The 57,671-nt window shown below is 65.8% G+C and carries 47 protein-coding genes (1 of these 47 only partly in view); 26 read left to right on the plus strand and 21 right to left on the minus strand.

The features are described from left to right. Positions 1-54 carry the end of a hypothetical protein gene (locus tag AC5RT8_RS02125; RefSeq protein WP_494094052.1) on the plus strand. Its footprint begins 189 nt before the window's first position, so 54 of the gene's 243 nt are visible here — the last part of the coding sequence; its start codon lies off the left edge, out of view; its stop codon occupies positions 52-54. Between the two features lie 56 nt (positions 55-110). Here AC5RT8_RS02125 and AC5RT8_RS02130 read toward each other — a convergent pair whose 3' ends face one another. Then, complete coding sequence (locus AC5RT8_RS02130; RefSeq protein ID WP_494094516.1) at positions 111-1,184, minus strand: alkene reductase; 1,074 nt, start codon at positions 1,182-1,184, stop codon at positions 111-113. Between the two features lie 189 nt (positions 1,185-1,373). On the opposite strand from AC5RT8_RS02130, the gene AC5RT8_RS02135 reads away from it, so the two are divergent. Beyond that, on the plus strand, positions 1,374-1,904 hold the full coding sequence (locus AC5RT8_RS02135) for a dihydrofolate reductase family protein (RefSeq protein ID WP_494094053.1): 531 nt from the start codon (positions 1,374-1,376) through the stop codon (positions 1,902-1,904). Positions 1,905-2,341: 437 nt separating this feature from the next. On the opposite strand, the gene AC5RT8_RS02140 is transcribed toward AC5RT8_RS02135, so the two are convergent. Further along, positions 2,342-2,830 (minus strand): hotdog fold thioesterase, encoded by a 489-nt coding sequence (locus AC5RT8_RS02140; RefSeq protein WP_494094054.1) that lies wholly within the window; start codon positions 2,828-2,830, stop codon positions 2,342-2,344. Positions 2,831-3,038: 208 nt separating this feature from the next. Between AC5RT8_RS02140 and polA the strand changes: the two genes are divergently transcribed. From polA to rpsA, 3 genes are all read left to right on the plus strand, one after another. Beyond that, positions 3,039-5,672: a DNA polymerase I gene (gene polA, locus AC5RT8_RS02145; RefSeq protein WP_494094517.1), complete on the plus strand. Its 2,634-nt coding sequence runs from the start codon at positions 3,039-3,041 to the stop codon at positions 5,670-5,672. Between the two features lie 44 nt (positions 5,673-5,716). Beyond that, positions 5,717-7,030 (plus strand): GNAT family N-acetyltransferase, encoded by a 1,314-nt coding sequence (locus AC5RT8_RS02150; protein ID WP_494094055.1) that lies wholly within the window; start codon positions 5,717-5,719, stop codon positions 7,028-7,030. 289 nt (positions 7,031-7,319) lie between these two features. Next, positions 7,320-8,792 carry a 30S ribosomal protein S1 gene (gene rpsA, locus AC5RT8_RS02155; RefSeq protein WP_494094056.1) on the plus strand — a complete coding sequence of 491 codons (1,473 nt, stop codon included), beginning with the start codon at positions 7,320-7,322 and terminating at the stop codon, positions 8,790-8,792. 102 nt (positions 8,793-8,894) lie between these two features. On the opposite strand, the gene AC5RT8_RS02160 is transcribed toward rpsA, so the two are convergent. The 7 genes from AC5RT8_RS02160 to AC5RT8_RS02190 all read right to left on the minus strand — a co-directional run bounded on the left by AC5RT8_RS02160 (position 8,895) and on the right by AC5RT8_RS02190 (position 16,851). Further along, positions 8,895-9,911 (minus strand): LacI family DNA-binding transcriptional regulator, encoded by a 1,017-nt coding sequence (locus AC5RT8_RS02160; RefSeq protein ID WP_494094057.1) that lies wholly within the window; start codon positions 9,909-9,911, stop codon positions 8,895-8,897. Positions 9,912-9,981: 70 nt separating this feature from the next. Continuing rightward, positions 9,982-11,439 carry a GH1 family beta-glucosidase gene (locus AC5RT8_RS02165; protein WP_494094058.1) on the minus strand — a complete coding sequence of 486 codons (1,458 nt, stop codon included), beginning with the start codon at positions 11,437-11,439 and terminating at the stop codon, positions 9,982-9,984. Then, positions 11,439-12,347: a carbohydrate ABC transporter permease gene (locus tag AC5RT8_RS02170; protein ID WP_494094518.1), complete on the minus strand. Its 909-nt coding sequence runs from the start codon at positions 12,345-12,347 to the stop codon at positions 11,439-11,441. The genes AC5RT8_RS02165 and AC5RT8_RS02170 overlap by 1 nt, the downstream gene beginning before the upstream one ends. Before the next feature lie 5 nt (positions 12,348-12,352). Then, positions 12,353-13,336, minus strand: coding sequence for a carbohydrate ABC transporter permease (locus AC5RT8_RS02175; protein ID WP_494094059.1), 984 nt, complete (start codon positions 13,334-13,336; stop codon positions 12,353-12,355). A gap of 59 nt (positions 13,337-13,395) precedes the next feature. Continuing rightward, the gene (locus AC5RT8_RS02180; protein WP_494094060.1) at positions 13,396-14,718 is read right to left on the minus strand and encodes an ABC transporter substrate-binding protein; all 1,323 of its coding nucleotides are present in this window, start codon (positions 14,716-14,718) and stop codon (positions 13,396-13,398) included. A 299-nt stretch (positions 14,719-15,017) separates the two neighbouring features. Continuing rightward, positions 15,018-16,178: a class I SAM-dependent methyltransferase gene (locus tag AC5RT8_RS02185; RefSeq protein WP_494094519.1), complete on the minus strand. Its 1,161-nt coding sequence runs from the start codon at positions 16,176-16,178 to the stop codon at positions 15,018-15,020. Beyond that, the gene (locus AC5RT8_RS02190; RefSeq protein WP_494094061.1) at positions 16,174-16,851 is read right to left on the minus strand and encodes an IMPACT family protein; all 678 of its coding nucleotides are present in this window, start codon (positions 16,849-16,851) and stop codon (positions 16,174-16,176) included. Before AC5RT8_RS02190 ends, AC5RT8_RS02185 begins: the two co-directional genes overlap by 5 nt. Before the next feature lie 72 nt (positions 16,852-16,923). On the opposite strand from AC5RT8_RS02190, the gene coaE reads away from it, so the two are divergent. From coaE to AC5RT8_RS02210, 4 genes are all read left to right on the plus strand, one after another. Next, positions 16,924-17,544 (plus strand): dephospho-CoA kinase, encoded by a 621-nt coding sequence (gene coaE, locus AC5RT8_RS02195; protein ID WP_494094062.1) that lies wholly within the window; start codon positions 16,924-16,926, stop codon positions 17,542-17,544. Positions 17,545-17,626: 82 nt separating this feature from the next. Continuing rightward, the gene (gene uvrB, locus AC5RT8_RS02200) at positions 17,627-19,705 is read left to right on the plus strand and encodes an excinuclease ABC subunit UvrB (RefSeq protein WP_494094063.1); all 2,079 of its coding nucleotides are present in this window, start codon (positions 17,627-17,629) and stop codon (positions 19,703-19,705) included. Positions 19,706-19,798: 93 nt separating this feature from the next. Beyond that, positions 19,799-20,245 carry a hypothetical protein gene (locus AC5RT8_RS02205; RefSeq protein WP_494094064.1) on the plus strand — a complete coding sequence of 149 codons (447 nt, stop codon included), beginning with the start codon at positions 19,799-19,801 and terminating at the stop codon, positions 20,243-20,245. Next, positions 20,208-20,393: a hypothetical protein gene (locus AC5RT8_RS02210; protein WP_494094065.1), complete on the plus strand. Its 186-nt coding sequence runs from the start codon at positions 20,208-20,210 to the stop codon at positions 20,391-20,393. Before AC5RT8_RS02205 ends, AC5RT8_RS02210 begins: the two co-directional genes overlap by 38 nt. Positions 20,394-20,457: 64 nt before the next feature. Here AC5RT8_RS02210 and AC5RT8_RS02215 read toward each other — a convergent pair whose 3' ends face one another. From AC5RT8_RS02215 to AC5RT8_RS02225, 3 genes are read right to left on the minus strand one after another with little or no spacing between them, the layout of a single operon-like run. Further along, the gene (locus AC5RT8_RS02215) at positions 20,458-21,768 is read right to left on the minus strand and encodes an alpha/beta fold hydrolase (protein ID WP_494094520.1); all 1,311 of its coding nucleotides are present in this window, start codon (positions 21,766-21,768) and stop codon (positions 20,458-20,460) included. A 17-nt stretch (positions 21,769-21,785) separates the two neighbouring features. Beyond that, positions 21,786-22,271, minus strand: coding sequence for a GNAT family N-acetyltransferase (locus AC5RT8_RS02220; RefSeq protein WP_494094066.1), 486 nt, complete (start codon positions 22,269-22,271; stop codon positions 21,786-21,788). Positions 22,272-22,281: 10 nt separating this feature from the next. Then, the gene (locus AC5RT8_RS02225) at positions 22,282-24,822 is read right to left on the minus strand and encodes a DEAD/DEAH box helicase (protein ID WP_494094067.1); all 2,541 of its coding nucleotides are present in this window, start codon (positions 24,820-24,822) and stop codon (positions 22,282-22,284) included. Between the two features lie 69 nt (positions 24,823-24,891). Here AC5RT8_RS02225 and AC5RT8_RS02230 point away from each other — a divergent pair, with 69 nt between their 5' ends. Further along, a complete protein-coding gene (locus tag AC5RT8_RS02230) occupies positions 24,892-25,671 on the plus strand; it encodes a trans-aconitate 2-methyltransferase (protein WP_494094068.1) in 780 nt (259 codons plus the stop codon). Between the two features lie 31 nt (positions 25,672-25,702). Here the strand turns inward: AC5RT8_RS02230 and AC5RT8_RS02235 are convergent, their stop codons facing one another. Beyond that, entirely contained in the window at positions 25,703-26,341 is a 639-nt protein-coding gene (locus AC5RT8_RS02235) for an MBL fold metallo-hydrolase (protein ID WP_494094069.1), read from the minus strand. Between the two features lie 73 nt (positions 26,342-26,414). On the opposite strand from AC5RT8_RS02235, the gene AC5RT8_RS02240 reads away from it, so the two are divergent. The 6 genes from AC5RT8_RS02240 (at position 26,415) to AC5RT8_RS02265 (ending at position 35,176) form a co-directional block, all read left to right on the plus strand. Further along, positions 26,415-28,148, plus strand: coding sequence for an ABC transporter ATP-binding protein (locus AC5RT8_RS02240; RefSeq protein ID WP_494094070.1), 1,734 nt, complete (start codon positions 26,415-26,417; stop codon positions 28,146-28,148). Next, positions 28,145-30,112, plus strand: a complete 1,968-nt coding sequence (locus AC5RT8_RS02245) for an ABC transporter ATP-binding protein (protein WP_494094071.1) — start codon at positions 28,145-28,147, stop codon at positions 30,110-30,112. Before AC5RT8_RS02240 ends, AC5RT8_RS02245 begins: the two co-directional genes overlap by 4 nt. Before the next feature lie 9 nt (positions 30,113-30,121). After that, the gene (locus AC5RT8_RS02250) at positions 30,122-30,532 is read left to right on the plus strand and encodes a GntR family transcriptional regulator (RefSeq protein ID WP_494094072.1); all 411 of its coding nucleotides are present in this window, start codon (positions 30,122-30,124) and stop codon (positions 30,530-30,532) included. 246 nt (positions 30,533-30,778) lie between these two features. Beyond that, positions 30,779-33,682: an excinuclease ABC subunit UvrA gene (gene uvrA, locus AC5RT8_RS02255; protein ID WP_494094073.1), complete on the plus strand. Its 2,904-nt coding sequence runs from the start codon at positions 30,779-30,781 to the stop codon at positions 33,680-33,682. A gap of 140 nt (positions 33,683-33,822) precedes the next feature. Beyond that, positions 33,823-34,521 (plus strand): HAD hydrolase-like protein, encoded by a 699-nt coding sequence (locus AC5RT8_RS02260; protein WP_494094074.1) that lies wholly within the window; start codon positions 33,823-33,825, stop codon positions 34,519-34,521. Beyond that, on the plus strand, positions 34,508-35,176 hold the full coding sequence (locus AC5RT8_RS02265; protein ID WP_255867540.1) for a lysophospholipid acyltransferase family protein: 669 nt from the start codon (positions 34,508-34,510) through the stop codon (positions 35,174-35,176). The genes AC5RT8_RS02260 and AC5RT8_RS02265 overlap by 14 nt, the downstream gene beginning before the upstream one ends. A gap of 33 nt (positions 35,177-35,209) precedes the next feature. On the opposite strand, the gene AC5RT8_RS02270 is transcribed toward AC5RT8_RS02265, so the two are convergent. Then, positions 35,210-36,232, minus strand: a complete 1,023-nt coding sequence (locus tag AC5RT8_RS02270) for a DUF2510 domain-containing protein (protein ID WP_494094075.1) — start codon at positions 36,230-36,232, stop codon at positions 35,210-35,212. 281 nt (positions 36,233-36,513) lie between these two features. Then, the gene (locus tag AC5RT8_RS02275; protein WP_494094076.1) at positions 36,514-38,238 is read right to left on the minus strand and encodes an SNIPE associated domain-containing protein; all 1,725 of its coding nucleotides are present in this window, start codon (positions 38,236-38,238) and stop codon (positions 36,514-36,516) included. A gap of 131 nt (positions 38,239-38,369) precedes the next feature. Between AC5RT8_RS02275 and uvrC the strand changes: the two genes are divergently transcribed. The 9 genes from uvrC (at position 38,370) to secG (ending at position 47,836) form a co-directional block, all read left to right on the plus strand. Continuing rightward, entirely contained in the window at positions 38,370-40,376 is a 2,007-nt protein-coding gene (gene uvrC / locus AC5RT8_RS02280) for an excinuclease ABC subunit UvrC (protein ID WP_494094077.1), read from the plus strand. Between the two features lie 80 nt (positions 40,377-40,456). Next, complete coding sequence (gene rapZ / locus AC5RT8_RS02285) at positions 40,457-41,356, plus strand: RNase adapter RapZ (protein WP_494094078.1); 900 nt, start codon at positions 40,457-40,459, stop codon at positions 41,354-41,356. Continuing rightward, on the plus strand, positions 41,356-42,378 hold the full coding sequence (locus AC5RT8_RS02290) for a gluconeogenesis factor YvcK family protein (RefSeq protein WP_494094079.1): 1,023 nt from the start codon (positions 41,356-41,358) through the stop codon (positions 42,376-42,378). Before rapZ ends, AC5RT8_RS02290 begins: the two co-directional genes overlap by 1 nt. Positions 42,379-42,388: 10 nt before the next feature. Then, complete coding sequence (whiA, locus tag AC5RT8_RS02295; RefSeq protein WP_494094080.1) at positions 42,389-43,369, plus strand: DNA-binding protein WhiA; 981 nt, start codon at positions 42,389-42,391, stop codon at positions 43,367-43,369. Between the two features lie 109 nt (positions 43,370-43,478). Continuing rightward, a complete protein-coding gene (locus AC5RT8_RS02300; protein ID WP_494094081.1) occupies positions 43,479-44,105 on the plus strand; it encodes a superoxide dismutase in 627 nt (208 codons plus the stop codon). A 240-nt stretch (positions 44,106-44,345) separates the two neighbouring features. Beyond that, positions 44,346-45,350: a type I glyceraldehyde-3-phosphate dehydrogenase gene (gene gap, locus AC5RT8_RS02305; protein WP_494094082.1), complete on the plus strand. Its 1,005-nt coding sequence runs from the start codon at positions 44,346-44,348 to the stop codon at positions 45,348-45,350. 24 nt (positions 45,351-45,374) lie between these two features. Continuing rightward, positions 45,375-46,601: a phosphoglycerate kinase gene (locus tag AC5RT8_RS02310; protein WP_494094083.1), complete on the plus strand. Its 1,227-nt coding sequence runs from the start codon at positions 45,375-45,377 to the stop codon at positions 46,599-46,601. 106 nt (positions 46,602-46,707) lie between these two features. Continuing rightward, positions 46,708-47,523: a triose-phosphate isomerase gene (gene tpiA / locus AC5RT8_RS02315; RefSeq protein WP_494094084.1), complete on the plus strand. Its 816-nt coding sequence runs from the start codon at positions 46,708-46,710 to the stop codon at positions 47,521-47,523. 61 nt (positions 47,524-47,584) lie between these two features. Further along, positions 47,585-47,836 (plus strand): preprotein translocase subunit SecG, encoded by a 252-nt coding sequence (gene secG / locus AC5RT8_RS02320; RefSeq protein ID WP_146362013.1) that lies wholly within the window; start codon positions 47,585-47,587, stop codon positions 47,834-47,836. 82 nt (positions 47,837-47,918) lie between these two features. Here the strand turns inward: secG and pgl are convergent, their stop codons facing one another. The 6 genes from pgl to tkt are packed head-to-tail and all read right to left on the minus strand — an operon-like array spanning position 47,919 to position 56,186. Then, a complete protein-coding gene (pgl, locus tag AC5RT8_RS02325; protein WP_494094521.1) occupies positions 47,919-48,737 on the minus strand; it encodes a 6-phosphogluconolactonase in 819 nt (272 codons plus the stop codon). Then, a complete protein-coding gene (locus tag AC5RT8_RS02330) occupies positions 48,737-49,672 on the minus strand; it encodes a glucose-6-phosphate dehydrogenase assembly protein OpcA (protein ID WP_494094085.1) in 936 nt (311 codons plus the stop codon). Before AC5RT8_RS02330 ends, pgl begins: the two co-directional genes overlap by 1 nt. After that, positions 49,669-51,222 carry a glucose-6-phosphate dehydrogenase gene (gene zwf, locus AC5RT8_RS02335; RefSeq protein ID WP_494094086.1) on the minus strand — a complete coding sequence of 518 codons (1,554 nt, stop codon included), beginning with the start codon at positions 51,220-51,222 and terminating at the stop codon, positions 49,669-49,671. Before zwf ends, AC5RT8_RS02330 begins: the two co-directional genes overlap by 4 nt. Beyond that, complete coding sequence (locus AC5RT8_RS02340; RefSeq protein WP_494094087.1) at positions 51,223-52,848, minus strand: phosphoglucose isomerase-related protein; 1,626 nt, start codon at positions 52,846-52,848, stop codon at positions 51,223-51,225. A gap of 6 nt (positions 52,849-52,854) precedes the next feature. Then, entirely contained in the window at positions 52,855-53,970 is a 1,116-nt protein-coding gene (gene tal / locus AC5RT8_RS02345; protein WP_494094088.1) for a transaldolase, read from the minus strand. 26 nt (positions 53,971-53,996) lie between these two features. Then, the gene (tkt, locus tag AC5RT8_RS02350; protein ID WP_494094089.1) at positions 53,997-56,186 is read right to left on the minus strand and encodes a transketolase; all 2,190 of its coding nucleotides are present in this window, start codon (positions 56,184-56,186) and stop codon (positions 53,997-53,999) included. A gap of 483 nt (positions 56,187-56,669) precedes the next feature. On the opposite strand from tkt, the gene AC5RT8_RS02355 reads away from it, so the two are divergent. Next, the gene (locus AC5RT8_RS02355) at positions 56,670-57,566 is read left to right on the plus strand and encodes a heme o synthase (protein ID WP_494094522.1); all 897 of its coding nucleotides are present in this window, start codon (positions 56,670-56,672) and stop codon (positions 57,564-57,566) included. The last annotated feature ends 105 nt before the right edge of the window (positions 57,567-57,671 follow it).

Consider the following 57,671-nt stretch of genomic DNA (forward strand, 5'->3'; position numbering starts at 1 on the left):
GCCGCAGCGGTGCTGTTCGGTATCTACCTGATCGTTCCTGCCCTGCACAGCTAGGGTAGGCAAAAGGCCCCGGGACCGTTGCTGGTCCCGGGGCCTTTTGGCGTTGGCTGCTAGTTCTGCGACGCCGTTTCCGGCGCGTAGAACGGGTAGTCCGTGTAGCCCTCGGGCCCGAACGAGTAGAACGTGGTGGCGTCCGGAGTGTTCAGCGGCAGGTCTTCCTGCCACCGGCGCACCAGGTCCGGGTTGGCGATGGCGGGACGGCCGACGACGACGGCGTCCGCCAGTCCGTCTTCCATGATCGCCAGGGCTTCCTCACGGGTGGTGAGGGGACCGAAGCCGGTGTTGACCAGGACCTTTCCGCCGAAACGGGTGCGCAGGGCCTGCACCAGCTCACCGGCGGGATCGCGGTGCAGGATGCTCAGGTACGCGAGGCCGAGCGGGGCTACTGCATCCAGCAGGGCGCCGTACGTGGCCAGAACATCCTCCGGGTCCATTTCCAGTGCGCCTTGGACGTTGTGCTCGGGCGAGATCCGCAGGCCAACCCGGTCTGCACCGATTTCGGCGGCCACGGCAGTGAGCGTTTCAATGACGAACCGGGCACGGTTCTCGGGGCTTCCGCCGTAGCTGTCGGTCCGCTGGTTTGCCGCGGGGGACAGGAATTCGTGCAGGAGGTACCCGTTTGCGCCGTGCAGTTCCACGCCGTCGAACCCCGCGTCCACAGCGGCACGGGAGCCGCGTACGAAGTCAGCGGTCACGGAGGCCAGTTCCTCGGTTTCCAGCGCCCGCGGCACCGTGTACGTCTGCTTGCCGTCGTAGGTGTGGGACATGCCGTCCACAGCGATGGCGCTCGGGGCCACCAGGTCCACGCCGCCGTTGATGTTCGGGTGGGTTACCCGGCCCGCATGCATGACCTGAGCGACGATCCGGCCGCCGGCCTCATGCACGGCGTCGGTGACGCGCCGCCAGCCGTCCAGCTGCTCCGGGTCCACCAGCCCGGGCTGGCCGGGGAAGCCCTGCCCTTCACGGCTGGGATACGTACCTTCGCTGACGATCAGGCCAAGCGAAGCGCGCTGGCTGTAGTGCTCGACCATCATGGGGCCCGGGATGCCCTCACGTCCGGCGCGCTGGCGGGTCAGCGGGGCCATTACGAGGCGGTTGGACAGTTCAAGGCTGCCCGCGGTCATGGGGGAAAACAGGTTCACTAAGTAACTCTTCCTATAGATCGCCGCTGCCTGCGCCTGCGAAGGCAGCGGCTGCAGCGGCAGAGTGGTTCCATAGGCGGCAACCCGGTGCCTCAGTTGCCTATTCCGTCGGCTGCGCCGAGTGTGGCGCAGCCCATACCTCCGCCCCGTCCGGATGGCTACGATGGCGGAATGGTGCGCACTGTGTACTACGCCTCGGTTTCCCTAGACGGCTTCACGGCCGACGACGACGCCGGACAGGGGCCAAACAGTCGGTTCCGCGTGGCCGAATCACCGGTAAACGCAGGAGCCGTGGTGATGGGGGCTGGAACCTATGCCCGGCTGCAGCGGCAGCTGGGGGAGGGCGGCGCCTGGGACTGTCCGCCCGGGCCTATCTGGGTCTACACGCATCACGAGTTTCCCGGCGTCCCGGGTGCGGACATCATGTTCCTGCGGGGTCCGGTGGGGGAGTTCGCGGATGATATTTCGGACTCGGCCGACGGGGGGGACGTATGGCTGCGCGGCGCGGACCTGGCTGGCCAGTACCTGCATCACGGGCTGCTGGATGAGCTGCGCCTGGTGGTGCATCCGGTCCTGTTGGGCCGCGGGCGTCCGCTTTTGCCCCTGGCGGCGGAGCGGCCTGCGCTGCTGCTCAGCTCCCGCCAGTCCGCGGACGGCAGCGTTCGGCTTTGCTACGGTCTCGGTGCACGGGGGGCACCCTAGGAAGCGGGACTTTGTTGACCTGTGCTGTGTAGCGGCGGACTGGGGCCGGACTGGGCGCTCCCGCCCTCGGGGCTGTTCCTCATTGCCCCCTTCGTCCGGGTTCTGCCTTTTACCTCCTCTGCCTTCCGTACAGCAGACGCTGCCGCCAGCCAGCTTCTGTGCAGTAGATGCGTCCCGCACTCCGCCTTCCGTACAACAGATGCTGTCTGACGCACCGCCAATGCGCATCAGCTGTACAGAAGACGATCTCTGCAGCGCATCAGCTGTACAGAAGACGGGCGTGCCGCCGGATCGCACAGGCTGTCCCATACAGTGCGGCTGGTGTGACTGCTGTTGTCCCACCAGGCACAGAGGCACCACTCGGCGGGAAGCTGTGCGGCCCGCAGGTCAGAGGCCTGATAGGAAGCGTCACAGACGCCGCGTTCCGGCCGCGCCGGTTAGCGGGAGTCGCGGATCATGTTCGTGATGCGGGCGGTGGACAGCCTGCGGCCTTCCTCATCGGTCATGACCACTTCGTGCGTGGTGAGGGTGTTGCCCAGATGCACGGCGGTGGCCGTTCCCGTGACCAGCCCGGAGGACGCGGACCGGTGATGCGTTGCGCCGATTTCAATTCCAACTGCATGCCGCCCCGGCCCGGCATGGATCCCCGCGCCGAAGGAACCGAGCGTCTCGGCAAGGACCAGGTGCGCGCCGCCGTGCAGGATGCCCGCCACTTGTTCGTTGCCCTCCACCGGCATGGTGGCGACGAGCCGCTCAGCCGACATCTCGAGGAAACGGATGCCCATCTTGGCCACCAACCGCCCGACACCGTGCGCGGACAGCCAGTCGTGCATCTCCTCCGGCACACCGGCGTCGATAAGTTCCTGCTTGTGGGGGTTGGTGTCCGCCTCGTGGCCGGCAGCGCCCGGCGTGAAAATCTCGCTCATGGCAACTAGGCTTGCATTTGTGAGTGAATCTACCAAACTGGCCACGACCCCCCTGAGCAGCACCAATAACGGCACCACGGAAGACGACAGCAAGAGCAGCGCCGGCAACGCCCCGGCTGCCGGCGGCACCCCCGGCACATCAGCTGCTTCGCTGGGAACCGTGAATGCCGGGGGACACAACCGGCTGCTGGTGATTGACGGCCACTCCATGGCCTTCCGGGCCTTCTACGCGCTCCCGGCGGAGAACTTCTCGACCGATACCGGCCAGCACACCAACGCCGTCTACGGCTTCACCTCCATGCTGATCAACCTGATCAAGGAGGAGAAGCCCACTCACGTCGCCGTCGCGTTCGACCTCGATACCCCGACGTTCCGCTCGGAGGAATACACCGAGTACAAGGGCGGGCGGAACAAGACCCCCGAGGAGTTCCACGGCCAGATCGACCTGATCATCAAGGTGATGGAAGCCATGCGCATTCCCACCCTGTCGATGGACGGGTACGAAGCGGACGACATCCTCGCCACCCTGGCGGAAAAGGCATCCGCCCTCAACTGGGACGTCATGGTCGTCTCGGGTGACCGGGATGCCTTCCAGCTGGTGGATGACCATGTCACCGTGTTCTACCCCAAGAAGGGCGTGTCCGACCTGCCGCGCATGGACGCCGCAGCCGTGGAAGCCAAGTACCTCGTTCCCCCGGACAAGTACTCCGACCTCGCCGCCCTGGTGGGCGAGAGCGCCGACAACCTGCCCGGCGTACCCGGCGTCGGACCCAAGACCGCCGCGAAGTGGATCAAGCTCTACGGCGGCCTCGAAGGCATCCTCGAAAACCTGGACTCCATCAAGGGCAAGGTGGGCGACTCCCTGCGCGAGAACATTGAGGACGTCAAGCGGAACCGCCGCCTGAACCGGCTGCTGCGGGACCTGGACCTGCCGGTGGACCTGGACGCCATGGCCGCCCGCCGCCCGGACCGGGAGGCGATTGAGGAACTCTTCGACGCACTGCAGTTCAACGCCCTGCGCAAGCGGCTCTTCGACGTTTACGGGGAAGATGAGGGCGAGGGTGCCGAGCATGCAGAAGTAGAGGCCCCTGAACACAGCATCATCACGGCCGCCGCGGACCTGGACGGCTGGTTCCGCGCCGCCAACCAGGCGCGCACCGCCGTGCAGTTGGTGACGGAGGGCACCGCCGGGGCGAGCGACGTCGTCGGTATTGCCTTGGTGACGGATGCCTCGGCGGCCTACGTGCCGCTCACGGAGCTCGACGCCGAGGCCGAGCAGGTCCTCGCGGCCTGGCTGGCGGACCGGGATGCGCCCAAGGTGGTGCACGATTTCAAGGAGGCCTACAAGGCGTTGTCCGCCCGCGGGCTGCACCTGGCCGGCGAAGTCGATGACACTGCCATTTCCGGTTACCTGATCCAGCCGGACCGGCGCAGCTACGAGCTGGCGGACCTGGCGCAGTACCACCTGAAGATGAACATTGTCCCGGCCGCGGCAGCCAGCAACCAGCTGGAACTGTCCCTCGGCGATGAAGATGCGGCCACCCCCGCCGTGTCCAAGGCCTTCGCAGCGCTGCGGCTGAGCGAGCACTTCGCCGGCCAGCTGGTGGAGCGCGGCGCCAACCAGCTCCTCGGCGGGCTGGAGCTGCCCTTGTCCGAGGTCCTAGCCGAGATGGAACTGGCCGGCATCGCCGTATCCGGGGAGAAACTGGACCGGCTGCTGGACGATTTCAGTGCCACCATCACCCACGCCAGCGACGAAGCCTTCCGCATCATCGGCAAGGAGATCAACCTCGGTTCCCCGAAGCAGCTGCAGGCCGTCCTTTTCGACGAACTCGGCCTGCCGAAGACCAAGAAGATCAAGACGGGCTACTCCACCGACGCGGACGCCCTGACGGACCTGATCGTCAAGACCGGACACCCGTTCCTGGAACAGCTGCTGGCGTTCCGCGACGCCTCCAAGCTGCGCTCCACCGTGGAGGGCCTGCGCAAGGCCGTGGCCGATGACGGCCGCATCCACACCACGTATGCACAGACCGTCGCCGCCACCGGCCGGCTGTCCTCCATCAACCCGAACCTGCAGAACATCCCGATCCGCTCCGAAGAAGGCCGCCGGATCCGGGAGGTCTTCGTGGTGGGCGAGAGCTACGAGGAACTGCTCACGGCCGACTATTCGCAGATTGAAATGCGGATCATGGCGCACCTCTCCGGGGACGAGGGGCTGATCTCCGCCTTCCGCGAAGGCGAGGACCTGCACCGCTTCGTCGGTTCCCACGTGTTCAACGTGGCTCCCGAAGAGGTCACCAGCGCCATGCGCTCCAAGGTCAAGGCCATGTCCTACGGGCTGGTCTACGGGTTGAGCTCCTTCGGGCTGTCCAAGCAGCTGGCCATCCCGGTCGATGAAGCACGGACCCTGATCCGCGACTACTTCGAGCGGTTCGGTGCCGTGCGCGACTACCTGCGCGGCGTCGTCGAGCAGGCCCGCAAGGACGGCTTCACCTCCACCATCGAGGGCCGGCGCCGCTACCTGCCGGACCTGTCCAGCGACAACCGGCAGCTGCGGGAAATGGCCGAGCGTGCGGCCTTGAATGCACCGATCCAGGGCTCCGCGGCGGACATCATCAAGAAGGCGATGCTCGGGGTGGACGCGGAGCTGAAGGCACAGGGCCTGAAATCCCGGATGCTCCTGCAGGTCCATGATGAACTGGTCCTCGAAGTGGCCCCGGGCGAGCGGGACGCGGTGGAAAAGCTGGTGCGGGCCCAGATGGGCTCGGCCGCGGACCTGTCCGTGCCGTTGGATGTTTCGGTGGGCCAGGGCATCAGCTGGCACGAGGCCGGGCACTAAGTTCACCGCTGCTGAAAACCTCAGCCGGAAACCAAGGGGGAAGCATGGGTACGGTAAGCACTGCCGACGGGCTGCGGATGGTGTCGTTTCCCCCGGGGATGGATCCTGCCGATCCGGCCGCCGCGGATTCCCGCACCCTGGGCTGGTTCGAGGCCGTCAAGCTGGGTTTCCACGAGGAACGGACGGACCCGAAGCATGTGCCGCAGATGGTGGACGCGTACCTTCGTGACGGGCGGACACTGACCGGGGTCTACGACGACGACGTACCGGAGTACGGCACGGATCCTGCCATGCCGGTGGGTACGTATGCGTCCATGGTCAACCGGCTGAATGTCGGCGGCGGGAAACTGCTGCCGGCGCACCTCATCACCATGGTGACCGTGCGGCCTACGCACCGGCGCCGGGGAATCCTGCGCCGGATGATCAGCTCCGACCTGGCTGCAGCCAAGCAGGCCGGACTGGCCCTGGCAGCCCTGACCGCTTCCGAGGCGACCATTTACGGACGGTTCGGTTTCGGCGCCGCCACTTCCACGGCCGGCGTCGAACTCGATACGCGCGGTTCACTGGAGTTCACTGCACCGCGGGCAGGGTCGGTGGCCGTTGCAGAGAGCGGCAAGCTGCTGGACCTCGCGCCGGAGATTTACGCGGCCCATTTGGAGCGGACCTTCGGTGCCCTGGGCCGGCAGTACGGTTATGCGCTGCGGGCCTCGGGGGCATGGGGCGAGGAAGGCAACGAACCGGACAAGATGCTACGCGGTGTGATCCGGTACAACGCCGACGGCGTGCCGGACGGCTACGCTGCGTACAAATCGTTGGGCTGGCGGACCGAGCCGCACACCGTCAGGGTGACCGACCTGGTGGCTGCAAGCGACGAAGCCTACCGCGAGCTGTGGCGTTACCTTGGCTCCATGGACCTGGTGGACCGCCTGACCTTCGGCGCCGCTCCGGTGGAGGATCCGCTGCCGTGGATGCTCGCGGACCGGCGCCGGTACACGTCGACCTCCGTCGATGATGTCCTGTGGTTGAGGATCCTGGACCCGAAGGCCGCCTTGGAAGCCCGCGGCTATTCCGGCGACGGCACCGTGGTGCTGGACATCGTGGATCCCCTCGGCCTCGCCGCCGGCTCCTGGCTGGTGGAAGTGCGGGACGGCACCGGCACCGTCCGTGCCGCACCTGAATCCCCTGACCATCCACACGCGGTACTGGATATTGCCGCGCTGGGTTCGCTGTATCTCGGAGCCGTGAGCGGCCGGACCCTGGCCGCCGCCGGGGGAGTGCGGGCCCCGGAAAAAGCGCTGGAGGTCCTGGACGGGATCTTCACCGGCGGTCCGGCGCCATACTGCAGCACGCATTTCTAGTGGGCTGCGGCCGCGAAGCCGAAGATCCGGGTAGTCCTGCGCCGCGCCTTTGGCCCGGCCCCTTTGACCTGCGTTGGCGCGTCCGGCTAGACTGATCGGGCGCGTAATAGCGCGAGTTATTACCCATCCTGTCCATCTCCGGACAAACAAGCTGTGTGTCAGAGGCATTTTTAGCGCCTAGGGCCTGCACTTGGGCAAGTATCTTGCTTGCGGCGGCCGCTAGGCCGGCGCCGGTTAGTGGAAACCAGTCCGGAATATCAAACAACTTCCACATCGGAGTCCCAACTACATGACCATCACCACCAACGAGAAGTCCGGTACCCCGCAGGTCGCCATCAACGACATCGGTACTGCCGAGGACTTCCTCGCCGCGATTGACGCAACGATCAAGTACTTCAACGACGGCGATCTCGTCGAAGGTACCGTTGTCAAGGTCGACCGCGACGAGGTCCTGCTCGACATCGGTTACAAGACCGAGGGTGTCATTCCTTCCCGCGAGCTTTCCATCAAGCACGACGTTGATCCCGGAGACGTTGTCTCCGTCGGCGATCAGGTCGAAGCCCTGGTGCTCACCAAGGAAGACAAAGAAGGCCGTCTGATCCTCTCCAAGAAGCGTGCTCAGTACGAGCGTGCCTGGGGCGACATCGAGAAGGTCAAGGAAGAAGACGGCGTCGTTACCGGTACCGTCATCGAGGTTGTCAAGGGTGGTCTTATCCTCGACATCGGGCTGCGCGGCTTCCTGCCTGCATCCCTCGTGGAGATGCGTCGCGTCCGCGACCTGGCTCCGTACATCGGTCAGCAGATCGAAGCCAAGATCATCGAGCTGGACAAGAACCGCAACAACGTTGTTCTGTCCCGCCGTGCCTGGCTCGAGCAGACCCAGTCCGAGGTTCGCTCCACGTTCCTCAACAAGCTGGAAAAGGGCCAGGTTCGTCCGGGCGTTGTTTCCTCCATCGTCAACTTCGGTGCATTCGTGGACCTGGGCGGCGTCGACGGTCTCGTCCACGTTTCCGAGCTGTCCTGGAAGCACATCGACCACCCCTCCGAGGTTGTCGAAGTTGGCCAGGAAGTCACCGTTGAGGTTCTGGAAGTTGACCTCGACCGCGAGCGTGTCTCCCTGTCGCTGAAGGCTACGCAGGAAGATCCGTGGCAGACCTTCGCCCGCACCCACGCCCTGGGCCAGGTTGTTCCGGGTAAGGTCACCAAGCTGGTTCCGTTCGGTGCGTTCGTCCGCGTCGAAGACGGCATCGAAGGCCTGGTCCACATCTCCGAGCTGGCAGTCCGCCACGTGGAGCTCGCCGAGCAGGTTGTCTCCGTTGGTGACGAACTGTTCGTCAAGGTCATCGACATCGATCTTGAGCGCCGCCGCATCTCGCTGTCCCTGAAGCAGGCCAACGAGGGTGTCGATCCCGAGGGCACCGAGTTCGATCCGGCTCTGTACGGCATGGCCGCAGAGTACGACGAAGCCGGCAACTACAAGTACCCGGAGGGCTTCGACCCCGAGTCCAACGAATGGCTCGAAGGCTACGAAGCACAGCGCGCCGCATGGGAGCAGCAGTACGCTGACGCCCAGGCACGTTGGGAAGCCCACAAGAAGCAGGTCGCCCAGCACAACTCCGAGGACATTGCTGCTGCATCGGAATCCAACGATTCCGGCACCACCAGCTACTCCTCCGAGCCCGCCGTTGCCGAGACGGGTGCCGGCACGCTGGCTTCCGACGAAGCCCTGGCTGCACTGCGCGAGAAGCTCACGGGAAACTAATTTCCCTAGGTTCCGCGGTCCGGTAATCCGGGCCAGGTAACCGCGAAAGGCGGGCCCCCACTGGAAAGTGGGGGCCCGCCTTTTTCGTCTGTCCCGGTGATTTCAGGCGGAATCCCTCAGCACCAGGGATGTGGGCAGCCGGTAGACGCGTGCCGCCGGCCGGCCTTCAATGAGTTCCACGAGGAGCTCCGCCATCTTTTCCCCCAGGGCCGAGATCGGGTGGTGGATGGTGGTCAGCGCCGGGCTCACGCTCGTGGCAAAGTAGTCATCGTCGAAGCCGACGACGGCGATATCCTCCGGGATGCGCAGCCCCCGCTCCTTGATGACCGAGTAGGCTCCGGCCGCCATCTGGTCATTGGCCACGAAGACGCCGTCCAGCGGCTTGTCCCGGTCCAGCAGGCGGCGCATGGCCGCCGCCCCGGACGTCACAGTGAAATCCCCGATTTCCACCAGGGCATCGTCCAGGCCGGCCGAGGCAAGCGCGGCGCGCCACCCGGCAAGCCGGTCCACGCCCGGCGGCATGTCCTGCGGGCCGGCAATGGTAGCAATGTGGCGGCGCCCGCCCTGCACCAGGCGGGTTGTGGCCGCCAGTGCACCCTCCTCGTTGTCCACCTCCACGAAATAGCTCTCCGCGGCGTTCACCAGCGGCCGGCCGGCAAAGACGACCGGCAGCGAGTGCGTCAGGCTGGCCCACGAATGGTCTCCGCTGTGGTGGGACACCACCAGCACGCCGTCCACGTTGCCGCCCATGAGGTACCGGCGCGTCTTCTCCGGATCGGCTTCGGAAGAGGTGACGATGTTGAGCATGTACTCCGTGGTGTTCAGGTACCGGGTGACACCTTCCACCACGGTGGCGAAGAACGGATCGGCAAACACCTTGGACGTGGATTCCGGCACCAGCAGGGTCACGGTATAGGTCCGCCTGGAGGCGAGGGTCCGGGCCGCACGGTTGGGCACATAGTTCAGTGTCCGGACCGCTTCGGCCACGGACTCCGCCAGGTGCGGTGCAACTGACGGGGATCCGTTGACCACGCGGGACACCGTGGCACGGGAAACGCCGGCCAGCGCGGCCACCATTTCCAGGGTGGGGGCCGGCCTGCTACCGGTTTCAGCACTCATGACTTCACTCCTGTACTGAATTCGGTTCCGCGCGGCGGAAAATGCGGGCCGGCTCCCAGTTTACGGTCAATCAGGGAACCGGCGCGGTTTCGACGGTTCCGTGCCGGAGCGTATCGCCGCCCCGCAGTTCAGCGATCAGGCTGCTGTAGGCATGGCCGCTGTCCTTGACCGTACGCTCCATTGTCTCGTAATCAACACGTACGATTCCGAAGCGCTTGCTGTAGCCCCAGGACCACTCGAAGTTATCCAGCAGCGACCAGACGAAGTACCCGCGCACATCCGCCCCGGCATCGATGGCACGCCCGACGGCGGCAATGTGGTCCAAGATGAACTGGGTGCGTTCCGGATCGTGCACCGCTCCGTCCGTGCTGACAGCGTCTTCGTAGGCCGCGCCGTTTTCAGTGACGTAAAGCGGAGGCAGGGTCGGGTATTCCCCGCCCAGCCGGACCAGGAGCTTGCGCAGCCCGTCGGGGTTGACCTCCCAGCCCATGGCGGTCCGGGGGAGTCCGCGGGTAGGGAAGGTGATGTGTTCGGCACCGATCCAGGGTGAGGCGACGGGCCGGCCGGAACCGCCCGAGTGGCCGTCCTCTCCGCTGGTGTCCGGGTGTCCGCTGATCTGGTCGTCGTGGTAGTGGTTCACGCCGAGGAAATCGATCGGGGTCCCAATGATCTCCAGGTCCCCGTCCTGGATGACCTCGCGCAGGCCGTAAGGCTCCAGATCCTGCAGCGTGTCTTCCGGGTATGCGCCCCTGAGGATGGGGTCCAGGAAGATACGATTCTGCAGGGAGTCGAACAGCCGGGCCGCTTCGAGATCCACCGGATCCTTGTCATCAAGGGGGATGGAGTTGCTGAGGTTGAGCGTGATGCCCAGTTGCTGGGCGCCGCGGCTTCTCAGTTCGTTGACGGCAAGGCCGTGGGCCAGGTGCTGGTGGTGCACCGCCGCAATGGCTGCCCGGGGTTCCTGCCGCCCGGGCGCGTGGACGCCGGAGCCGTAGCCCAGCAGGGAGGAGCAGAACGGCTCATTGAAGGTGGTCCAGTGCTTCACCCGGTCGCCGAGGGCGGAGTAGACATCATTGGCGTACTCGACAAAGCGGTACGCCGTGTCGCGGTTCGCCCACCCGCCCTTTTCCTCGAGTGCCTGCGGCAGGTCCCAGTGGTAGAGGGTCAGCCAGGGCAGGATTCCGGCTTCCAGGAGTTCATCCACCAGCCGGGAGTAGAAGTCCAGTCCCTTGGCGTTGGTGCTGCGGTCGCCCGGACGGACCCGGGCCCAGCTGGTGGAGAACCGGTAGGAATCCAGGCCGAGGTCCTTCATGAGGGCGACGTCGGCCGGCATCCGGTGGTAGTGGTCCACCGCAGTTTCGGGGCTGTCCCCGTTGAGCGTGCGTCCCGGGATGCGGGAGAAAGCGTCCCAGACGGAATCTTCCTTCCCGTCTTCCCAGGCCGCGCCCTCAATCTGTGCGGCAGCGGTAGCTGATCCCCAGATGAAACCGTCCGGCCAGCTGTTCCGCTGTGGCATATTGATCGTCATTAACCCTTCACTGCTCCCTGCATAATTCCGGATATAAGTTGTTTTCCTGCCAAAACGAAGAGGATCAGCAGGGGGATGGTGGCCAGGACGGCACCGGTCAGGACCACCGAGTAGTCCACGTACCGGGCAGACTGCAGCTGGCTCAGCGCCGTCTGCAGCGTCGGATTGCTGGTGCCGAGCACCAGCAGCGGCCACATAAAGTCGGTCCACGCCATCATGAACGTGAACAGGCTGAGGATGGCCATGGCGGGCCTCGCGGCGGGCAGGGCCACATGCCAAAACGTCTTGATCATGTTGGCGCCGTCCATGCGCGCGGATTCGATCAGCTCATCGGGGATGGTGTCCACAAGGTACTGGCGCATAAAGAAGACCCCGAAGGCGGTCACCAGGCTGGGGACGATGACGGCGCCGACCTCGCCGGTCCATCCGAGTTTCTGCATCACCATGAACAAGGGGATGATGCCCAGCTGGGTGGGGATGGCCATGGTGGCGATCACCGCGACCATGAGGACGCCGTTGCCGCGGAACTTCAGCTTGGCAAAGGCATAACCTGCCAGCGTGGAGAAGATGACCACGGATACTGTGATCGTCCCGGAAATCAGGATGCTGTTTCCCAGTGCCTTCCAGAACGGCACCGTGTCGAAGACGGCGGCGGCGTTGGTCCAGAAGTTTCCTCCCGGCAGCAGCGGCGGCCAGTCCAGGCCGAGGGCCTCGTTGGAGCGGCTGCCCATGACGGCGGACCACCACAGCGGATAGGCGGACCCGATGAGGAACGCCAGCAGGATCCCGTAGGTGAGGAACCCCGGGCGGCTGCCGTCCACCAGCGAACCGCGCCGGCGGGATTTCCGCACCGGTTTTCCCGAGCCGGAGTTGATACCCGTGCCGGGTACGGCACGGGCCCGTTGCATAACGCTCATCGCTTGCTCCTAACCCGGCGGGGCTTGGTGTCCGCCGTGGCGATGCTCTTGGAGATCATGAAGTTGACCAGGCCCACCAGCACGATGATGAGGAACAGGAGCCACGCCACGGCCGAAGCCTCGCCGAAGTTCTGGCGCTGGAAGGCCATCTCCCAGAGGTACAGCACGGTGGTCTGGAACTGCCGCTGGCTGCCGCCGGCAGTGACGGCGTCGAACAGCCGTGGTTCGGAGAAGATCTGCAGTCCACCGATGGTCGAGGTGATCACTACGAAGATCATCGTGGGACGGATGCTGGGAAGTGTGATGCTGAAGAACCGGCGGAAAGGCCCGGCACCGTCCAGCGCGGCGGACTCGTAGATGTCGCGGGGAACGGACTGCATGGCGGCGAGGAGGATCAGGGCGTTGTACCCGGTCCAGCGCCAGTTGACCATTGTGGCAATGGCGAAGTGGCTGGGGAGGGTCTCCGTTTTCCACATGATCGGATCGACGCCAAGGTTGCCCAGCAGGTTGTTGATCAGTCCGTATTCCTCGCCGAACATGTTGGTGAAGATCAGGGCCACGGCCACTGGCGTCACCACGTAAGGCAGCAGGATGCTCATGCGCCAGAAGGTCCTGGCCCGCAGGTGCTGGTCCAGCACCGCAGCCAGGAACAGGGCAACTGCCAGCTGCGGAATGGCTGAAAGCAGGAAGATGCTGAAGGTGTTGACCATGGAGTTCCAGAAGAACCGGTCGCCCAGCACATCCTGGAAATTCTGCAGTCCCACGAACTCGCCCTGCCCTTTGAGCAGGTGCCAGTCGTGCACCGAAACGTAGAACGTGAACAGGAGCGGGAACAGCCCCACAATCGCGAAAACGATGAAGAAGGGGGAGATGTAGAGGTAAGGGGACGCCTTGACGTCCCAGACGTGCAGGCGTTGACGGAAGGAGGGCCGGGGCGTGTCCGGCCGGGCCGTATCGGGACGGCTGAGTGTAGTGGTCATGGGACTCTCGAACTCCAAGGGGGGCCTTCGGTCCTGCCGAAGGCCCCCGGCCGATGTGGCTAGTTGTTGCTGATAACCAGCTCGTCGAGGAGCTTGAGGGCTTCCGCCCACGCGCCTTCCGTATCGGCGTCGCCGGTTTCGAGTTTGTCCAGGGCGGGGCCGAAGACGTTTTCCTGGATGACCGAGTCATCCGGGCCCTTGAACTGCGCTACGACGCCTTCGGCACGGGAGGCCAGGATGGCTCCGGTGGGGGCGTTGTTGAAGTACTCATTCGGCGTTGCTGCCTCGGCAAGTTCCTTCTGCGCGTCCAGCGTGCTGGGGAAGTTGTTCGCTGCAGCGCTCTGCTTGACCTGCTGGTCGGGGTGGGTCAGCCAGGCTGCGAGCTTTGCAGCCTCGGTCTTGTGCTCCGAGGTCTCTGGAACGGAGAGGAACGCGCCGCCCCAGTTGGAGGCACCGCCGGGGAAGACGTCGGCAAAGTCCCAGCCGCTGTCGGTTCCGCCGCCGGCGGATTCGATGGAGCCCTGGATGGTGCCAAGCATCCATCCGGGGCAGACGAACGTGGCGAAGGAGCCGTCAAGGAAGCCCTGTCCGTTGCCCCAGTTCCATTCTTCCTGGTTCGCCGACAGGCCGTCCTCGGTGGCGGAGGCCAGCTGCGCGAACCGGTCCTCCATCTCCTTGTTGCCTTCAATGTTCAGTTCACCGTCGGCGGTGTAGTAGCCCTCATCCATCTGGTTCACCATGGAGTTCCAGACGAAGCCGTTCTGGTCGAACCAGGGCTTGCCGGTCTTCTCGTGGTATTCGCGGCCGAGCTCGAAGTAGGTTTCCCAGGTCGCGTCGTCGCCGCCGAAGAGTTCGGCCACGGACTCGCGGTCGCTGGGCATGCCGGCGGCCTCGAACAGCTTGCCGTTGTAGCACATGCCTGCGGGGCCGATGTCGGTGCCGTAACCGATCACTCGTCCTTCGCTGTCGGTGCCCTGCTCGTACTTCCAGTCCACCCAGCGGTCCTTGATGTCTTCGGCGCCGTACTCGTTGAGGTCAACGAACTTGTCGGACACCTCCATGATGGCGCCGAGCCAGCCCTCTTCGATGGCGACGACGTCGCTCAGGCCGGAGCCGGCGGAGAGCTTGGTGAAGGTGTCGGTGCGGGCATTGCCGCCGGTATCGATGTTGCTCGGCTTGATGGTGATGCCGGGATTGGCCTTCTCATACTCTTCGTAGAGATCGTCATAACCGAAGGTGCCGAAGGTGGTGACGGTCAGTTCGACGGGATTGTCGGCGCTGGCCGCCTCATCCTCGCCGCCGCCGCTGCCGCAGCCTACGGCCAGCAGGGCCACGACGGCGGCACCTGCAATTGCCGCCGCGGGATGTCGGAAATTCTTCACGGTCACTCCTTTGTGTGTGGGTAAAGCAAGTAATCATCCCGGGCAGTGGACCGTGCCGTAATAGTGCTCTCAGGCGGGATCCGACGGGGGCGGGACATTGAGGTGTGGTGTAACGGGGCCAGACGCCCAGCCGGATCAGATTCCGTACCGAGAGAGCGCTCTCTTGACTTGGACCACAGCCTAGGAGTGATGCACATCACTGTCAAGAGAGCGCTCTCTCGAACGATTACCGGCGTGTCGCCGCCGGGAACGCGGTCGGGCTCGGCGGCGGGCTCCGGGCCCCCGCTCAGCCCCGCTGCTTAGCGCCTGGTACTGACAGTGACCGTGAATTTCGGGTTGCGGGCAACTTCGCGGGTGGGTCCCACCAGCCGGGTCAGGGCGGGTTTGTACAACAGGTGGCTGTTCCAGACGGTCCACAGCTCCCCGCCCGGCCGCAGGACGCGGCCGGCGTCAGCGAAGAGCTTCAGGGCGATACCGGCGTACACCGCCGCTCCGACATGGAAGGGCGGGTTCAGCACCACCAGGTCTTCGGACGCATCCTCAAGCGCGGCCAGCGCGTCGCCGCGGGCTACCACCGTGCGGTCAGCCACGCCGTTGGCGGCCAGGGTCCGCTCGGCCGAGGCGGCAGCGGCGGCGGACTGGTCCGTCGCCAGGACCCGCAGGCCCGGACGGGTCAGGGCCAGGTACGCGGCAATGGTTCCCGTTCCGCAGCCCAGGTCAACGGCATGTTCCGCCGCGCGTGCGCCGGCCAGATGCGGCAGCAGGAACCGGGTGCCCGGGTCCAGGGCGGCACCCCCGAAGGCGGCCCCGTAGGCCCAGAGTTCCAGCGGCTGCGCCAGGCCGACGTCGTGCCGGGAGGAGACCGGGAAACGCATCTTCGGGCGCTGCTCCGGCGGCAGCGGAGCGGCCGCCGTCAGGACCCGCGACTTCTGCCGTCCGAGTCCCGCCGTCACTGAGCCGAAGCCGCGGGCCAGGACCTCGTTCATGGCGGTGGTCATGTGCTTGATCCGACCCCCCGCGTACACCGCGACGTCCGGAGCCGCAGAGGCGGCAACCAAGGTGGTGATCTCCTCCAAGGCAGCCAGCGAGCGGGGCAGCCGCAGCAGCACCACGCGCGCACCTTCCACGAGCTCCCGCGTGAGGGAATGGTGGGTAAAGACATCCGCCAGCCCCAGATCGGCGGCGTTGGCATCGAGAGCCTGTTCACCGCTCAGCGGATCCTGGTGGACCCGGATGCCGCGCAGCCCGTGGCGGGCGGCAGCTCCGAGGGTCAGCGCGCCGTAGGCATCGCCGATGACGACGACGCCGGGCCGGCCGTCGTCGTCCGCCGCCGCGAGATCGGCGGCAGCGGTATCCAGCAGGAGACGGTCCGCAGCGTCCCAGGCCTGGAGATTGGGGGCCTCCACGTCCGGCCGGCGGCGCAGGCGGGTGAAGTCGAAGTCTCCCGGAGCGGGGTCAATCACGGTCGATCCATTCTGTTCCTAGGGGGACCGGTTCGGAGGCTCCGGCGGTCAGGGACGCGAGCCGGGCATGGAAACCGGCCAGCGCGGCGGGTGTATCAGGCAGCGCCACGGTGATGGAGGCGCCGGAGGAGGAGTATTCCGTTCCCAGCACGGACACCCCCGCGGTGCGGAGGTCGTTTTCCAGCCGTCCGGCCGCCGAGTGCCCGGCGGGGATGCCGTACAGCTGCATTCGGCGCCGCCGCAGCAGGGGAGCGGCGGCAAGGGCCGTGGAGACCGACTCCGAATAGGCGCGCACCAGGCCGCCGGCCCCCAGCAGGATGCCGCCGAAGTAACGCACCGTCACCGCAGTGATGTCGCTGAGGTCGGTGGCCCCGTCGAATGTTTCCCGCCGGGTGAGGGCCTCGAGCATCGGGATGCCGGCGGTGCCGGAGGGTTCGCCGTCGTCGCTGGAGCGCTGCACCTCGCGGCCGGGGCCGAGCACGAAGGCGCTGCAGTGGTGCCGGGCGTCGTGGAATTCCCGGCGCAGCTCCGCTACGAGCGCGCGGGCCTGCTCTTCGGTCTCGGTACGGCGCAGCACGGTGATGAACCGGGAGCGTTTGATCTCCAGTACGGAGCGGTGTTCTCCGGCGATGGTGGTGTAACGTCCCGCCGCCGCGTCGATATCGCTCACCCCTCCAGTCTAGTGGCCGGCATCCCGGGTACCGGCAGCATCGGCGGACAGGTGCGGCGGTAGGGTGGGGGCATGCTCAAGGTTGGACTCACCGGCGGGATCGCCGCCGGAAAATCGCTGGTTGCCCGGACCCTTGCGGACTGCGGTGCCGTGCTGGTGGATGCCGATGCCCTGGCCCGGGAGGTGGTGGAACCCGGCACGCCCGGCCTGGCCGCCGTCGCGGAGGCCTTTGGCTCCGGGATCCTGGCAGCTGACGGGTCCCTGGACCGCCCGGCGCTGGCCGCTGTGGTGTTCGGTGACGAGGACCGCCGCCAGGTGCTCAACGGCATCATCCATCCGCTGGTCCGGGCCCGTGCCGCGGAGCTGGCCGCGCAGGTCCCTGCGGACGGAATCCTGGTCCAGGACATCCCGCTCCTGGTGGAAACCGGACAGGCGGGAAACTTCGACTTCGTGCTTGTCGTTGAGGCGCCCGAAGAGGTGCGGCTGGACCGGATGGTCCGGCTGCGGGGAATGGAGCCCGAGGCCGCCCTGGCCCGGATCGCCGCGCAGGCGACACCCGAACAGCGGGCTGCGGCGGCCGACGTCGTCCTGCACAACACCGGCACGTCCGGGGAGCTCGTGGCCGCCGTACGGGATCTGTGGGAGAACCGGCTGGTGCCGCTGAACGAGGAACGGATCCGGGCCGCACGGTAGGACCGGGACGGGCGGTTATTCCCCGTTCAGCCGCTAGCAAAGCGGACCACGGCTGTCCGCGGACCGGAGTAGCTTTATAAGCATGAGTCTTGCGCAGGACATCAAGAGAGTTGTGGCGCCCTTCGAGGTCGTCAGCGAATATCGGCCCGCCGGTGACCAGCCCACGGCCATCAAGGAACTTGCCGAGCGGATCAACGCCGGCGAGAAGGACGTCGTGCTGATGGGTGCCACCGGTACCGGCAAGAGCGCGACGGCGGCCTGGCTGGTGGAACAGGTGCAGCGGCCCACGCTGGTGATGGTCCAGAACAAAACACTGGCCGCCCAGCTGGCCAACGAATTCCGGGAACTGCTGCCCAATAACGCGGTGGAGTACTTCGTTTCCTACTACGACTACTACCAGCCCGAAGCCTACGTTCCGCAGACGGATACCTTCATCGAGAAGGACTCCTCGATCAACGAGGAAGTCGAACGCCTGCGGCACTCGGCAACAAATGCGCTGTTGACCCGCCGGGACGTCATCGTGGTGGCCACAGTGTCCTGCATTTACGGCCTGGGCACCCCGGAAGAGTACATCGAGCAGATGGTGACGCTGCGCCGCGGCCAGCAGATGAACCGCGACGACCTGCTCCGCCGGTTCGTGGGCATGCAGTACGTGCGCAATGACATGGACTTCCACCGCGGCACCTTCCGGGTCCGCGGTGACACCGTGGAAATCATTCCGATGTACGAGGAGAACGCCGTCCGGATCGAGTTCTTCGGCGACGAGATCGAGAACATCTACACCCTGCATCCGCTGACCGGCGACGTCATCCACGAAGAGGAAGAGATGTACGTCTTCCCGGCGTCGCACTATGTGGCCGGCGAGGACCGGATGCAGAAGGCCATCCGCAATATCGAGGATGAGCTGCAGGTGCGGCTGGCGGAACTGGAATCCCAGAACAAGCTGGTGGAAGCCCAGCGGCTGCGGATGCGCACCACGTACGACCTGGAAATGATGCAGCAGATGGGGTTCTGCAACGGCATCGAAAACTACTCGCGGCATATCGACGGCCGCGGGCCGGGTACTGCCCCGCACTGCCTGCTGGACTATTTCCCGGACGACTTCCTGCTGGTGGTGGACGAATCCCACGTCACCATCCCGCAGATCGGCGCGATGTACGAAGGCGACATGTCCCGCAAGCGGACCCTGGTGGACCACGGCTTCCGCCTGCCCTCCGCCATGGACAACCGGCCGCTGAAGTGGGACGAATTCCTGGAACGGATCGGCCAGACCGTCTACATGTCCGCCACCCCGGGCAAGTACGAACTGTCCAAGTCGGACGGTTTCGTGGAACAGATCATCCGGCCCACCGGCCTGGTGGATCCGCAGGTGGTGGTCAAGCCCAGCAAGGGCCAGATCGATGACCTGCTGGGCGAGATCCGCACCCGCACGGAACGGGACGAACGTGTCCTTGTCACCACGCTGACCAAGCGCATGGCGGAGGACCTGACCGGGTACCTGCTGGAGCACGGCGTCAAGGTGGAATACCTGCACTCCGACGTGGACACCCTGCGCCGCGTCGAACTGCTCCGGGAACTGCGGATGGGCACCTTCGACGTGCTGGTGGGCATCAACCTGCTGCGCGAGGGCCTGGACCTTCCCGAAGTGTCGCTGGTGTCCATCCTCGACGCCGACAAGGAAGGCTTCCTGCGCTCCTCCACCTCGCTGATCCAGACCATCGGCCGTGCCGCCCGTAACGTTTCCGGCGAGGTGCACATGTACGCGGACCGGATCACCGATTCCATGGCGCACGCCATCGATGAGACCAACCGGCGCCGGGATATCCAGATCGCCTATAACAAGAAGCACGGTGTGGACCCGCAGCCGCTGCGCAAGAAGATCGCGGACATCACCGACCAGCTGGCCCGTGAGGACGCCGACACGAAGGCCCTGCTCGAAGAGGCTGCCAAGAAGAAGACCAAGGGCAAGGGCAAGGGTGTCCGGAAGGACGGCCTTGCTGCCGCTCCAGCCGAGGACCTGACCGAACTGATTGCGTCGATGACCGAACAGATGCATGCCGCCGCCGCGGAGCTGCAGTTCGAGCTGGCTGCCCGGCTCCGCGACGAGGTGGGGGACCTGAAGAAGGAACTGCGGCAGATGCAGTCCGCCGGGCACGCCTAGGCGCCGCTCCGGACCAGGCACCGGCTCCCGGGACGGCGGCGGGTGCCGGGCGGGATACCGGGAAATGTCGGAGGCCGGCGCTACGGTGGGACTATGCAGCCAACCTCCCCGCCGGTCCCGCCGGCGCCTCCGGCAGAGAGCGTCACTTCCTGGTGGGAAATTGTTGCCGCTCTTGGCCCGCTGGCTGTCCTCCTTGCCGGTGCCCTGACCTTTTTTGTCGGCTGGAAGACGCTGGAACAGCGCCGCAAGGCGGACCAGCGGTCGGAGTGGTGGACCCGTGCCCAGTGGGCCATCGAGGCTTCCCTCTCGGATGATCCCCGGCGACAGGAAACGGGCCTGGGCGTCTTGGATCTGCTGGCCCAAAGCGATCTGGCCGGAGCAGAAGAGGCAGCCATCATCAGCATCGCCTGGGCGCGCCCGCTGACTGCGATAGTGGACTCGAACGTCGATATGGGCCAGAATGAAACCATCACGAGCGCACCCGGAAGGGAGGAGGCCGACGATGACAACAGCAGCACTGCCGCTGGCACACGGAGGTAAGGCCCCGCGTCCGGCCGATCAGGCGGAACGCGACCGGGACCGCGAACGGGTCCAGATCCGGGCCGCACGGCTCCGTCTCACCACCGACCGCAAGCTCGGCAAGCCCACCCCGGAATGGGTCCGGAAACTGGCGGACCGTCCGCTGTAGCGGCCCGCAAGAACGTTTTAAGGCAGGTCACCGGTACGCCGGTGACCTGCCTCTTCCGTGGACCCTATGTGTCCCGGCCGCGCACCATGCCAAGCAGGCGGGTGAAAATCGCCTCGCCGTCGTCGGCAATGCCGTCGTGGTGGAAGTCGGCGCTTTCCCAGACCTGCAGCCCCTGCACGGCTGAGGCGGTTTCGAGGGAGAGGTTCCGGTCCACGTAAATATCGTCCGTGTAGACGGCCGCGGCAACCGGGACGGTATTCCGTTCCAGCTGCGCGGTGTCGTAGAGGGGACCCCAGTCCGCCTTCCGGGCCAGCAGCTGCGCGGTGTCCCGAAGCGGGATCAGTGCCGGGTCCTCGTCGAAGTACCAGGGATAGACCATCTCGCCGGTGTACAGTGGCGCGGGCGCCGAGGGCTCAAACTCGGGGAAAGACTGCAGCACGCGCTCCGCCGCCCAGTTAGTGGCTTCACCCTGGGCGTAGATGGACTCGTGCATCACCGCATACAGAGGATTCGCCGCGCGGCTCACCAGCCCGTGGACGGTTTCCAGGAAGGTGTCGGAGAGCCGGTCGCCGTCCGGAGCTGAAACGAAGGCCTCCTGCAGGAGGTAATGCAAGCCGTCTATCCGGGTGTTGCCGCCCAGGTAGGAACCGGCCATCTGGAACCGACGCACCGTCAGGCGCTCCCCGGAGGGAAGGTACTCGGGGACGGACTCAAGGTGCCGGGCAATCCGCGTGGTCGCCTCCCGGTCCTCGGGGTACCGTTCAAAGTACTCGGCGTTGCGTGCGGCCACCCGCCGGAACGTCGCCTCGTACACGCGGTCCGCGGACCCGGTCAGCGGAGCCAGACCTCCGGTCACGAGGCATTCCTTCAGCCCCTCGGGGGCGAAGGAGAGGTAGGTCAGCGTGCAGAAGCCGCCGTAACTCTGCCCGTAGGTGCTCCACGGTCCGGAGCCGAGGGTCTGTCGGATCAGCTCGGCGTCGGCCACGATCGCATCCGCGCGGAAGTGGGCCAAATACGCTGCCTGCGCCGCGGCGTCTCCGCGCAGCGGCAGGGTCTGCCGGTCCGCCGGAGTGGAGAGACCGGTGCCGCGCTGGTCCAGCATCAGGATCCGGAAGTGCTTGGCTGCGGCTTTCGTCCAGCCGCCGAACTGCAGGAGCCGGTTTCCCTTGCCGCCCGGGCCGCCCTGCAGGTACAGCAGCCACGGCATCTCCTGCACTTGGGCGGAGGGCAGTTCGGCGTCGGCGTACTCGCGGGCGAAGACGGTAATGGTTTCCCCGTCCGGAACCGCGTGGTCCAGCGGGACGGTGAACCAATGGTCCGTCACGTTCATCCCGCGCACCGCGTACGGATGCGAAGCGGTGTGCGGGACGGGCATATGCGGAACGGCCGCCGTCACTGCCCCGCCTCCGGGCCGCCGAAGGAGGCGAGCGCCTCTCCGGTGAGCCGGAACGTGGTCCAGTCGTCCTGCGCGACTGCGCCGAGGGACTTATAGAAGCCGATCGAGGGTTCGTTCCAGTTCAGGACGCACCACTCCACCCGGGCGTAGCCGCGGTCGACGGCGGTTTCCGCCAGCGTGCGCAGCAGCGCCTTCCCAATACCCTTTCCCCGGGCCTCGGGCCGGACGTACAGGTCCTCCAGGTAGATCCCGTGCACGCCCTCCCAGGTGGAGTAGTTCAGGAACCAGAGGGCAAAGCCCTGTACCGCTCCGTGCTCCACCGCCACATGGGCAAAGATGGCAGGGTGCTCACCGAACAGGTTCGCTTCCAGTGCCTCCACGGTGTTTTTCACCGCGTGCGGTTCTTTTTCGTAAATGGCCAGGTCATGGATCAGCTCAAGGATGACGGGGACGTCTTCCCGGCGTGCGGGACGGATCTGCATGCGCTCCACCCTAGTCCAGCCGTCCGGCCGTGATCACCTTGATGACGGGGCTGCCGGCGTCATCGGAAGCGGCAAGGTCCACCTCCGCGGTGATGCCCCAATCCAGGTGGTTCGCGGGGTCCTTGAAGATCTGGCGCACTTCCCACTTGCCGGGCAGCTCCTTGATGATCAGCAGGTTCGGTCCGCGTCCGTCGGGACCGTCGTCAATGTCCTCATGTTCCTCGAAGTAGGCGTCCAGGACGTCCGCCCAGCGGTCCGCGTCCCAGCCCGCGTCGCCGTCGAGCTCCCCGAGGGCCCGGTCGTCTTCGTCAGCGAAGAGCTTCACCCGGGAGAACATCTCGTTGCGGACCATGACCCGGAAGGCCCGCACATTGGCGGTCAGTCGCTCCGGCACGGGCGGCAGCACGGGCTCGGTGGAAGCGTCCGGGTTGACCCCGGAGGTCAGCTCCTCCCATTCATCCAGCAGGGACGAGTCGGTCTGCCGGACCAGCTCGCCCAGCCATTCGATGATGTCTTCCAGGTCCTCCCGCAGCCGTTCCGGCGGCACGGTGTGCAGCAGCGCCTTGTACGTGTCCGAGAGGTAGCGCAGCAGGACGCCCTCGGAGCGGGCGAGGGAGTAGAACTGCACGTACTCTCCGAAGCTCATGGCCCGTTCGTACATGTCCCGGACGATGGACTTGGGGCTGAGTTCGAACTCGCCCAGCCACGGCGCCCCGGACCGGTAGACCTCGAAGGACTGTTCCAGCAGTTCGGCCAGCGGCTGCGGATAGGTGACTTCCTCCAGCAGGGCCATCCGCTCGTCGTACTCGATGCCCTGGGACTTCATGGCGGCGACCGCTTCGCCGCGGGCCTTCTTCTCCTGCGCGGAAAGGACCTGCCGCGGCTTTTCCATGATCGCCTCGATCACGGACACCACGTCCAGGGCGTAGGACGGGCTGTCCGGGTCCAGGATCTCCAGGGAGGCCATGGCGAACGGGGACAGCGGCTGGTTCAGGGCGAAGTTCGGCTGCAGGTGCACCTTCAACCGGACGGTGCGCCCGTCGGCGTCGGGCTCCGGCAGCACCTCCACGATCCCGGCGGTCTTCAGCTCCCGGTAGATGCTCAGTGCCTTCTTCATCAGCGCCAGCTGGGAGGAACGGGTCTCGTGGTTGTTCGTCAGCAGCTTCTTGGCCGCGGCGAACGGATCGCCCGGGCGCTCGAGCAGGTTCAGCAGCATGGAGTGGGTGATGTTGAAGCTGGAGGTCAGCGGCTCCGGGGTTCCGTCCACCAGCTTCTCGAAGGTGGGCTTGCCCCAGGAGACAAAGCCGGCCTGCGGCTTCTTCTTCACCACCTGGCGCAGCTTCTTCTGGTCGTCGCCGAACTTGGCGTGCGCCTTGGCCATCGCCTTGACGTTCTCGATCACGTGTTCGGGAGCCTGGACGACGACGGTGCCCGCCGTGTCATATCCGGCGCGTCCTGCGCGGCCGGCGATCTGGTGGAACTCGCGGACCTTCAGGGGCCGGGTGCGCGTGCCGTCGTACTTGGACAGGGCTGTGATCAGCACGGTGCGGATGGGTACGTTGATGCCGACGCCCAGGGTGTCGGTGCCGCAGATGACTTTCAGCAGCCCGGCCTGTGCCAGCTGCTCCACCAGGCGCCGGTACTTGGGCAGCATGCCGGCGTGGTGCACGCCGATGCCGTGCCGGACCAGCCGGTTCAGGGTCTTGCCGAAGCCCGGGGCGAAGCGGAAGCCGGCAATCAGTTCGGCAATCCGGTCCTTTTCCTCGCGGGTGCACACGTTGATGCTCATCAGGGCCTGGGCCCGGTCGATGGCTTCGATCTGGGAAAAGTGCACCACGTAGACCGGCACCTGCTTGGTGGCCAGCAGCTCTTCGAGGGATTCCTGGATCGGCGTCTCCACGTAGTAGTAGTGCAGGGGGATGGGCCGCTGCACGGAGGAGACGGTGACGGTGTCCCGGTTGGTGAGTTCGCTGAGTTCATTCGCGATCCGGGTCATGTCGCCCAGGGTGGCGGACATCAGCAGGAACTGGGCCTGCGGCAGCTCCAGCAGCGGCACCTGCCAGGCCCAGCCGCGCTGCGGGTCGGAGTAGAAGTGGAACTCGTCCATGATGACCGTGCCCAGATCCGCGTCCGGACCTTCGCGCAGCGCAATGTTGGCCAGGATCTCCGCGGTGCAGCAGATGATCGGGGCGTCCTTGTTCACCGAGGAGTCGCCGGTCACCATCCCGACGTTCTCGGCGCCGAAGATTTCGCACAGTGCGAAGAACTTCTCCGAGACCAGGGCCTTGATGGGGGCGGTGTAATAGCTCCGCTCGTCCTGGGCCATTGCGTAGAAATGCGCGGCGATGGCAACCATGGACTTACCCGAGCCGGTGGGCGTGGCCAGGATGACGTTGTTGCCCGTCACCAGTTCCATGACCGCTTCATCCTGCGCCGGGTACAGGGACATCCCCCGGCTTTCCACCCACTCCAGGAAGGACGTGTAGGTTTCGTCGGGATCGACGGTGCGGGTGCTGGACGGGCCGGAGGCAAGCTGCTCAAGAAGTTTCATGTCCATACCAGACTAACGGGGCTGTGCCGGTCCCGTTTTCCGCCGCCGGCCGCGGGTAGGCTCGGGCGCATGAAATGGGATCCGGAAAAGTACACACAGTTCTCCTCGCACCGCGACCGTCCGTTCTTCGACCTCACGGCACGGGTGGCCGCTTCCGCACCCGCAGGCGTAGTGGACCTCGGCTGCGGCACCGGTGTCCTTACCGCGGCGCTCGCCGCCCGCTGGCCCGGAGCGCAGGTCACCGGCGTGGATTCCTCGCAGGAGATGATCGCCTCCGCCCGGGCCTTGGAGGACGCCCCGCCGAACCTGGACTTCACGCAGGGCAGGATCGAGGACTGGGAACCGGAGCCGGGCACGGACGTGGTGGTCTCCAATGCGGCACTGCAGTGGGTGCCGGGCCATCAGGAGCTGCTGCGGCGGTGGGCCAAGCAGCTCGACGACGGCGCCTGGCTGGCGGTACAGGTTCCCGGCAATTTCACGGCGCCTTCCCATGTGCTGATGCGGGAGCTGGCGGCGAGCGCCGGGTGGGCCCCGCAGCTGGACGGGGTGCTGCGCCATGCCGATGCCGTGGACGAACCCGAGGATTACCTTGCCCTCCTCACCGAGGCCGGATTCGAGGCCGATGTCTGGGAGACCAGCTACGCCCAGGTCCTCGCCGGTGAGAACCCGGTGCTGGAATGGGTGCGGGGCACGGCCCTGCGGCCGGTCATTGACGCCCTGTCCGCGGAGGATTTCGCCGTCTTCGAAGCGCAGTACGCGGCACTGCTGCGGAAGGCGTATCCGCAGCATGCCTGGGGCACCGTTTTTCCGTTCCGGCGCCTGTTTATGGTGGGCCGGAAGACGGCCTAGCGGTACGGAGCGACGGGAAGGACCGCGGCGGCTACCAGCCGCGTTCCTTCCATTCCCGGAGGTGCGGGCGCTCCGCACCCAGCGTGGTGCCGGCGCCGTGACCGGGGTGCACCACCGTGTCATCGGGCAGATAATCGAACACACGTTCGAATACATCCCGGTATAGCTGGGCAAACCGTTCCGGATCCTTCTGCGTGTTGCCCAGCCCGCCGGGGAAGAGTGAATCCCCTGTAAACAAGTGGGCCGGACCGTGCGGGTCGCGGTAGAGCAGGGCCACGGATCCCGACGTGTGCCCGCGCAGCGCGATCGCCTCCAACTCGAAGTCGGGGAACGTCCCCTTGTCCCCGTGCTCCAGGGATACCAGCGTCGGTACCTCGATGTCGGGGATGTCGGCTGTACCGGCTGCGGTCCTCGCGCCGGTCGCAGCCACCGTTTCGGCGAGCGCCCGGACATGGTCCCAGTGGCTGTGCGTGGTGATGACGAGTTCCAGCTTTGCCGGCACTGCTGCGTCCTGCGCACCTTCGGCCAGCAGCCGCTGGATGGCAGGGAAGTCGGCGGCGGCGTCAATCAGCACCTGCGCACCGGATGCCTTTCCGGTCAGCAGGTAGACGTTGTTGTCCATCTCGCTCACGGACACGCTGCGGATAGTGATGTTCTCCAGATCCTCCATGCGGCCAGTCTAGCGAGCTACCGGGCACGAGGGGCCTATTGTCTGCGCTCGCGGACGGGCGTACCTTGCAAGGATGCTCCTGAGGCTGGTCCGGGAAAACCTGGCCCCCTACAAAGTCCCCGTCGCCGCCGTCGTTCTCCTGCAGCTGCTGCAGACCGTCGCCACGCTGTACCTGCCCACCCTCAACGCGGACATCATTGACCGCGGCGTCGTCACCGGCGACACGGGGGTGATCCTGCAGGTGGGTGGCTGGATGCTCGTGGTCACGGCAGGCCAGGTCCTGTGTTCCGTGTCCGCCACCTATCTGGCATCCCGCGTGGCCATGAGTGCGGGCCGGAACATCCGTGCCGCACTGTTCTCCAACGTCGAGACCTTTTCCTCCCGGGAAGTGGGGCTGTTCGGCCCGCCCTCGCTGATCACCCGCACCACCAATGACGTGCAGCAGGTGCAGATGACGCTCCTGATGACCTTCACCATGATGGTCTCGGCTCCCATCATGGGGGTGGGCGGGGTGCTGCTGGCCCTGAACCAGGACATTCCGCTCTCCGGCATCCTGCTGCTGATCCTGCCGGCCCTGTTTTTGGTGATCGGACTGGTGCTGCGGCAGCTGGTTCCACTGTTCCGGCGCGCCCAGAAGCAAATCGACCGGGTGAACTCGGTGCTGCGTGAACAAATCATGGGCATCGCGGTGATCCGGGCCTTCATCCGCGAGCGCTCCGAGCAGGACCGCTTCGCCGGCGCCAACCGGGACCTGACCGGCACGCAGCTGCGGATCAGCCAGCTGCTGGCCCTGCTGTTCCCCGCCGCCATGCTGGTCGCCAACCTCGCCACGGTGGCGGTTGTCTGGTTCGGCGCCTTCCGGATCGACGCCGGCCAGATGCAGATCGGCGCACTCACCGCCTTTATCGCCTACATCATGCAGATCCTCATGGCCGTGATGATGTCCATGTTCATGGTCATGATGCTGCCCCGCGCCGCGGTGTGTGCCGACCGAATCTACGAGGTGCTCGATACCCGCACCAGCGTCGCCGATGCCCCCGGCGCAGGGGACCTGCAGTACGACGGCGGGAGGCTCACCTTTTCGGATGTCGGCTACAGCTACCCGGGGGCGGAGGACCCGGTGCTGTTCAACCTGAGCTTCGAAGCCCTGCCGGGCGAAACCACCGCCATCATCGGGTCCACCGGGGCGGGGAAGAGCACGCTGCTGAACCTGGTTCCGCGCCTGCTCGACGCCACCTCCGGGTCCATCGCCGTGGACGGGCAGGACATTGCCGGGGTCAGCCTCTCCTCCCTGCGCCGCGGGATCGGCCTGGTCCCGCAGCGGGCCTACCTGTTCAGCGGCACCATCGCCTCGAACCTGCGCTTCGGCAGACCCGAGGCCACGGATGAGGAACTCTGGGAAGCCCTTGAGACGGCACAGGCGGCGGACTTTGTCCGGGCCTCCGAGGGGGCCCTGGCGCATCCGGTGGAACAGGGAGGGGCAAACTTCTCCGGGGGGCAGCGCCAGCGGCTGGCCATTGCCCGTGCGCTGGTGGTGCGGCCGTCCGTCTACCTCTTCGACGACAGCTTCTCCGCCCTCGACTTTGCCACCGATGCCCGGCTGCGTGCCGCGTTGAAGCCGCACACACGGAACGCCACGGTCATTGTGGTAGCCCAGAGGGTCAACACGATTACCGACGCCGCCCGCATCATCGTGCTGGAAGAAGGACGGATCGCGGGGCAGGGAACCCACGCAGACCTGATGGCGTCCTCGGACACCTACCGCGAGATTGTCGCTTCGCAGCTGACCGTGGAGGAAGTCGCATGAGTACGCCGGGGGTACGGGGACGCCCCGGAGCTGCCGCAACCGCCAAGCCCGAGAACTTTGCCGGCAGTGTCCGCAGGATCCTGGGGCTGATGGCGCCGGACCGGGTACGGGTAGCAGCGGTACTGGTCTCCGCCGTCGTCTCCGTGGCGCTCGCGGTCAGCGCCCCGAGGATCCTGGGGGAGGCCACCAACGTCATCTTCGACGGGTTCATCGGACAGTCCCTGCCGGCGGGGATGTCCAAGGACGCCCAGGTGCAGATGCTGCGGGACTCGGGGGAACGGGAACTGGCGGACATGCTCGCCGCCATGGACGTGGTCCCCGGACAGGGACTGGACTTCGCCCGGCTCGGCGGCATCCTGCTCGGCGTACTGGGAATCTACTTGGCGGCCTTCGCGGCGGGATGGTTCCAGGCACGGGTGACCGCCCGCGTTGTCCAGAACGCCATGTACCGGCTCCGCCGCGGCGTCGAGGGCAAACTGTTCCGGCTGCCCATGTCCCACTTCCAGCAGCAGTCACGCGGCGACGTCCTGAGCCGCGTCACCAATGACATCGACAACCTGGCCCAGACCCTCTCCCAGAGCCTGACCCAGATCATTACCTCGATCCTGACCATCATCGGCGTGCTGGCCATGATGGTCTCCATTTCCCCGCTGCTGGCCCTGATCGCCGTGATCACCGTGCCGGTCTCCGCCCTGGTCACCGTGCTCATTGCCCGGCGCTCGCAGGCGGAGTTCAAGACCCAGTGGAAATCCACCGGCGAGGTGAACGGCTACATCGAGGAAATGTTCACCGGCCAGGACGTCGTGAAGGCCTTCGGCCAGCAGGACCGGGTGATTGAAGGGTTCGCCCCCGCGAACAACCGGCTGTTCCGGTCCGCGTTCCGGGCCCAGTTTGTTTCCGGGATCATCATGCCGGCCATGATGTTCATTTCGAACCTCAACTACGTGGCAGTGGCCGTGGTGGGCGGCCTGCAGGTGGCCGGCGGGCAGCTGTCCATCGGCGGCGTCCAGGCCTTCGTGCAGTACAGCCGCCAGTTCAGCCAGCCGCTGGGCCAGCTCGGCGGGCTGATCAACATGCTCCAGTCCGGCGTAGCCTCCGCCGAACGCGTGTTTGCCCTGCTGGATGCCGCAGAGCAGGACCCGGACCCCGTGAAGCCCGAACATCTGGAGGCAGTGCGGGGGAGGGTCGCCTTTGAGGATGTGTCCTTCAGCTACAGCCCCGATGCGCCGCTGATCCGGAACCTGTCCTTCACCGCCGAACCGGGGCAGACCGTCGCGATCGTGGGCCCCACCGGCGCGGGCAAGACCACCCTGGTCAACCTCCTGATGCGCTTCTACGAGGTGGATACCGGCCGCATCACCATCGACGGCGTCGACATTGCCCGGCTCCGCCGCGAGGAACTGCGCAGCCATATCGGCATGGTGCTCCAGGACGCGTGGCTGTTCGAAGGCACCATCCGGGAGAACCTGGGCTACGGTGCACCGGGCGCCACCGAGGAGCAGATTATCGAGGCGGCGCAGGCCACCCATGTGGACCACTTCGTGCGGTCCCTGCCGGATGGATACGACACCGTGCTGGGCTACGACGGCGGCACGCTGAGCCAGGGCCAGCGGCAGCTGCTGACCATCGCCCGGGCCTGGCTCTCGAACCCGTCGATCCTGGTGCTGGACGAGGCCACCAGTTCCGTGGACACGCGCACGGAAATCGCCATCCGGCTCGCCATGAATGCGCTTCGGCAGGACCGGACGAGCTTCGTGATCGCCCACCGCCTGTCCACCATCCGGGACGCGGACATCATTCTGGTGGTGCGGAACGGGCAGATCGTGGAGCAGGGAACCCACGCTGCACTGCTGGCGGCCGAGGGTTTCTACACCGAGCTCTACCGCTCCCAGTTCGCCGGATCCGCTCAGGAGCAGCCGGGGGAGGAAGAGGCCGCGGCGCCTGCCGATCCCGCCGGGCATTAGCATGGCACCATGACTCCCGACACGACCCCTGAACCGACGCCTGCCGGCAGCGACGCCGGCGCGCTGGCAGAGATCGGCATCGATGCCGCCAGCCCGCTCCCGCCGTATGAACAGCTCCGCCGCCAGATCCTGGATGCGGTCAACGAGGGCCGGCTCGCCATCGGCACGCGCCTGCCTACGGTCCGGGCACTGGCCGGACACCTGGGGCTGGCGGTGAACACCGTGGCGAAGGCCTACCGTGAACTCGAGCAGGCGCAGGTGGTCACCACCCGGTCCCGGCAGGGAACCGTCGTCGCCGCCAACGGCGACAGCAGCCGCGGCCGGGTGGCCGAAGCCGCCGCCGTGTACGCGGAGACCGTGCGGGCCAACGGTGTCTCCGATGACGACGCCGTGTCCCTGCTGCGGGCGGCCCTGCACTAAGCGGGCTCGTAGTTTCCGGACCGGTCTCGCAGCACGGCATCCCAACCGGTGGTGATGCTGATGCTGGTGGGTCCCCGGCAGGCACCAGCAGCCCCAAGCCGTGGGACCCTGTGCCCGTGCGATCCATTCCCGGCGGCGTTGAAGGCATGACGCCGGGGCCGCCTCGAAGCGGTTCCGCTTCGCCCGCGGCGAAACCCGGGGGGTCGAATACTTTTTCGAATCAGCGTTTGAACTAGAGTGGAAAACGTGCCTAAATCGACTCTTACGACGGCGGACACCACGTTTGCGCCGCATACTGCCAATGACCTTTCCCGCCTGGTAGTGAAAGGGGCGCGCGAGCACAACCTGCGCAACGTAGACCTCGACCTTCCGCGGGACGCCATGATCGTCTTCACCGGGCTGTCCGGTTCGGGCAAGTCCTCCCTGGCGTTCGACACCATCTTCGCCGAAGGCCAGCGCCGCTACGTCGAGTCGCTGTCCGCCTACGCCCGCATGTTCCTGGGCCAGGTGGACAAGCCCGACGTCGACTTCATTGAGGGGCTCTCGCCCGCAGTGTCGATCGACCAGAAGTCCACCAGCAAGAACCCGCGCTCCACGGTGGGCACCATCACCGAGATCCACGACTACATGCGCCTGCTCTGGGCCCGTGTGGGACGGCCCTTCTGTCCCGTCTGCGGCGAGCCCGTCAGCCGGCAGACCCCGCAGCAGATCGTGGACCAGCTCCTCGAGCTGGAAGAGGGGACCCGGTTCCAGGTCCTGGCTCCGGTGGTCCGCGGCCGCAAGGGCGAATTCGTTGACCTGTTCAAGGAACTCGCTGCCAAGGGCTACTCCCGTGCCCGGGTGGACGGCAAGCAGGTCCAGCTCTCGGATCCGCCGAAACTCGGCAAGCAGATCAAGCACAACATCGAAGTGGTCGTGGACCGCCTGGTCGCCAAGGACGGCATCCGGCAGCGCCTGACGGACTCGGTGGAGACCGGCCTCGGCCTGGCCGACGGCCGCGTGGTGGTGGACTTTGTCGACCTGCCCGAAGACAGCAGCGACCGCACCCGTACCTTCTCGGAGAACCTGGCCTGCCCGAACGAACACCCGCTGGCCATCGACGAGATCGAACCGCGGTCCTTCTCCTTCAACAACCCCTTCGGCGCCTGCCCGGTCTGCACCGGCATCGGCTCCCGGCTGGAGGTGGACGAGGACCTGATCATCCCGGACCCGTCCAAGTCCCTGGCCGAGGGCGCCATCGCCCCGTGGTCGCTGGGTACCGCCACCACCGAGTACTGGAACCGGCTGCTCGAAGGCCTGGCCAAGGAGATGGGCTTCTCCATGGACACGCCCTGGAAGAAACTGCCTGCCAAGGCACGCGAGGCCGTGCTCAACGGCAAGGACCACAAGGTGGTGGTCCAGTACCGCAACCGCTTCGGCCGCGAACGAAAGTACAGCACCGGCTTCGAAGGCGTCATCCAGTACATCCACCGCAAGCACCTGGAAACCGAGTCGGACCACGCCCGTGACCGGTACGAAGAGTACATGCGCGAAATCGCCTGCCCCGAGTGCGGGGGAGCGCGGCTGAACCCGGCGTCCCTGTCCGTGCTGATCAACGGCCGCAACATTGCCGAAATCAGCGCCCTGCCGCTGCGCGAAGCCGCGGAGTTCCTGGGCACCCTGGTCCTCACCGGACGCGAAGCGCAGATCGCCAACCAGGTGCTCAAGGAAATCCAGGCCCGCCTGACCTTCCTGCTCGACGTCGGCCTGGAATACCTGAGCCTGAACCGTCCGGCCGCCACGCTGTCCGGCGGTGAGGCCCAGCGCATCCGCCTGGCCACGCAGATCGGTTCCGGACTGGTGGGCGTGCTGTACGTCCTCGACGAGCCCTCCATCGGCCTGCACCAGAAGGACAACCGGCGGCTGATCGACACCCTGACCCGGCTGCGCAGCCTGGGCAACACCCTCATCGTCGTGGAACACGACGAAGACACCATCCAGGAAGCGGACTGGATTGTCGACGTCGGACCCGGCGCCGGTGAGCGCGGCGGCGAGATTGTGCACTCCGGCCCGTTGTCCGAGCTGCTGACCAACGAGCGGTCCATCACGGGCGCCTACCTCTCGGGCCGCAAGAAGATCGACATTCCGGCCAAACGGCGCAAGGTGGACAAGTCCCGCCAGCTCAAGATCGTGGGGGCGCGGGAAAACAACCTGCAGAACCTGAACGTCGACGTTCCCCTGGGTGTCTTCACCGCCGTGACGGGTGTCAGCGGTTCGGGCAAGTCCACGCTGATCAACGACATCCTCTACAAGACGATGGCGAACAAGCTCAACGGCGCCAAGCACGTGGCCGGACGGCACACCCGGGTGGAAGGCCTGGAGCAACTGGACAAGGTCATCCACGTGGACCAGAGCCCGATCGGCCGGACCCCGCGGTCCAACCCGGCCACCTACACCGGCGTGTGGGACCACATCCGCAAGCTGTTCGCCGAGACCAACGAGGCGAAGGTGCGCGGCTACCTGCCGGGCCGGTTCTCCTTCAACGTCAAGGGCGGCCGCTGCGAAGCCTGCCACGGCGACGGCACACTGAAGATCGAAATGAACTTCCTGCCTGACGTCTACGTCCCCTGCGAGGTGTGCCACGGCGCCCGGTTCAACCGGGAAACCATGGAGGTCCACTACAAGGGCAAGAACATTGCCGAGGTGCTGGACATGCCGATCGAGGAAGCCGCGGAGTTCTTCGCCGCCTTCGGTCCCATTTCCCGGCACCTGAACACCTTGGTGGACGTGGGGCTGGGCTACGTCCGGCTCGGCCAGCCCGCCACCACGCTCTCCGGCGGCGAGGCCCAGCGCGTGAAGCTGGCCAGCGAACTGCAGAAGCGGTCCAACGGGCGCAGCATCTATGTGCTCGACGAGCCCACCACGGGCCTGCACTTCGAAGACGTGCGCAAGCTGCTGGAGGTGCTGCAGGGGCTGGTGGACAAGGGCAACACCGTGATCACCATCGAGCACAACCTCGACGTGATCAAGAGCGCCGACTGGATCATCGACCTGGGCCCCGACGGCGGCACCGGCGGCGGCCGGGTCGTGGCGTCCGGTACACCGGAGAAGGTCGCCAAGGTCGAGGGCAGCCACACCGCCACGTTCCTGGCGGAAATCCTCAACCAGTAAGCCTCGAGGCCGGTACCCGTCCGGAAAGGACGGGTGCCGGCCTTTCCGGGTCCCGCCCCGGAAAATACGTGCCCGGCACATATACTGTGCCGGGCATATCTTTTTCCCTTAGTCCGTCCGGGTATGCCAAACTTAGGCCCGTGACTTCTCCCCGGCTTTTGGTGCTTTTCGATCTTGATGGAACGCTGGTGGACCCGGCGGGTGCCATCACGGGCGGCATCAGTTCCGCGTTGGCGGCCAGCGGGCTTCCCGTGCCCTCCGAGCCGGCACTGCACCGCATGGTCGGCCCGTCCCTGGTCACCTCCCTGCGGGAGATTGCAGGAGTGCCCGAGGACCGGATCGAGGCCGTGATCCAGTACTACCGGCAGGGCTACCGCAGCACCGGCATGGCGCAGAGCCGGCCGTATCCGGGAATTACGGCTGCCGTGGAGCGGCTGCGCACGGAAGCCACTGTCGCCGTTGCGACCCAGAAACCCGAACACCTGGCCGGGCAACTGCTCGAGGTGCAGGGCATGGGAAACCTCTTTGCCTCGGTGCACGGCTCCCCGGCCGATGAACACGCGGCCGCGGCCCTCAACGGCAAAGCCTCCATCATCGGCGCAGCCCTGGAACTGCACGCCGGCTCCTATGACCGGGCCGTGATGATCGGAGACCGCCGGCACGACGTCGAGGGCGCGGCAGCCAACGGCATCGACTGCATCGGCGTCTCCTGGGGCTTCGCCGCCGAGGGCGAGCTGGAGAGTGCGGGAGCCGTCGTCGTCGTAGACACTGCGGCGGAACTTGTCGAAGCAGTGCTGGAGTACGCACGAAAGGGAGCGGCACTGCATGGTTCTGTATAACCTGACCCGGGCCAGCACGCGCGGGCTTGTCGCCGGCCTCTGCCGGCCAACCATCACCGGGCTCGAGCACGTACCGGCTCACGGCCCGTTCATTGTTGCCTGCAACCACCAGTCCTTCCTGGACAGCGTCCTGGTCCAGGCCCTGCTGCCCCGGCGCGTAGGCTTCTTCGCCAAGGCCGAATACTTCACCGGCACCGGTCTCAAGGGACTCGCCATGAAGAGTTTCTTCGAGGGCGTCGGCTCCATTCCGGTGCAGCGTGACCAGCAGGCGGCCAGTGTCGCCGCCCTTAAGACCCTGCTGGACATCCTCGAGGAGGGCGGCGGTGTCGGGATCTACCCCGAAGGCACCCGTTCCCGCGACGGCCTGCTCTACCGGGGGCGGACCGGCGTCGGCTGGCTGGCGCTGACTTCCGGGGCGCCGGTGGTGCCGGTGGGCCTCATCGATACCGACAAGCTGCAGCCTGCCGGGAAGAAAACGGTCAAGCCGGGGCACTTCACCCTAAAGGTGGGGCAGCCGCTGTACTTCCAGAAGACCGGTCCGGAGCATGCCCTGCCGGCCCGGCGCCAGGCCACCGACCGGGTGATGGACGCCATCGCCGAACTCAGCGGCCAGGAACGCTCGGACAGCTACAACCGGAACCGCCCCGAGGGGTAGCCGGGTTGCCGGGGGATCCTGGTCCTGTCCCGGCTACTGCGTCATACGCACCCGGGAGGTCCATGAGTGACCGTCCCAGTAGCGGAAGGGTGCAACTCCTTCGGGATCGGGGTAGAAGCCGGGGGCTTTCCCCGACGATTGGTTCGCCGTTTCCGGGGTCTGTTCAGAACCATCCGCGTCGTCGTCGCTGAGGTTGATGACTCCGGTCTGAACCACCGGCGCGTTGTCCCGAGCACGTTTCGCGGCCGCCTTTTCGTCGCGAAGGCGCTGTGCTTCGGCAGCCTTTTCGTCTCGGAGGCGCTGTGCTTCGGCAGCCTTTTCGTCTCGGAGGCGCTGTGCTTCGGCAGCCTTCTGCACTGCGGCGTCAGCCTTCTGCCTCTCGGTATCGAGTTTTGCTTGATTGATGTCGGCAATTGCTTCGCGGATGCCCAGGACTTGGGAATTCTCGGCCAGGATCTTCTCCAGATCGGCGACAGCCCTTCCGTACGATTTCTCTTCCAGACTGATATTGGAGCGATGCACCAAAGCTTTGAAGCGGATATTTTCGGAGTACTTCTTGCTGGCCGTCAGCGGTTTCAAACATTCCTTCGCCGCGACAAGCTGACCGAGTTCCAGGTGGGCCTGGGATCTCAGGATGGCGAGCAGTGCGGTGACTTCCGAATCAACAGGCAGGCTGTCCGTCAGTCGGAGAATCTCCTCCCAGTCCTCCCGGTCAGAATAGAGCTCGGTAAGGCTGAGCAGGGCTGGGTAGGTCGGGTCCAGCTGTTCGACGTATGCGATTGCTTCATCGCCCCTGTGCAGCGACTGTAGGGCTTCAGCCAGGACCAGCGTCAAAGCGGCGCTTGTCAGGGGCAGGCTCACGATCACCCCGCCCGCGATGTCCAAGTCATAGACGAATTCAGAGAGGTACTTAACGACAAACGGGTTGGTTTCAATCGGGGCGGGACCGTGGACCGCGCTCCGCAGCTGCGCTGCGGAGGCCTCTGCATTTCCCGCCTGAAACTGCTGTAGCCCCAGCAACGCTGCGGCGGCGTGACCGTAGACGGGGTGCTGCATGACCAGAGGATCAAGCCCGGGTGCCTGCCGGGAGACCGCGTAGGCATAAAGCACCTTTTCTTCCCTCGGAGCCAGGAGACCCGGCTTGGGCGCAGATACCTGCCTGGGTACCACGGCAGGGGCAGGATTACGGCGCGGAGCGGTTCGGGCAGCAGGCCTTCGCGACGACGCCGAGGTTCCCGCAACTTTTGTCCGGCCCGCATACGCGCTGACGCCCGTGGCGGAAACTCGGACACTTACCCCCGGCATGAGCCTGATCGATGCGCTCTTCTTAAATCCCACTACTTACCTTCCGTTAGCGACAGGCTTAGCCTGAACTCGCTGGCTTCCGATTCCTCTTTGAATTCCAGAGTGGTTACGCCCACCAGCCGTTTGACCGCTTCTTTGACTTCCGCAGGTGAAGCATAGAAGAACTCGCGCCTGAGATTGACTTTGTTGACACGACGCGACTCGAATTCCCGATGCCGCTGGGCTTCCAGAGCCGCCGCGTCCTCACTGAAGAAAAGGACATGTATGTCGTAGAGAAACGGGACACCGGCACCGCTGAGCTCCCTGATGCGCTCCGTAGGTTCAAGCCTTCGGGTCATCCCTATCTTTACTATGCGGTCACCAAACGCTCCGAGGTTTGAAATGACATAGACGTAACCGGTGCGTGCATTTGCCTGCCGGTTTTCAATGTCATGGAGCTTGGCTTCCGCGTCCTCGACGAACTGCTGCATTGCCGCGACGGCATCAGGATCCCCACTGTCGACGGCAATGGCCAAAGCAGCCAAGTACTTATCCCGTTCCCGCTCCATCTCGTCCCGCGCCTTCTGGAGCTCCTTCTCCACCTTCTCCTGTTCGCGCGCTTCTTCCCTAAGGGCGCGCTGCGTTTCCCGCTCGCTTACGACTTTCGCATGGTAGTCAGCGGTGAGCTTCAACTCGGCCAATCGCAACTCGTGGTAGTCGTTGGTGATCTCGATGGCCATGCTCTTACCGAGTTTTTCGATTGACTTCTTTGCGCGTTCGAGCCGGGTGGCGTTGGCCTCAAGCGAGTGTGCACGGACTGTTCTGACACAGTTGTCGGCTTCGGCGTTGTAAGCCCTCAGCATCAACTTGCATTGCTCTTTCACCATCCGCGCACCTGCTGCGATATTTCCGTTGACCGCCCAGTTGGTGGCTCCGGTAACAGCCCGGTCTTTTACCAGTTCCTTGATGGAGACTCTCAACTGTGCAAGGCGTTCCTTGTACTGAAGGGCATCTTCGAGGGGATGTGCAAAGTCGTATATGCCCAGTTCTTGGAGGAGGTTGATTTCCCGGGTTTCGACGATGCGTGACTCTAGGTCGGCCAGAACGGCTTCACGCTCACGGATTCGATGGTTCAGGTCTTGGAGGTGTGCGAGCCTTGAAGCGTCTGCGCCATGGTGTGTGGCACCCGGGCCTCGGCCCGGATCTGCGGCTTCCTCTTCGTTCTCAGCCTCGTCGGTATCCAGAACCGCTCCGTGATGCTTCAGTAGGTCCGGGAGTCCTCCAGTCCACCCTTGGGAAACCGAACGGACCTTCCATTCCCCATTGCGACGGTAGATTTCTCCTACAACGGCGACACGTTCCGATGACAATCCATCGCACCGAATAGTGAAAAGGTTTCCGGAGTCTCCTGACAATATAAGTTCCAACGAATGCAGGTCGCCCATACTGCTTTCTTCGGAATCTAGTGCACCAGCAACGGCGATCGTATGCACCTCGTCGGGTAGCCGGTCGAGAAAAATTTCGGCTTTGTGTGCATGCCCGTGTTCCGTGTCTCGCCTGCCGACATAACGGGCTGCCCCGCCCAGATAGTACGGCTGGTTGTAAAAGACGATGTCCGCGTTGGTGGATATCTGTCGATTCGAGTCAAGCAGAAGGACGAATAGATCAACCTCCTGCGCCGCGGACTGCGCCTGCCAGTGGAGCTCCAGCCGGAGTCCACGGTTCATCGGCGATGTAAGGAGGGCGTTCGCCCCTTTGGGCAGCGAGACATGGGGCATACAGGGACCATATAACGGGGACCGGACAAAACCGGCCACGACGGGAAGGTGTTGAGCTGCCGGGTTCAGCGCCCCGCGAAACCCCGCGGCCGCCGTCCGGGGCCGGTTGCACGCGAACGTAGGATGGAGAAGTGGCAGATCCAGCAACCTACCGGCCGAAAACAGGGGAGATCCCCACGGCACCGGGCGTTTACCGGTTCCGGGATGAACACGGCCGGGTCATTTACGTGGGCAAGGCCAAGAACCTCCGCTCCCGCCTGAACTCCTATTTCGCGAACCCGCGCGGGCTCATGCCCAAAACCCGGGCAATGGTGCACACCGCCGCCGGCGTCGAGTGGACGGTGGTCGGCACCGAACTCGAGGCCCTGCAGCTCGAATACACCTGGATCAAGGAATTCAATCCCCGGTTCAACATCATGTTCCGGGACGACAAGTCCTACCCATACCTCGCCGTGACCATGGGGGAGAAGTACCCGCGCGCCCAGGTCATGCGGGGGGACCGACGCAAGGACACCCGCTATTTCGGCCCGTTCTATCCGGCCAAGGCGATCCGTGAAACCCTGGACACCCTGCTCCGCGTCTTCCCCGTGCGCACCTGCAGCAGCGGCGTCTTCAAACGTGCCGAACGCACCGGCAGGCCGTGCCTGCTCGGCTACATCGACAAGTGCTCCGCCCCCTGCGTGGGACGGATTACCCCGGAGGACCACCGCGAACTCGCCGCCGAGCTCTGCGACTTCATGGCCGGTGAAGGCAAGCGCTTCATTTCCAGCCTGGAGAAGGAAATGCAGGCCGCCGTCGCGGAACTGGACTACGAAACGGCCGCCCGGCTCCGCGATGACATTTCCGCGCTGCGGAAGGTTTTCGAGCGCAACAACGTGGTGCTCAGCGAAGACACCGACGCCGATATCTTCGCCCTGGAAGAGGACGAACTCGAAGCCTCCGCCCAGGTCTTCCACGTCCGCGGCGGACGCATCCGCGGCCAGCGCGGATGGGTAGTGGAAAAGGTCGAGGACAACGACACGGCGGACCTGGTGGAGCACCTGATCCAGCAGGTGTACGGGGAAGCGAACTCCACGGACCGCATCCCGCGCCAGATCCTGGTGCCGGTGCTGCCGCCCGACGCCGAGGAACTGGCCGAGTGGCTGGGCGGGCTGCGCGGTGCCCGCGTGGATATCCGGGTGCCGATGCGCGGCGACAAGAAGGCCCTGATGGAAACCGTGGCCCGCAACGCCGCGGATGCCCTCCGGCTGCACAAGAGCCGCCGCGCCGGCGACATCACCACCCGCTCCGCCGCACTGCAGGAACTGCAGGAGGCCCTGGACCTGCCCTCACCACCCCTGCGCATCGAGTGCTACGACATCTCCCACGTGCAGGGCACCAACGTCGTTGCGTCCATGGTGGTGGCGGAAGACGGCCTGCCGAAGAAGTCGGACTACCGGAAATTCTCGATCACCGGCGACGCCGCCCGCGACGATACGTCCTCCATGTACAACGTCATCTCCCGCCGTTTCCGCAACTACCTGGCGGAGAACGCGGACCCGGCAGCTGATCCCGATGCCCCGGTGGATCTGCCGGACGAGCGCGGCGGCGACGGCGATGTCCAGCCGCTCACGGACACCCTGACCCCGGCTGCCAAGACCAAGTTCGCCTACCCGCCCAACCTGGTGGTGGTGGACGGCGGCCAGCCGCAGGTCGCGGCCGCGTCGAAGGCCCTGGCGGACCTGGGCATCACCGACGTGCAGGTCGTGGGCCTGGCCAAGCGGCTGGAGGAAGTCTGGATTCCGGACAGTGATTTCCCGGTCATCCTTCCGCGCGCCTCCGAGGCGTTGTTCCTGCTCCAGCGCGTCCGGGACGAGGCCCACCGCTTCGCCATCACCTTCCACCGGCAGAAGCGGGGCAAATCCATGACCGCGTCCCTGCTGGACGATGTCCCCGGGCTGGGCCCGTCCAAGCGGCAAGCGCTGCTCAAGCACTTCGGGTCGGTGAAGAAACTGCGTGCCGCCTCCGAGGAGGAACTCCTGGAGGTTCCCGGCATCGGTCCGGCCATGGCCGCCACCCTGCGCAGCCGCCTGGCCGACAAGGAAACGGCGGGAGCTCCGGCGGTCAACATGGCCACCGGCGAAATCCTGGAAACTTAGCTAGGCTTGGGAACCGGCGTGTCGGCTTCGAACCGTTCGGAGTTCTTCGAAAGCAGGGACAACAGGATGGGATCACAGCAATGACGCAAGAGGACGGCTTGACCGTAGTCAAACCGGAGGAATCGGAGCTGCTCGTCGTCACGGGCATGTCCGGTGCCGGGCGCAGCACAGCCGCCAACGCCCTGGAGGACCACGGCTGGTACGTCGTGGAGAACCTCCCGCCGCTGATGCTGGGCACCCTCACCGAACTGGTGTCCCGGATGCCCCAGTCCATCCCGAAGCTCGCCGTGGTGATCGACGTCCGCAGCAAGGAGCTTTTCCAGGACATCCGCGAAGCACTGCGGAACCTGCGGGCGGCGGGCATGGCCTATCGTCTGCTGTTCCTCGACGCCGACGACGCCACCCTGGTCCGCCGCTTTGAACAGGGCCGCCGCCCGCACCCGCTCCAGGGTGACGGCAGCATCCTCGACGGGATCGCGGCCGAACGCGAGGTCCTGACGGAGCTGAGGGACTCCTCCGACATCGTCGTGGACACGTCCAAACTGAATGTCCACGCCCTGGCCACCACCGTCACGGAACTGTTCACCGAGTCCGGCCCCATCGTGCTGCGGCTGAACGTCATGAGCTTCGGCTTCAAATACGGGCTGCCGGTGGACGCGAACTACGTCGCGGATGTCCGTTTCATCCCCAATCCGCACTGGGTCCCGCAGCTGCGTCCGCACACCGGGCTGGACGAGGACGTGCGCGACTACGTCCTGCAGGCCACCGGCACCGCGGAATTCCTGGACCGCTACGTCGAAGCCCTGGAACCCGTGATCGACGGCTACCGCCGGGAAAACAAGCACTACGCCACCATCGCGGTCGGCTGCACGGGCGGGAAGCACCGTTCCGTGGCGGTGACGGAGGAGCTGGCCAAGCGCCTGGACCAGCTTCCCCATGTGACCGTCAGCTCCCACCACCGGGATCTGGGGCGCGAATAATGTCCTTCCTCACCGGACCGCTGCCGCTGATTCCCGAGGGAAAGGGCGGACGGGAGAGCGAAGGCCAGGCAGGATCGATTGTCGCCCTCGGCGGCGGACACGGCCTCTCCGCGTCCCTTTCGGCGCTGCGCCTGCTCACGACCGACCTCACCGCTGTGGTAACGGTTGCCGACGACGGCGGCTCTTCCGGCCGTCTTCGCCGCGAGCTGGGGGTCCTTCCCCCGGGGGACCTGCGGATGGCTTTGGCAGCGCTCTGCGATGACACGGACTGGGGCCGCACCTGGCGCGATGTCATGCAGCACCGATTCCGTTCCCAGCCCGGCGTGGACGGGTCCCTGGACGACCATGCCCTCGGCAACCTGCTGATCGTGACGCTCTGGGAACTGCTGGGAGACCCCGTTGCCGGCCTCCAGTGGGCCGGTGCCCTCCTGGGAGCCCGCGGCCAGGTGCTGCCGATGTCGACGCTGCCGCTGACCATCGAAGGTGACGTGCTGCGCCGCACTGAAGCCGGCGACCTGCTCGAAACCATCATCGGCCAGGCCAGCCTCGCCGCTGCCGGTGCACGCAGCAACGTCTCCGACGTGCGGCTGCTGCCCGTTGACGCCCCGGCGTGCCCTGCGGCGCTGGAGGCCATCGACCGTGCCGACTGGGTGGTGCTGGGGCCCGGGTCCTGGTACACCTCCGTCCTGCCGCACCTGATGCTCCCGGAACTGCGGGATGCGTTGTGCGCCACACCGGCCAAGCGGTGCCTGACCATGAATCTCAGCAACGAGACAACGGAAACGTCAGGGATGAGCGCAGTGGATCATCTGGCGGTAATCCGCCGCTACGCGCCGGAGTTCAAGGTGGACGCGGTACTGGTGGATCCGTCCGTGGTGGCGGACCGGGCAGCCTTTGAGGAGGCTGTAGCAGAACTGGGCGGCCGTCCGGTCTTCGGTAAGGTAGGGGCAGCGTCGGGGCGTCCGATCCATGATCCGCTCCGCCTCGCAACCGCCTTCCACGACATATTTGGGGAGAACTAGGAGTGTTTTTGTGGCGTTGACCGCAGCAGTAAAGGAGGAACTGTCACGTTTGGACGTGAAGAAGTCCTCAGTCCGCAAGGCCGAAGTCTCGGCCATGCTGCGTTTTGCCGGGGGACTGCACATCATTTCCGGGCGCATAGTGATCGAAGCCGAGGTCGACCTCGCGTCTACGGCCCGCCGGCTGCGTGCAGCCATTGCCGAGGTCTACGGCCACGCCAGCGACATCATTGTCGTCTCCGGCGGCGGGCTTCGCCGCGGCAACCGGTACGTGGTCCGTGTGGTGAAGGACGGGGAATCCCTGGCCCGGCAGACCGGCCTGCTCGATGCCCGCGGCCGCCCCGTGCGCGGCCTGCCCTCCGTAGTGGTCAACGGTTCCGCTGCGGACGCCGAGGCGGTCTGGCGCGGCGCCTTCCTCGCCCACGGTTCGCTCACGGAACCCGGGCGTTCCTCCTCGCTTGAGGTCACCTGCCCGGGCCCGGAAGCGGCACTGGCGCTGGTGGGTTCGGCCCGGCGCATCGGCATTTCCGCCAAGGCCCGCGAAGTCCGCGGCGTGGACCGTGTGGTTGTCCGGGACGGCGATACCATCGCCGCCCTGCTCACCCGGATGGGCGCCCACGACGCGCTGATGGTCTGGGAAGAACGCCGCATGCGCAAGGAAGTGCGGGCCACGGCCAACCGGCTGGCCAACTTCGACGACGCGAACCTGCGCCGCTCCGCCCAGGCCGCCGTCGCCGCAGGCGCGCGGGTGGACCGGGCACTGGAGATCCTGGGCGAGGACGTCCCGGAGCACCTGCGCTATGCCGGTGAGCTGCGCGTGGCCCATAAGCAGGCATCCCTGGACGAACTGGGACACCTGGCGGACCCGCCGATGACCAAGGACGCCATTGCCGGCCGGATCCGGCGGCTGCTGGCCATGGCCGACAAGCGGGCCGCCGAGCTGGGGATTCCGGGTACCGAGTCCAGCGTCACTCCGGAAATGTTGGATGAATAACGTTATTGCATAGGATGGACTAAGCCTGCTGCCTTTTTGAGGGAGCATGACGATTTTCCGGATGGGAATTCCGTCCGGAACATTGATCCGACACCAACGGAGGATTTTCGTGAACGAGTACACACTGCCGGAACTGCCCTACGACTACGCGGCGCTTGAACCGCACATTTCCGCACGCATCATGGAACTGCACCACGACAAGCACCACGCCACGTACGTTGCCGGTGCCAACACGGCGCTGGCCCAGATGGCCGAAGCCCGTGAAAAGGGCGAATTCGGCACCATCGGCAAGCTTTCCAAGGACCTTGCCTTCCACCTTGGCGGCCACACCAACCACAGCATCTTCTGGAACAACATGTCCCCGGACGGCGGCGACAAGCCCGAAGGTGAGCTGGCAGCAGCCATCGACGAGTTCTTCGGTTCCTTCGACGGCTTCCGCGGACAGTTCAGTGCCGTGGCCAACTCCATCCAGGGCTCCGGCTGGTCCATCCTGGCCTACGAGCCGCTGGGCAAGAACCTCGTCATCGAGCAGCTCTACGATCAGCAGGGCAACGTTCCCGTGGGCACCATCCCGCTGCTGATGCTCGACATGTGGGAGCACTCCTACTACCTGGACTACGCCAACGTTAAGGGCGACTACGTCAAGGCGTGGTGGAACATCGTCAACTGGGCCGACGTCGCAGCCCGTTTCGATGCAGCCCGCAGCGGAGCCAAGAGCCTCATCCTCCCGGCCTAGTTCCCCGGAACGCCGCAGATTCTGCGGGCGTCCGGTCCCTACGGTGACTGTGACGCGTAAGATAAATCCGTAGGCTCCGGTCCTGTCCGGTGCTTTCCGGCACCGGGCAGGAACGGGCCACGGCGCCGCGGCCGGAAAGGGTTTACCCAAGCGGAAGTGTCAGGCCGCAGTTAGTCCGGTGGCTTCTTACCCTGAGGTCACACAGCTCTCGATTGAACCCCTACTCAAGGAGACAGAACAGTGACTACTCGTGTTGGAATCAACGGATTCGGGCGTATTGGCCGCAACTACTTCCGGGCAGCCCTGGAGCAGAACGCCGATCTCGATATCGTCGCCGTGAACGACCTGACCAGCCCCGAGACCCTCGCCCACCTCCTCAAGTACGATTCCGTGACCGGACGCCTGGGGGCCGACGTCGAAGTGCGCGAGGGGAACATCGTCGTCGGGGGCAAGACCATCCGCGTCCTCGCAGAACGCGACCCGTCCAACCTGCCCTGGAGCGACCTGGGCGTGGACATCGTGATTGAGTCCACCGGATTCTTCACCAAGGCGGAGGACGCCAAAAAGCACATCGACGCAGGAGCCAAGAAGGTCCTGATTTCCGCTCCGGGCAAGGGTGCCGACCTCACCATCGTGATGGGCGTCAACGACGGCGACTATGATCCCGCCGCCCACAACATCATCTCCAACGCCTCCTGCACCACCAACTGCCTGGGCCCGCTGGCCAAGGTCCTCCACGAGGCCTTCGGCATCGAGCGCGGCCTGATGACGACGGTGCACGCCTACACCGCCGACCAGAACCTGCAGGACGGACCGCACCGCGACCTGCGCCGCGCCCGGGCCGCTGCCCTGAACATCGTGCCGACCACCACCGGCGCTGCCAAGGCCATTGGCCTGGTCCTCCCGGAACTCGACGGCAAACTGGACGGTTTCGCGCTCCGTGTCCCCGTTCCCACCGGCTCGGTCACCGACCTGACCGTGACGGTATCCCGGGAAGCAACGGTGGAGCAGATCAACGACGCCTACAAGACCGCAGGCACCGGGCCGCTGGCAGGCATCCTACGGTACACGGACGAGCCGATTGTCTCCTCCGATATCGTCACCGATCCTGCCTCGTGCATCTTCGACTCCGGCCTGACCCGCGTCATGGGCAACCAGGTGAAGGTCGTGGGCTGGTACGACAACGAGTGGGGCTACTCCTGCCGTCTGGTGGACCTCACCAAGCTCGTTGCCTCAAAGCTTTAATCAACCGAGTACGCAAAGGTAGACATGACTGTCAAAACTCTTCCCGACCTGATCAGCGACGGCGTCGACGGCAGGTACGTGCTGGTCCGCTCGGACCTGAACGTACCGCTCGATAACGGCAGGGTTACCGACGACGGGCGTATCAGGGCGTCGATTCCCACCCTGCAGACCCTCGTGGAGCACGGCGCCAAGGTCATTGTGATGGCCCACCTGGGCCGCCCCAAAGGCACGCCGGATGAGAAGTACTCGCTGCGTCCCGCCGTCGACCGCCTTGACGAGCTTTCCCCGTTCCCGGTGGAGTTCGCCGAGGACGTCGTGGGCTCCAGCGCCCGCGGGCTTGCAGGCTCGCTGGCGGCCGGATCCGTCCTGGTGCTGCAGAACATCCGCTTTGACGCCCGGGAAACCTCCAAGGACGACGCGGAACGTCAGGCACTGGCCGGGGAGCTGGCAGCCCTGACCGGTGACAACGGCGCGTACGTGGACGACGCCTTCGGCGCAGTGCACCGCAGGCACGCCAGCGTCTACGACATCGCCGAGGTCCTGCCCGCCTACGAAGGCGGCCTGGTGCACACCGAGGTCGAGGTGCTCAAGCGCCTGACCGAGAACCCGGAGGACCCGTACGTGGTGGTCCTTGGCGGTTCCAAGGTGTCCGACAAGCTTGCCGTGATCGAGAACCTGATGGACCGGGCGGACTACCTGCTCGTGGGCGGCGGCATGGTCTTCACGTTCCTGGCGGCACAGGGGTACAAGGTGGGCGCCTCACTGCTCGAAACGGACCAGATCGAGAACGTGAAGGGCTACCTCAGCCGCGCCAAGGAGGTCGGCTGCGAATTTGTCCTGCCCACCGACATTGTGGTGGCGGATAAGTTCGCGGCGGACGCCGACGTCGAGACCGTTCCTGCGGATGCGATGGAGGACGGCCGCTTCGGCGCGTCCGGCCTCGGCCTGGACATTGGCCCCGACTCCGCAGCCGCCTTTGCCGAACGCATCCGCGGCGGGAAGACCATCTTCTGGAACGGTCCGATGGGCGTGTTCGAATTCGAGGCCTTCGCCAACGGCACCCGCGCCGTGGCGCAGGCACTCAAGGACTCCAGCGGCTTCAGCGTGGTGGGCGGCGGCGATTCCGCCGCAGCCGTCCGGAAGCTCGGCTTCTCGGAGGACGATTTCGGCCACATCTCCACCGGCGGCGGCGCCAGCCTCGAATACCTGGAAGGCAAGGCCCTCCCGGGCCTCACCGTCCTCGACAAGTAATATCCACGGTGCGGGTCCGCTGGCACCAGCGGGCCCGCACCGGCATGTCCCATCCCGTCCGGCCCCGACACGGCCGGGCAACCGCGAGTTAGAAACCGGAGTAACCATGACCACCTCCACGAACGGCACGTTCGACCGCACACCCCTGATCGCCGGCAACTGGAAGATGAACATGGACCACGTCCAGGGCATCACCCTGCTGCAGAAACTGGCCTGGACGCTCAGCGATGCCCGCCACGACTTTGGACGCGTGGAGGTGGTGGTGTTCCCTCCGTTCACCGACCTGCGCAGCACCCAGACACTGGTGGCCGGTGACAAGCTGAAGGTGGAGTACGGCGCACAGGACCTCTCCCCGAAGGACTCCGGCGCCTACACCGGTGACATTTCCGGCCAGTTCCTCGCTAAGCTCGGCTGCAGCTACGTCCTCGTCGGCCACAGCGAACGCCGCTCCGTCCACGGCGAAAGCGACGAGCTGCTGAACGAGAAGCTCAAGGCCGCGTACCGCCACAACCTGGTGCCCATTCTCTGCGTGGGTGAAGGCCTTGAGGTACGCCAGGCCGGCGACCATGTGCCGCACACCCTCGAGCAGGTCCGCAACGGCCTTGCCGGCCTGGACGCCGAGCAGGTATCGAGCCTCGTCATTGCCTACGAACCCGTCTGGGCCATCGGCACCGGTGAGGTTGCCGGCCCCGGCGACGCGCAGGAAATGTGTGCAGCCATCCGCGCCGAAATTGCGGATCTGTACGACGACGCCGTTGCCGCCAAGACGCGCCTGCTCTACGGCGGGTCGGTCAAGGCAGCCAATGCGGCAAGCATCCTGGGGGAGCGTGACGTGGACGGCGTGCTGGTCGGAGGCGCCAGTTTGGATGTAGGCGAATTTGCTAATATTGTCAGGTTCGAACAACATCTGGTGACTGACTGAACTGCAGCTGAAGGGCGCCGCAGCGGCGTCCCCAATCCATGAGTCACCCGAAAGGCCCTAAGTGGAAATTCTGAAGATCGTCCTGCTGGTGCTCCTTGCCATTACGAGCCTGCTGCTGACGCTGCTCATTTTGCTGCACAAGGGCCGGGGCGGCGGAATGTCGGACATGTTCGGCGGCGGCATGACCAGCAGCCTCGGATCCTCCGGTGTCGCTGAAAAGAACCTGAACCGCTTCACCGTGGCACTGGCTGTTTCCTGGGGCCTGGTCATCGTAGCCCTCGGACTGATCCAGCGCTTCGCCGGCGAAGCATAGGCAGGCAGTACCTGCACAAAGAGTAAAGGAACGGCCCCCGGATTTCTCCGGGGGCCGTTCCTTTGTGCGTCGGCCTGCTGCCCTAGTCCTCGTCCTCATCGGCGTCTTCAGAGGCGAAGAGGCGCCGGGGCAGCTGCGATGCGGCGGCCTGGTCAATAAGCCAGCGCGTCTTGGTCCGGCCCCGGGCCCCCGCGGCAGGCACCTGGATCTCGCCGGCACCGGCCAGGGCCAGGCCGACGGCGCCCGCCTTATCGTTGCCTGCCACGCCAAGCCACACTTCAGCTGCTGTGTTGATGCTTTCCAGGGTGAGGGAAATCCGTTCCGGCGGAGGCTTCGGGGCGTCCCGGACCGCCACGACGGTGGAGCCCACGGTACGCACACCGGGGGTTTCCGGGAACAGGGAGGCCACATGCGCGTCCGGACCCACTCCCAGCAGCAGGACATCGAAGCGGGGTAGCCGGGGATCCACCGGTTCAAACCCTGCTTCAAGCTGCTCGCCGGCGGCCGCCTCGGCCAGCTGCCGGGCATAGTCGGCCGCGGCGTCTTCAACGGTATCCACGTCGCCGGCCGTAGCGACGGCGTGGATCCGGTGGGCGGGAACACCAAGCGGGTCCAGCATGGCCTGCCGGGCCTGCAGGGAGTTGAGCTCCGGATCCCCGGCCGGGAGGAACCTCTCGTCGCCCCACCAGAAGTTCACCCGGGTCCAGTCCACCGCAGTCCGGGCGGGGTTGGCCGTGACCGCCTCAAGCGTTGCGATGCCGACCGTTCCGCCGGTCAGCACGGCGGTCGCTTCCCCGCGCCGGCTCTGGACGTCCACGAGCTTCGTGATCAGCCGGGCAGCTGTTGCCGCGACAAGCGCCTGCGGATCCGGATGGATGCTGACGCCGTTGGGGGAGGGCATCATGCCTGTGCCCCTTCCTGGGACAGGCACGCGGCCAGTCCCTCAGTGAGTACTTCTCCGAAGACCTCGTCAGGGTCCAGCCGGCGCAGTTCCTCCGCCAGGCAGTCCCGCAGGGTGCGGCGCGGCAGGGAAATCTGCTGCTCCGGCTGCCCCGGCTGGGTCAGGTGGGCGGTGGTCTGGTCGGGGCGGGCGAGTTCCACGTCTCCGTCTTCGCCGCTGAACACCACGCGGTGAATGCCGGACCCGGCTGTTCCCTCGATGATTTCCAGGGGAACATCCATAGCCTTCTTGAGCCAGGCGGCCAGCAGGAAGGTGCTGGCCGAATCGGAGGCACCTTCGACGACGATCGACCGTACCTTCGACGCGCCGATACCGTCCAGGACCGCAGCCAGCTGGATCCGCCAGTTGGTCAGCCGGGTCCAGCTAAGGTCCGTATCGCCGGCAGCGTAGCTGTCCGCCAGGCCCAGGAGCGCCTTCTTCGGGTTCTCTTCCGTGGCGGCGTCCGTGATCCGGCGGTGGGCAATACAGCCGAGCGGGGTCCGGGCCGGATCGGCCGGGACTCCGTGCGGCCACCACACCACAATCGGCGCGTCCGGAAGCAGCAGCGCCGACACGAGGGATTCGCTTTCCGCGGCGAGCTCGCCGTAACCGGACAGGACAATGACTTCCGAAGCACCGGCGTCGCCGCCCACGCGGATCTGCGCATCGAGGCGTGTTTTCTCGTGCGGGCTGCCCTCCGCCAGCACGATAATGCGGCAGGGGTGTTCCCTGCTGGCCTCGTTGGCGGCGGCAATGGCCTCCTCGACGAAGTCCGGCTGGGTGTCCACCACCAGGGTCAGCACGCGGCCCAGGGTGACAACACCGCCCTTTTCACGCATGGCAACAATTTCCTTGGACACCTTGGAGGTGGTGGTGTCCGGCAGTTCTACTATCACGGCCTTCTCCAGGTCCTTCCATCTCGGGCAAGCAGCTCGTCGGCGGAGTCCGGCCCCCAGCTGCCGGGAGCATACGGCTCCGGCTGGCTGTCCAGTGATGCCCAGTAGGCTTCAAACGGGTCCACGATCTTCCAGGACAACTCAACTTCCTGGTGCCGGGGGAAGAGCGGAGGCTCACCCAGCAACACGTCCAGGATCAACCGTTCATAGGCCTCGGGACTGGACTCGGTGAAGGAATGCCCGTACCCGAAGTCCATGGAAACATCGCGTACTTCCATCTGCGTTCCCGGCACCTTGGAACCGAACCGGATGGTGGCTCCTTCGTCCGGCTGGACGCGGATGACCACGGCGTTCTGGCCGAAGTCGTCGCCGTTGTGTTCGCGGAACAGCAGGTTGGGGGAGCGCTTGAAGACGACGGCGATTTCCGTCACCCGGCGTCCCAGCCGCTTGCCGGCCCGCAGGTAGAACGGCGCCCCGGCCCAGCGGCGGGTATTGATGTCCAGCCGAATGGCTGCGAACGTTTCGGTCTTGGACTCGGGGTTGAACCCTTCCTCCTCCAGGAACCCGGTGACCTTCTCGCCGCCCTGCCAGCCCCCGGTGTACTGTCCGCGGGCGGAACTGCGGGAGAGGTCCTCCGGCAGGCGGACGGCGGCCAGCACCTTCTCCTTCTCCGCACGCAGATGGTCCGCATTGAAGGAGATGGGCTCCTCCATTGCGGTCAGCGCCAGGAGCTGCAGCAGGTGGTTCTGGATGACGTCGCGGGCCGCGCCCACGCCGTCGTAATAGCCCGCCCGGCCGCCGATGCCGATGTCCTCGGCCATGGTGATCTGCACATGGTCCACGTAGTTCGCGTTCCAGATGGGCTCGAACAACTGGTTCGCGAAGCGCAGCGCCAGGATGTTCTGCACCGTTTCCTTGCCCAGGTAGTGGTCAATGCGGAACACCGAATCAGCGGGGAAGACGGACTCCACCACGTTGTTCAGTTCACGGGCCGAGGCCAGGTCATGGCCGAACGGCTTTTCGATCACCACCCGCCGCCACTTGCCCTCGGAGGTCTTGGCCAGTCCGTGCTCGGACAGCTGCTGGCAGACCTGCTCGAAGGATTTGGGCGGCACCGAGAGATAGAATGCGTGGTTGCCCCTGGTCCCGCGCTGTTCGTCCAGGTCCTCCAGGGTCGCCTTGAGGTTGCCGAACGCTTCGTCACTGTCGAACCCGCCCTCGACAAACCGGATGCCCTGGGCCAGCTGGTTCCACACGCCGTCGTTGAAGTCGGTCCGGGCGTGGGCCTGGACCGACTCCTTCACCTGTGCCGCAAACTCCTCATGGCTCCACGGCCGGCGGCCGAAGCCCACCAGCGAGAAGCTTGGGGGAAGCAGTCCCCGGTTGGCCAGGTCGTAGACGGCGGGAATGAGCTTCTTCCGTGCCAGGTCCCCGGTCACGCCGAAGATCACCAGGGAGGACGGACCGGCAATCCGGCTGAGCCGGAGGTCCCGCGGATCCCGTAGGGGGTTGCCCGTCCCTGTCTTCCCTGTCTTGTCCTCGGCGGCCATTTACTTCCCGCTTTCTTCCGCCAGGGCGCGCACGACGTTTTCGATTTCGCGGATTCCTTCGGCGCGGTTGAGCAGGTGAAGGCGCAGGACGGGACGGCCCTGGTCCGCGAGGACCTGCGCGTCGCCGGCCGCCTGCGCACTGATGAGCTCACCGAAGCTGAAGGGCCGTTCGGGAATGGCAACATCTTCGGCGGGCTTGCCGGTGATCTGCAGGTAAACGCCCTGCGCCGGTCCGCCCTTGTGGAACTGGCCGGTGGAGTGCAGGAAGCGCGGTCCCCAGCCGAAGGTCACGGGACGGCCGGTGACTGCTGCCAGTTCCGGGCGGATTGAGGCAAGCTCCGCCTGCCGGCTCCGGTCAAGGTATGCCTGGATGCTGAGGTAGCCGTCCGGTCCGAGCTGGCGGAGCAGGGATGCCAGTGCGCCGCGGAGGGTGTGTGCCGTACCGAGCAGGTCGGCCGGTCCGCGCACCTCGACGGACCCGTCAACGAAGGACGGTTCCGTGGGTTCCGGGGTGGCATCAAGCAGGCCGCGTGCCGCCTTCTTGGCAGCCTCGACGTCCGGCTGGTCGAACGGGTTGATGTTCAGCAGGCGTCCGGCAACCGCGGTGGCGAACTCCCAGAGCATCATGGAGCCGCCGAGGCTGCCGGAGACCACTACCTGGTCCCCTTCGGGCAGGACCTCCGAGTCAACCGGGACAATCCGGACGGTGAGCACGTCGCCGGCTCCGGACACCATCTCCGGGGCGCCGGGTTCCACGGCAACGGGCAGCAGGCCCGTGCCGAGCTTGCCCGTGGATTCGGCAATCAGCTGTTCGGCCCAGTCCGGGAACCCGGCCAGGCCGGAGCCCTCGTCCACGATGACGATCTTGTTGCGCAGCGGCACGGTTCCGCCGAGAGCGGCTCCGAGTTCCAGGCCGATGTTGTCCGGCGCGTCGTCCCGCAGTATTTCAGCGGTCATTTCGGCATCGTCGAGGAGGGTCTCGATATCCGCACCGGCCAGGCCCGAGGGGACCAGGCCGAAAGCGGTCAGGGCGGAGTAGCGTCCGCCCACGTTGGGATCGGCGTTGAAGACCGCGCGGTATCCGGCCTCGCGGGCCGCCGCGTCCAGCGGCGACCCGGGGTCCGTGACCACCACGATGCGGGACTTCGCGTCGATACCCGCATCGGTGAATGCCTGTTCGAAAACCCGCCGCTGCGAGTCGGTTTCCACGGTGGAACCCGATTTCGAGCTCACCACAATGACGGTTTCCGCCAGCCGGTCGCCCAGGGCTGCGGCAACGACGTCGGGGTCGGTGGAATCCAGCACGGTCAGGTTAACGCCTGCAGAGCGGGTAATGACCTCGGGCGCGAGGGAAGAGCCGCCCATGCCGGCCAGGACCACGCGGGTCACCGACTCGGCAGCGAGCTCTTCCCTCAGCGCCGCGATCTGTCCCACGAGCGGCCGGGAGCTTTCTCCGGGATTCAGCCAGCCTAGGCGGATGGAAGCCTCGGCTTCGGCATCGGGTCCCCACAAGGTGGGATCGGAGGCCACGAGCCGGGAGGCAACTTCATCGCCTACGAGTTCGGGCACCTTGGCGTCGACGGCAGCACTTGCTGCTCCGGCTGCTTCAAAGGACAGTGTGGTCATGTTTTCCTATGCCTCTTTCGCGGTATCCAGTGCGGTCTGAACGGTCTGCAGGAGTTCGCCCCAGCTAACCACGAACTTGTCCAGGCCTTCGGTCTCCAGCTGCTCCACAACGTCGTTGTAGGAGATGCCCAGGCCGTCAAGCCGGTCCAGGATGCCGTTGGATTCGGCGTAGGTGCCGGTGATCGTGTCTCCGGTAACCTCGCCGTGGTCCGCCGTCGCTTCCAGCGTCTTTTCCGGCATGGTGTTTACCGAGTGCGGTGCCACCAGGCCCGTGACATACAGGGTGTCCGGCAGGGCCGGATCCTTCACGCCGGTGGAGGCCCAGAGCGGACGCTGGGCGTTGGCGCCGGCCGCGGCCAGCACCTGCCAGCGCTCGGTGGCGAACTGCTCTTCGAAGACCTGGTAGGCCAGGCGGGCGTTGGCCAGTCCGGCCTTGCCCAACAGGGCCTTGGCCTCGTCGGAGCCGACGGCGTCCAGGCGCTTGTCGATTTCGGCGTCGACGCGGGAGACGAAGAAGGATGCCACCGAGTGGATGGTGGAGAGGTCGTGCCCGTTTTCCTTCGCCTGCTCAATGCCGAGCATGTACGCGTTGATGACCTCGCGGTAGCGCTCGAGCGAGAAGATCAGGGTGACGTTCACGCTGATCCCGGCGGCCAGCGTGGCGGTGATGGCCGGCAGGCCTTCCTTGGTGGCGGGGATCTTGATCAGCACATTGGCGCGGCCAACCTTGTCGAAGAGTTCCTTGGCCTCGTTGATGGTGCCCTGGGTGTCACGCGACAGGCGCGGGTCGACCTCGATGGACACGCGGCCGTCGACGCCGTCGGTTGCTTCGTAGACCGGTGCGAAGACGTCGCAGGCCTGGATGACGTCGTCGGTGGTGATTTCGAAGACGGACTTGTCGACGTCGGCGCCCGAGCGCGAGAGCTGCTGCACCTGGGCGGCGTACGACTCGCCGTTGGCCAGGGCGGCGGCGAAGATGCTCGGGTTCGTGGTCACGCCGACCACGTTGCGCTCATCGATGAGCTTCTTCAGGGAACCGGAGACAATCCGTTCGCGGGAAAGGTCGTCCAGCCAGATGGACACGCCGGCTTCGGAAAGCGCGGCGGTGGGAGTGGAAGTCATAGTTGATGCTCCTTTGGGTAAGGGAATTACTGCTGGTCGCCGGTCTCGGTGGACTGTGCCCCGGAAGATGCTCCGGTGGTGCGGTCGGGGGCGGATCCTTCACCGCCGACGGCGGCGAGGGAATCGCGGGCGGCCTGCGCCACGGCGTCAGCGGTTATCCCGAATTCGCGGAACAGCGTCTTGTAATCGGCGGACGCACCGAAGTGCTCCAGGGAAACGCTGCGGCCGGCGTCGCCGACAATTTCCCGCCAGCCGAGGGCAATGCCGGCTTCGACGGAAACCCGGGCGCGGATGTCCTTCGGCAGGACCGTTTCGCGGTATTCCTTCTCCTGCTTGTTGAACCACTCGATGCTCGGCATCGAGACCACGCGGGCGGCCACGCCTTCCGCGGCGAGGGCCTCGCGGGCCTTGACGGCCAGCTGGACCTCGGACCCGGTGCCGACCAGGATGACGTCCGGCGTGACGACGCTGCCGTCACGCACGGCTTCGGCGAGGATGTAGCCACCGCGGGCAGCGCCTTCGGCGGAGCCGAACTCGGTGGCCGTTGCCTCGCCGGTTCCCCGTGCGTAGGTGGGGATGTTCTGGCGGGTCAGCACAATGCCGGCCGGGTTCTCGGTGTTCTCCAGGATGGTGCGCCAGGCGACGGCGACCTCGTTGGCATCGCCTGGACGGACGACGTCGAGCCCCGGGATGGCGCGCAGGGAAGCAAGCTGCTCCACCGGCTGGTGGGTGGGTCCGTCTTCGCCGAGGCCGATGGAGTCGTGCGTCCAGACGTAGATGGACGGCACGCCCATCAGCGCACCGAGGCGGATGGCCGGCCGCTGGTAGTCGCTGAAGATCAGGAACGTACCGGAGAAGGCCCGGGTGTTGCTGTGCATGGTGATGCCGTTGACGATCGACGCCGCTGCGTGTTCGCGGATGCCGAAGTGCAGCACGCGGCCGTACGGGTTGCCGGACCAGGCGTTGGTCTGCTTCCCGGCGGGGATGAAGGAGGGGGAGCCTTCAATGGTGGTGTTGTTGGACTCGGCGAGGTCGGCGGAGCCGCCCCACAGTTCCGGCAGGGCCGGGCCGATGGCGGAGAGGACCTTGCCGGAAGCGGCACGGGTGGAGACGTCCTTGCCGGCCTCGAAGACGGGCAGCGAGGCTTCCCAGCCTTCGGGCAGTTCGCCCTTTTCCAGGCGGGCCAGGAGTGCGGAGCCTTCGGCGTTCGCTTCTTCCCAGGCCTTGAAGCCTTCGTTCCACTTCGAGTGCGCCTCGGCGCCGCGGGCAACTGCCTGGCGGGCGTGCTCGAGGACCTCGGGGTCGACGTCGAAGGTCTTTGCCGGGTCGAAGCCCAGGGTCTCCTTCAGTGCCGCGACTTCGTCGGTGCCCAGGGCGGAGCCGTGGATCTTGCCGGTGTTCTGCTTGTTCGGTGCCGGCCAGCCGATGATGGTGCGCAGGGAGATGATCGAAGGCCGGTTCGTTTCGGCCTTGGCGGCCATCAGCGCACTGTAGAGCTCGTTGACGTCTTCGACGTATTCGCCCGTCTTGGTCCAGTCCACGCGCTGGGTGTGCCAGCCGTAGGCTTCGTAGCGCTTGAGCACGTCTTCGGTGAAGGCAATGTCGGTGTCGTCTTCGATCGAGATGTGGTTCTCGTCGTAAATCACCACGAGGTTGCCCAGTTCCTGGTGGCCGGCCAGCGAGGAGGCTTCGGCGGTGACGCCTTCCTGCAGGTCGCCGTCGGACGCGATAACCCAGATGGTGTGGTCGAACGGGCTGGTACCCTCGGCGGCGTCGGCGTCGAGCAGGCCGCGCAGGCGGCGCTGGGCGAAGGCGAAGCCAACGGAGGAAGCGAGGCCCTGGCCGAGCGGACCGGTGGTGATTTCGACGCCGTCGGTGTGGCGGTACTCGGGATGGCCCGGGGTCTTGGAGCCCCAGGTGCGCAGGGACTGCAGGTCCTCAAGCTCCAGGCCGTAGCCGGAGAGGAACAGCTCTATGTACAGGGTCAGGGAAGTGTGCCCGGGGGAGAGGACGAAGCGGTCGCGTCCGATCCAGTGCGGATCCGACGGGTCGTGGCGCATGACCTTCTGGAACAGAAGGTAGGCGGCCGGAGCCAGGCTCATTGCCGTGCCGGGGTGGCCGTTGCCGACCTTCTCCACGGCGTCGGCAGCCAGGACGCGGACGGTGTCCACTGCCTTGCGGTCTGTTTCGGTCCAGATCAGTTCTTGCTCTTCCATATGTGGCACGTTTACCGGGCCCCTCTCTCTGCAGACAATCCGGCACCGTACAGCGCCGGATATGCCCGGAAGCCCCCCGCGAACGGGATGCGTCCGGTTCCTTTACCACTTCAACCAACAGCAGACGCAAATCGATACCGCGTTTTCGGCATCACTTGTTCCGCACTCCGCAGCCGAAGCCGCGGATACTGCTTAATACACCTTGGTGCTTTTTCCCGTCCGCGCCGCGATTGGCCGCGGGGAAAGATCCGTTCCAACCTTATCGTCTAAGGCTGCTTCCTGCCCGTTCCGGCACTGCTCTTCCGGGCAACCGGCAGGGCAAGTGGAGAATGCAGGTAACCGTGCGGGCGCAGGCATCTTCCGTGCTTCGATTTCTACAGCCGATAGAGGTTATGATGAGGACGGACTTTTTCGTTCCAGATTGGATAAAGTGATCGCTTCGTGACTACCCAGCATGCCGAATCCCCTGTCTATACGGGGAAGATGACGGCGGGCCGCAAGGTCCGGGCATACGTGGCGCTCACCAAACCGCGCGTCATCGAACTCCTGCTCGTGACCACGCTGCCCACCATGATCTTCGCCGAGCGGGGACTGCCGTCCCTGGGCCTGATCCTGGCCACCATGGTCGGCGGTGCCCTCGCAGCCGGCAGCGCCGGTGCCTTCAACTGCTATATCGACCGCGACATGGACAAGCTGATGAAGCGGACAAAGAACCGTCCGCTGGTCACCGGCGAGGTCTCCCCGCGCGAGGCACTGGTCTTTGCCTGGGTGCTGGGGGTTGTCTCCATTGCCCTGCTGTGGTTCGGGGCCAACCCGCTCACGGGCCTGCTCGGTGTCGGCGCCATTTTCCTTTACGTGGTTTTCTACACGCTGATCCTGAAGCGGCGCACCACCCAGAACATCGTCTGGGGCGGCGCTGCGGGATGCATGCCCGTGCTCATCGCCTGGGCTGCCGTCACCGGCAAGGTCGAGTGGCCCGCGATCATCCTGTTCATGATCATCTTCCTGTGGACGCCGCCGCATTACTGGCCGCTGTCCATGAAGTACGGGGAGGACTACCGCAACGCCAGCGTGCCGATGCTTGGTGCCGTTGCCGGCGCGAAGCTGGTTTCCGTCCAGGTGGTGCTGTACGCCTACGCCACCGTGGCCTGCTCACTGCTGCTGGTTCCCGTGGGCGGTGCCGGCTGGGTCTACACCATTGCCGCACTGCTTTCCGGCGTCTGGTTCGTGGCCGAGGCGCACAAGCTGCATTCCCGGGCCCAGCGCGAAGAGCTCAACGACAAGTCGGCCATGAAGGTCTTCCACCTGTCCATCAGCTACCTCACGATCCTCTTCCTGGCCCTGGCCGTGGATCCGTTCGTGGGCGGCGCACTGGTCTAGCTTTTCTGTTCCGCTTACGGTGGCCGGATCCCTTCGGGGTCCGGCCATTGTTGTGTCCGGGGTTCTTGGTTGCGGGGTTCTTGGTTCGCACGCGCTCCGGGCGTT

The sequence above is a fragment of the Arthrobacter sp. Ms25 genome (assembly GCF_059090365.1).

Coding starts and splice junctions, on each gene's coding strand:
- AC5RT8_RS02130 (WP_494094516.1), bottom strand. CDS start 1,184: ATGACCGCGGGCAGCCTTGAACTGTCCAACCGCCTCGTAATGGCCCCG.
- AC5RT8_RS02135 (WP_494094053.1), top strand. CDS start 1,374: ATGGTGCGCACTGTGTACTACGCCTCGGTTTCCCTAGACGGCTTCACG.
- AC5RT8_RS02140 (WP_494094054.1), bottom strand. CDS start 2,830: ATGAGCGAGATTTTCACGCCGGGCGCTGCCGGCCACGAGGCGGACACC.
- polA (WP_494094517.1), top strand. CDS start 3,039: ATGGCCTTCCGGGCCTTCTACGCGCTCCCGGCGGAGAACTTCTCGACC.
- AC5RT8_RS02150 (WP_494094055.1), top strand. CDS start 5,717: ATGGGTACGGTAAGCACTGCCGACGGGCTGCGGATGGTGTCGTTTCCC.
- rpsA (WP_494094056.1), top strand. CDS start 7,320: ATGACCATCACCACCAACGAGAAGTCCGGTACCCCGCAGGTCGCCATC.
- AC5RT8_RS02160 (WP_494094057.1), bottom strand. CDS start 9,911: ATGAGTGCTGAAACCGGTAGCAGGCCGGCCCCCACCCTGGAAATGGTG.
- AC5RT8_RS02165 (WP_494094058.1), bottom strand. CDS start 11,439: ATGACGATCAATATGCCACAGCGGAACAGCTGGCCGGACGGTTTCATC.
- AC5RT8_RS02170 (WP_494094518.1), bottom strand. CDS start 12,347: ATGCAACGGGCCCGTGCCGTACCCGGCACGGGTATCAACTCCGGCTCG.
- AC5RT8_RS02175 (WP_494094059.1), bottom strand. CDS start 13,336: ATGACCACTACACTCAGCCGTCCCGATACGGCCCGGCCGGACACGCCC.
- coaE (WP_494094062.1), top strand. CDS start 16,924: ATGCTCAAGGTTGGACTCACCGGCGGGATCGCCGCCGGAAAATCGCTG.
- uvrB (WP_494094063.1), top strand. CDS start 17,627: ATGAGTCTTGCGCAGGACATCAAGAGAGTTGTGGCGCCCTTCGAGGTC.
- AC5RT8_RS02205 (WP_494094064.1), top strand. CDS start 19,799: ATGCAGCCAACCTCCCCGCCGGTCCCGCCGGCGCCTCCGGCAGAGAGC.
- AC5RT8_RS02210 (WP_494094065.1), top strand. CDS start 20,208: ATGACAACAGCAGCACTGCCGCTGGCACACGGAGGTAAGGCCCCGCGT.
- AC5RT8_RS02215 (WP_494094520.1), bottom strand. CDS start 21,768: ATGCCCGTCCCGCACACCGCTTCGCATCCGTACGCGGTGCGCGGGATG.
- AC5RT8_RS02220 (WP_494094066.1), bottom strand. CDS start 22,271: ATGCAGATCCGTCCCGCACGCCGGGAAGACGTCCCCGTCATCCTTGAG.
- AC5RT8_RS02225 (WP_494094067.1), bottom strand. CDS start 24,822: ATGAAACTTCTTGAGCAGCTTGCCTCCGGCCCGTCCAGCACCCGCACC.
- AC5RT8_RS02230 (WP_494094068.1), top strand. CDS start 24,892: ATGAAATGGGATCCGGAAAAGTACACACAGTTCTCCTCGCACCGCGAC.
- AC5RT8_RS02235 (WP_494094069.1), bottom strand. CDS start 26,341: ATGGAGGATCTGGAGAACATCACTATCCGCAGCGTGTCCGTGAGCGAG.
- AC5RT8_RS02240 (WP_494094070.1), top strand. CDS start 26,415: ATGCTCCTGAGGCTGGTCCGGGAAAACCTGGCCCCCTACAAAGTCCCC.
- AC5RT8_RS02245 (WP_494094071.1), top strand. CDS start 28,145: ATGAGTACGCCGGGGGTACGGGGACGCCCCGGAGCTGCCGCAACCGCC.
- AC5RT8_RS02250 (WP_494094072.1), top strand. CDS start 30,122: ATGACTCCCGACACGACCCCTGAACCGACGCCTGCCGGCAGCGACGCC.
- AC5RT8_RS02265 (WP_255867540.1), top strand. CDS start 34,508: ATGGTTCTGTATAACCTGACCCGGGCCAGCACGCGCGGGCTTGTCGCC.
- AC5RT8_RS02270 (WP_494094075.1), bottom strand. CDS start 36,232: ATGCAGCACCCCGTCTACGGTCACGCCGCCGCAGCGTTGCTGGGGCTA.
- AC5RT8_RS02275 (WP_494094076.1), bottom strand. CDS start 38,238: ATGCCCCATGTCTCGCTGCCCAAAGGGGCGAACGCCCTCCTTACATCG.
- rapZ (WP_494094078.1), top strand. CDS start 40,457: ATGACGCAAGAGGACGGCTTGACCGTAGTCAAACCGGAGGAATCGGAG.
- AC5RT8_RS02290 (WP_494094079.1), top strand. CDS start 41,356: ATGTCCTTCCTCACCGGACCGCTGCCGCTGATTCCCGAGGGAAAGGGC.
- AC5RT8_RS02310 (WP_494094083.1), top strand. CDS start 45,375: ATGACTGTCAAAACTCTTCCCGACCTGATCAGCGACGGCGTCGACGGC.
- tpiA (WP_494094084.1), top strand. CDS start 46,708: ATGACCACCTCCACGAACGGCACGTTCGACCGCACACCCCTGATCGCC.
- pgl (WP_494094521.1), bottom strand. CDS start 48,737: ATGCCCTCCCCCAACGGCGTCAGCATCCATCCGGATCCGCAGGCGCTT.
- zwf (WP_494094086.1), bottom strand. CDS start 51,222: ATGGCCGCCGAGGACAAGACAGGGAAGACAGGGACGGGCAACCCCCTA.
- AC5RT8_RS02340 (WP_494094087.1), bottom strand. CDS start 52,848: ATGACCACACTGTCCTTTGAAGCAGCCGGAGCAGCAAGTGCTGCCGTC.
- tal (WP_494094088.1), bottom strand. CDS start 53,970: ATGACTTCCACTCCCACCGCCGCGCTTTCCGAAGCCGGCGTGTCCATC.
- tkt (WP_494094089.1), bottom strand. CDS start 56,186: ATGGAAGAGCAAGAACTGATCTGGACCGAAACAGACCGCAAGGCAGTG.
- AC5RT8_RS02355 (WP_494094522.1), top strand. CDS start 56,670: ATGACGGCGGGCCGCAAGGTCCGGGCATACGTGGCGCTCACCAAACCG.